Source organism: Umezawaea tangerina, assembly GCF_003002815.1.
Classification (GTDB): Bacteria; Actinomycetota; Actinomycetes; order Mycobacteriales; family Pseudonocardiaceae; genus Umezawaea; species Umezawaea tangerina.
The window spans coordinates 227,330-285,000 of record NZ_PVTF01000007.1 but is presented as its reverse complement, the minus strand read 5'-3'; the positions used below and the strand labels follow the sequence as shown (position 1 = coordinate 285,000).

The 57,671-nt window shown below is 74.3% G+C and carries 7 protein-coding genes and 2 pseudogenes (2 of these 9 running past the window's edge); 4 read left to right on the top strand and 5 right to left on the bottom strand.

Annotated features, from left to right (window positions below):
- Both CLV43_RS24190 and CLV43_RS24185 read right to left on the bottom strand, forming a co-directional pair.
- A protein-coding gene (locus CLV43_RS24190) for a type I polyketide synthase (protein WP_106189554.1) crosses the window boundary here: on the bottom strand, nt 1–9,290 show its 5' portion. 11,515 nt of this gene lie to the left of the window's left edge; the window shows 9,290 of its 20,805 coding nt (coding positions 1–9,290); its start codon is at nt 9,288–9,290; the stop codon falls past the left edge of the window.
- Nucleotides 9,291–9,330: 40 nt separating this feature from the next.
- A complete protein-coding gene (locus CLV43_RS24185; RefSeq protein WP_106189553.1) occupies nt 9,331–19,749 on the bottom strand; it encodes a type I polyketide synthase in 10,419 nt (3,472 codons plus the stop codon).
- A 239-nt stretch (nt 19,750–19,988) separates the two neighbouring features.
- On the opposite strand from CLV43_RS24185, the gene CLV43_RS24180 reads away from it, so the two are divergent.
- From CLV43_RS24180 to CLV43_RS24165, 4 genes are read left to right on the top strand one after another with little or no spacing between them, the layout of a single operon-like run.
- A complete protein-coding gene (locus tag CLV43_RS24180) occupies nt 19,989–21,374 on the top strand; it encodes a glycosyltransferase (protein WP_106189552.1) in 1,386 nt (461 codons plus the stop codon).
- Between the two features lie 38 nt (nt 21,375–21,412).
- Nucleotides 21,413–22,498 carry a DegT/DnrJ/EryC1/StrS family aminotransferase gene (locus CLV43_RS24175; RefSeq protein ID WP_106189551.1) on the top strand — a complete coding sequence of 362 codons (1,086 nt, stop codon included), beginning with the start codon at nt 21,413–21,415 and terminating at the stop codon, nt 22,496–22,498.
- Between the two features lie 23 nt (nt 22,499–22,521).
- Entirely contained in the window at nt 22,522–23,700 is a 1,179-nt protein-coding gene (locus CLV43_RS24170; protein WP_106189550.1) for a cytochrome P450, read from the top strand.
- A 41-nt stretch (nt 23,701–23,741) separates the two neighbouring features.
- Nucleotides 23,742–23,936 (top strand): ferredoxin, encoded by a 195-nt coding sequence (locus CLV43_RS24165; protein WP_106189549.1) that lies wholly within the window; start codon nt 23,742–23,744, stop codon nt 23,934–23,936.
- A gap of 60 nt (nt 23,937–23,996) precedes the next feature.
- Here the strand turns inward: CLV43_RS24165 and CLV43_RS24160 are convergent.
- The 3 genes and pseudogenes from CLV43_RS24160 to CLV43_RS24150 all read right to left on the bottom strand — a co-directional run.
- Nucleotides 23,997–30,032, bottom strand: a pseudogene (locus CLV43_RS24160) (alpha/beta fold hydrolase); the annotation flags it as partial.
- 39 nt (nt 30,033–30,071) lie between these two features.
- Nucleotides 30,072–35,429: pseudogene (locus tag CLV43_RS24155) on the bottom strand (type I polyketide synthase); the annotation flags it as partial.
- Between the two features lie 44 nt (nt 35,430–35,473).
- A protein-coding gene (locus CLV43_RS24150) for a type I polyketide synthase (protein WP_106189546.1) crosses the window boundary here: on the bottom strand, nt 35,474–57,671 show its 3' portion. It continues 5,993 nt past the right edge of the window; the window shows 22,198 of its 28,191 coding nt (coding positions 5,994–28,191); the start codon falls outside the window, past its right edge — the gene reads right to left on this strand; it ends in the stop codon at nt 35,474–35,476.

Genomic DNA, 57,671 nt, shown 5'->3' with positions numbered 1-57,671 from the left:
TGGGCGGTGACCAGGTGTTTGGCCACCTCCCGGCCGAGGCCACCGGTCGCACCGGTGACCACGACCGTGCCGGCCGGGTCCCAGGAGAACCCCGACGGCGCGGCGGAGACTCGGGCCAGCCGGGGAACGAGGATCCCGTCATCGCGCACGAGCACCTGCGGCTCGTCGGTGCCGAGGGCGTCGAGCAGCGCCGGGGTCCCGGCGTCGACGTCGACCAGGCGGAACCGGCCGGGGTTCTCGGTCTGCGCCGTCCGCACGAGTCCCCACACCGTCGCCGCGGCGGGGTCGGCACCGGTCGTCGCCCCTCGGGTCACGAACACCAGCCGTGACCCGGCGAACGCCTTGACGCCCACCCACTCCTGCACCAGCCCGAGCGCGCGGGCGGCCAGCTCGTGCGCCGACGCCACGACGTCATCGTCCCGACCGGACAGGGGAACCACGACCGCGGGTGGGACGTCGTCGAGCCCGGCCAACGTGGCGAGGTCGGCGGTCCAGGACGCGTGGAGCACCTCCTGGACGCCGAGGACGTCCGGCCCGAGCACGACCGCGCGCGGGCCGGAACCCGTTGCCCGCACAGGCGTCCAGTCGACGCGGTAGAGCGCGTCCCGGCCGGGGGCACGGGACGTCGACAGCTGGTCGGCGTCCACCGCGCGCAGCGTCAACGAGTCGACCGACACGACGACCTGACCCGCGCCGTCCACCGCCACCAGCGACACGGCGTCCTCGCCCACGGCCACCAGCCGCACCCGCAGCACCGAGGCACCGGCGGCGCCGAGGCTCACGCCCTGCCAGGCGAACGGCAGCCTGCTCCGGTCGCCCAGCGGCATCAGGCTGGTCGTGTGCAGCGCCGCGTCGAGCAGCGCCGGGTGCAGGCCGAACTGGCCCGCCCTGCCCGCGGCGTCCTCGGGGAGCCGCACCTCGGCGAAGAACTCGTCGCCTCGCGCCCAGGCGGAGTGCAGGCCCTGGAACACCGGGCCGTAGCCGAACCCCGTGTCGAAGAGCCGTTCGTAGAAGCCGTCGAGCCCGATGGGCCAGGCTCCCGCGGGCGGCCAGGTCCCGGTGTCGAACGCCTCGTCCGGCTCGCCGGAGCCCAGGACGCCGGTCGCGTGCCGGGTCCACTCCGCGTCGTCGTCGGTGGGGCGGGCGAAGATCCCGATCTGCCGGTGGCCCCGGTCGTCCGCGACGGCGACCCGCACCTGCACCGAGACGGTCCCGTCCTCGGGCAGCACCAGCGGGGACGTCAGCGTCAGCTCCTCCAGCCGGTCGCAGCCCACCTCGTCACCGGCGCGCAGCGCCAGCTCGACGAAACCGGTGCCGGGGAACAACACCCGGCCCAGGATCGCGTGGTCGGCCAGCCAGGGCTGCGCCCGCGACGACAGCCGTCCGGTGAGCACCACGCCGTCGTCGACGGCCAGTTCCACGACGGCACCCAGCAGGGGATGTCCGACCGACACCAGTCCGGCACCGGTCACGTCCCCGGCACCCGTCCCCGGCTCCGGCCAGAAGCGCCGGTGCTGGAACGCGTAGGTCGGGAGGTCGACGACCTCCGCGCCCGTGTCGGCGAAGAACCCCCGCCAGTCGACCCGCACCCCGTGGGTGTGCAGCGAGGCCAACGCCGTCACCGCGGCGACCTCGTCACCCCGGTCCTTGCGCAGGACCGGCACCGCGGCCACACCGGGCACGATCTCGGCGACCATCGCCGAGAGCACACCGTCGGGTCCCAGCTCCAGCACGACGTCCACGTCCATCGCCGCCACACCGTCGGCGAACCGCACCGGCTCGCGCACGTGCCGCACCCAGTACCCGGCCGCGCAGATCTCCGCCGCGGCCGCGACCACACCGGTCACGTTGGACACCACCGGAATCCGCGGATCGTAGAAGGAGACCGAGGCGATGGCCGCCTCGAAGTCGGCCAGCATCGGGTCGACCAACGGCGAGTGGAACGCGTGCGACACCGCCAACCGCCGGTGCTTCCACCCGCGATCCGCCACCTCACTCGTGATCCGCTCCACCGCGGCCAGCGCCCCGGAGACCACCACGGACGACGGGCCGTTGACCGCGGCCACCGACACCTCGTGCCCGGTCAGCAGCGGCAGCACGTCGGCCTCGGCGGCCCCCACCGCCAGCATCGCCCCTCCCGGCGGCAGCGCCTCCATCAACCGGGCGCGTGCCGCCACCAGCGCGCACGCGTCCGCCAGCGTCAACACCCCGGCCACGTGCGCGGCGGAGATCTCGCCCAACGAGTGCCCGGCGACCACCTCGGGACGGATGCCCCACGACTCGACCAACCGGAACAACGCCACCTCAAGGGCGAACAGCGCGGGCTGGGCCCAGCCCGTCCGGTTCAGGACCTCGGCGTCCTCACCCCACACGACGTCCCGCAGCGACCCGTCCAGCACACCGTCGAACTCCGCCACGACGGCGTCGAAGGCAGTGGCGAACACCGGGAACCGGTCGTACAACCCACGACCCATCCCCAGCCGCTGCGAACCCTGACCCGAGAACACCACACCGACCCGACCACGCCCGGCGGCACCCTCGACGACCGCGTCACCGACCAGGGCCACCCGGTGGTCGAAGTGCGACCGCGCCACGGCCAGCGACAGACCGACATCCACAGCGGTCGCCCCAGGCCGCTCGTCCACCCACGCCCGCAGGCGCGAGAGCTGGTCCTCGACCGCGGCGGCGGACTTGCCCGACAACACCCACGGCACCACGACGTCCGTCCGCGTCGCCCGGTCGACCGGCTCCACCGCGGGAGCCTGCTCCAGGATCACGTGCGCGTTGGTCCCGCTGATGCCGAACGACGACACCGCCGACCGGCGCGGGCGGTCCACCTCGGGCCAGGACGTCCGTTCGGTCAGCAGCTCCACGGTGCCGGCCGACCAGTCCACATGGGACGACGGCTCCGCCACGTGCAGGGTCTCCGGCAGCACCCCGTGCCGCATCGCCATGACCATCTTGATCACGCCCGCGACACCCGCGGCCGCCTGCGTGTGGCCGATGTTGGACTTGACCGACCCCAGCCACAGCGGGCGGTCGCGGTCCTGGCCGTAGGTCGCCTGCAACGCCTGCGCCTCGATCGGGTCACCGAGCTTGGTGCCCGTGCCGTGCGCCTCGACAGCGTCCACTTCGGACGGTGAGAGACCGGAGTTGGCCAGCGCCTGCTTGATCACCCGCTGCTGCGACGGACCGTTCGGCGCCGTCAACCCGTTGGACGCGCCGTCCTGGTTGACCGCCGACCCACGCACCACGGCCAGCACCTTGTGGCCGAGGCGCTGGGCGTCCGAAAGCCGCTCCAGCACGAGGATCCCGACACCCTCGGACCAGCTCGTGCCGTCGGCGGCGTCGGAGAACGCCTTGCAGCGGCCGTCCTCGGACAGCACCCCCTGCTGGGAGAACGCCACGAACACGTCGGGGGTGGACATCATCGACACACCACCGGCCAGCGCCAGCGAGCACTCCCCGCCGCGCAACGCCTGCGCCGCCAGGTGCAGGGACACCAACGAGGACGAGCACGCGGTGTCCACGGTGACCGCGGGCCCCTCGATCCCGAGGAAGTACGACAGCCGCCCGGACATGACGCTGGCCGCGGTCCCCGTGGCGGCGTGCCCTTCGAGCTCGTAGTCGGTGCCCGCGAGGACCGAGCTGTAGGTCTGGCCGTTGGTCCCGACGAACACCCCGGCCTGGCTGCCGTGGATCGCCTGCGGGTCGATCCCGGCCCGCTGCAACGCCTCCCACGCCACCTCGAGCAGCAGGCGCTGCTGCGGGTCCATCGCCGTCGCCTCACGGGGCGACAGCTCGAAGAATGCGGCGTCGAAGCCCGTCACGTCGTCCAGGAAGCCGCCGGACCGGGTGATGCTGGCGTTGCGCCCGTCGCTCGGGGTGAAGACGGCGTCCAGGTCCCAGCCGCGGTCGGAGGGGAAGCCGGAGATCGCGTCGCCGCCCGAGGTGAGCAGCCGCCAGAGGTCTTCCGGACTGGCGACCCCCGCGGGGAACCGGCAGGCCATGCCGACGATCGCGATCGGGTCGTCGGTCGTCGCCGACGCGACCGGCGTGGTCGCACCCGGACCTTCGGCCCGACCAAGAACCTCCTGGAGGACGAAGGTGACGACGGCCTCCGGGGTCGGGTAGTCGTAGACCAGCGAGGCGGGCAGCCTCAGCCCCGTCACGACCCCCAGCCGGTTGCGCAGCTCGACCCCCAGCAGCGAGTCGAACCCCAGCTTCCGGAACTCCCGCGTCACCTCCACGTCACCGCCGGAGCCCAGTCCCAGCACCACGCCCACCTCGGCGCGCACCAGGTCCGTCACGACACCGCGCGCGTCCGCCGCGCCCATCCCGCGCAGCCGCCCGGCCAGGCCGCCCTCGGCCGGAGCCGTCCCGGTGCCCGCCACCCGGCGCCGCACGCCGACCAGGCCGCGCAGCACCCACGGCGTGGTCAACCGCGAGCGCAGGGCGCTCCAGTCCCACTTCACCGGCACCGCGTTGGCCACACCGCAGCCGACGGCCGCGTCGAACAGGCCGAGGCCCTCGTCTACCGACAGCTCCGCCAGACCGTCCCGGCCCAACCGCACCAGGTCCCGCTCCTGCAGGCCGCCGGTCATCCCGACACCGGACTCCCAGGCGCCCCAGGCGAGCGAGACGCCGGGCAGCCCTTCCCGCCGCCGCGCCGCCACCAGACCGTCCAGGAACGCGTTCGCCGCCGAATAGCCGCCCTGGCCACCGTTCCCGACCACACCGGCCAGGGACGAGAACACGACGAAGCCCGCCAACCCCAGGTCGCGGGTCAGCTCGTGCAGCGACCACCCGCCGTCCACCTTGGGGCGCAGCACCCCCGACACCCGGTCGCGGGACACCGACGCCACGACACCGTCGTCCAGGACACCCGCGGTGTGCACCACCGCGGTCAGGCCGCGACCGGCGCTCTCAGTGGCCACCAGCTCCCGCAGGGCCTCGCGGTCGGAGACGTCGCACGCGACCACGCGGCATTCCGCGCCCGCGGCCGCGATCTCCGCCACGAGGTCCGCGACGTCGTCGGCGAGCGGGCCGCGACGGCTGGCCAGCAGCACGTGCCGCATCCCGTGCGCGTGGACGAGGTGCCGCGCCACCCGGCCGCCGATCCCGCCGCCACCGGTGACCAGCACCGTGCGGTCCGGGTCCCAGCCCAGCGGATCCACCTCCACGTCCCCGGCCAGCCGGACGAGCTGGGCAGCCCGCGCGACGCCGTCCCGCACCGCGACCTGCGGCGCGCCCGAGCCGAGCAGGGCGGCCACCCCGGCGGCGAGGTCGTCCTCGTCGTCCAGGTCCAGCAGGAAGAACCGGTCCGGGTTCTCGGTCTGCGCCGACCGGACCAGCCCGCACACCGCGGCCGCGCCCAGGTCACGACCGTCGGTCGCGCCGCGGGTCACGAACACCAGCCTCGACCCGGCGAAGTCGTCGTCCGCCAACCACTCCCGCAGCAGGTCCAGGGTGTCGCCGACGCACTCGTGCGCCGCCGCGACCACGTCGTCCCCGCCGACCACCGGGACCAGCACCACGGCCGGCGCGCCGCCCACCCGCAACGAGGCCAGGTCCGGTACCTCGACGACCGGACGACCCGCGGCGGTCAGGCGTGTGCGCAGGTCCAGCAGGTCCGGTCCGAGCACCGCGGGCACGCCGAGGTCGACCGCGGCCACCGCGGCCACCGGCGCCCACCCCAGGTGGTAGACCGAGTCCTGGGGCCTCCCGCCCAGCCCGGTCACCTCGTGGTCGGACAGCGCCCGGAAGCCCAGCGAGCCGATGGCGAGCACGGCGTCACCCGCGGCGTCCGCGGCGACCAGCGAGACCCGGTCGCCCTCGCGCGTCACGTGGACCCGGAGCGCGGTGGCACCGGTCGCGTACAGCGAGACCCCGGTCAGCTCCGACGGCACGACGACCTGGCCGGGCGCGGTGTGGTCGAGGGCGGCGACCGCCCGCGTCAGGGAGTCCAGCAGCACCGGGTGGATCGCGTACGACTGGTCCTTGGTGTCCTGCTCGGGCAGGCCCACCTCGGCGAAGACGTCACCGCCGCGCCGCCACAGCCGCGCGTGGGACACGCCGTCCGGCACCGCGACCGGCTCGGCGCCCTGCGGCGGCCACACCCCGGCGGCGAAGCCGCACTCCGCCGCGGTCCCGGCGTCGCGGACCACCGCGCCGCCTGCGTGCCGCACCCACTCGTCCTCGGAGGTCTGCGAGAACACGCCGAGCTCACGACGGCCGGACTCGTCCGGTGTCCCCAGCCACACCTGGACCGACACCGCGCCGTGCTCCGGCACCACCAGCGGCGCCGTCGGCGTCAGCTCCTCGATGCGACCGCACCCGACCTCGTCCGCCGCCCTGGTCACCAGCTCCACGAGACCGGCGACGGGGAACAGGACCCGGCCCGCCACGACGTGGTCGGCCAGCCACGGCAGCGACCTGGCCGAGAGCTGGCCCGTGACGACCGTGCCCTGACCGCCGCCGATCGTCACGGAGGCACCCAGCAGCGGGTGTCCCACGGCCACCAGACCGGCGCCCGACACGTCGCCGACGCCCGCCGTCGCCTCGGGCCAGTACCGCTCGTGCTGGAAGGCGTACGTCGGCAGGTCGACCCGCACCCCGGAGCCACCGAGCACCGACGCCCAGTCCACGGGGACACCGGAGGCGAACAGGGACCCGAGCCCGGCCAGCACCCGGTCCAGGCCACCGTCGTCACGGCGCAACGAGCCCACCAGCACCGCGTCCGCGCCGGCGTCCTCGATGGTGTCCTCGACGCCGACCGTGAGGATCGGGTGCGGGCTCGACTCCAGGAAGGCGGTGTGCCCGGACTCCAGCAGCACCCGCAGGGCGGTCTCCAGCTGGACGGTCTCGCGCAGGTTCCGGAACCAGTAGCCCGCGTCCATCGTCGAGGTGTCCAGCCAGTCGCCCGTGACGGTCGACAGGAAGGGGATCTCACCCGCCCGCGGCCGGAGACCCGCAAGCCCGTCGAGGATCGCGCCTTCCAGCTGCTCCATCTGGGCCGAGTGCGACGCGTACGCGACGGCGACCTTCTTGGCCCGCACACCATCGCCCACGCACGAGTCGATCAGCTCGTCCAACGCCTCGACCTCGCCCGAGACCACGACGTTCGACGGCCCGTTCACCGCCGCGACCGACAGCCGCCCGTCCCACTGGGCCAGCCGCGACTCCACGTCGGCGCGAGATGCCGTCACCGACACCATCCCACCCCGCCCGGAGAGCTCGTTCGCCACCAAACGGCTGCGCAGGGACACGATCCGCGCACCGTCCTCAAGGGACAGAGCACCCGCAACACACGCCGCCGCGATCTCACCCTGCGAGTGACCGACCACCGCGGCAGGAACCACACCCCACGACCGCCACACAGCGGCCAACGACACCATCACAGCCCACAACACCGGCTGCACCACATCATCACCCGCAAGCGGCGGCGCACCATCGCCCCCACGCAGCACGTCCACCAACGACCAGCCCACGAACGGCGCCAGAGCCTCGGCGCAGCGGGCGATCGACTCGGCGAACACCGGGGACGCGTCCAGCAGCGCGACACCCATGCCGACCCACTGCGAACCCTGACCGGGGAAGACGAAGACGACCTTCCGGTCGGCGTCGTCCCGTTCACCCGTCACCACTCCCGGCGCCGAGGCACCCGCCGCGGCGGCCTCCAGCCCGGTGACCAGCTCGTCGCGGTCACCGCCGACGACGACCACCCGGTAGTCGAACAGCGCACGCGTCGACACCAGCGAGTGCGCGACGTCGACCGGTCGCAGGTCCGGCCGTTCGGCCAACCAGGACACCAGGTTCGCGGCCTGGTCGCGCGCCGCGGCGGGCGACCTGCCCGTCACCACCCACGGCAGCAGGGAGGCAGGGGCGTCCGACGGGACGACCGGGTCCTCGTCGGGCGCCTGCTCCAGGAGCACGTGACCGTTGGTGCCGCTGATCCCGAACGACGACACAGCGGAGCGGCGCGGCCTGCCCGTCTCGGGCCAGGCCGTCCGCTCGGTCAGCAGCTCGACCGCGCCTGCCGACCAGTCCACGTGCGAGGACGGCTCGCTCACGTGCAGCGTCTTCGGCACGACGCCGTTGCGCATGGCCATGACCATCTTGATCACACCGGCCACGCCCGCGGCGGACTGGGAGTGGCCGATGTTGGACTTCACCGACCCCAGCAGCAGCGGGCGTTCGCGGTCCTGCCCGTAGGTCGCCAGCAGCGCCTGGGCCTCGATCGGGTCGCCCAGGGTGGTGCCCGTGCCGTGCGCCTCGACGACGTCCACTTCGGACGGCGAGAGGCCGGAGTTGGCCAGCGCCTGCTTGATCACCCGCTGCTGCGACGGACCGTTCGGTGCCGTCAGACCGTTGGACGCGCCGTCCTGGTTCACCGCGGAGCCGCGGATCACGGCCAGCACCCGGTGACCGTGGCGACGGGCGTCGGACAGCTTCTCCAGCACGACCATGCCCGCGCCCTCGGACCAGCCCGCACCGTCCGCCGAGTCGGAGAACGACTTGCACCGGCCGTCCGGGGACATGCCCCGCTGCCGGGAGAACTCGATGAACAGGCCGGGCGTGGACATCACCGCCACACCACCGGCCAGCGCCAGCGTGCACTCGCCGCTGCGCAGTGCCTGCGCGGCGAGGTGCAACGCCACCAGCGACGACGAGCACGCCGTGTCCACGGTCACGGCGGGGCCCTCGAAACCGAAGGAGTACGACACCCGGCCGGACGCCACGCTCGGAGCGCTGCTGGTGCTGCGGTAGCCCTCGAACTGGTCACCGGTCAGCAGGTCGGTGTAGTCGCTGTACATCACGCCCGCGAACACGCCGGTCCGGCTGCCGCGCAACGACTTCGGGTCGATCCCGGCGCGCTCCAGCGCCTCCCACGACGTCTCCAGCAGCAGCCGTTGCTGCGAGTCCGTGGCCATCGCCTCGCGCGGGCTCAGCCCGAAGAAGCCCGCGTCGAAGTCGCCCGCGTCGTGCAGGAAGCCGCCGGACCGGGCGTAGGACGTCCCGAGGTGGTCGGGGTCCGGGTCGTAGAGGGCCTCGACGTCCCAGCCGCGGTCGGCGGGGAACTCCGTGATCGCGTCGACCCCGTCGGCCACCAGCCGCCACAGGTCCTCCGGCGACCGCACCCCGCCCGGGTACCGGCACCCCATCCCCACGATCGCGATCGGCTCGTGGTCACGCAGCTCCAGCTCCTGCACGCGCTGGCGGGCGTTGCGCAGGTCGACCGTGACCCGCTTGAGGTAGTCGACGACCTTGTCCTGCTGTTCTTCCTGCATGTCAGAGTTCCTCACCGTGAAGCTCGGGCAGAATGGTCGTTCAGGCGGGGCCGAACTCCTGGTCGATCAGGTCGAGGAGCTCGCCAACGGAGCTCGACTTGATCTCGTCCTCGGATCGCGCGGCCGTCGACCGCATCGGCTGCCGGAACCGCAGCACGAGCACTTCGAGGCGGTCGGCGATCGCCTTGTGCTCGTCGTCCTCCGGTGGTGACGCGTTCAGCGCGCGTTCCAACCGGTCCAGCTCGTCCAGGGGTGAACCGGGGCGCGCCGTCGGGTCGCCCGCGGTGACGTCCTTGAGGATGTAGTCGGCGACGGCCTCCGGTGACGGGTGGTCGTACACCAGCGTCGCGGGCAGCCTCAGCCCCGTCACCACGCCGAGCCGGTTGCGCAGCTCCACGCCCAGCAGGGAGTCGAACCCCAGCTTCCGGAACTCCCGCCCCATCTCGACCCCGGCACCGGTGCCCAGTCCCAGGACGACGCCGACCTCGGAGCGCACCACGGCCATCACCGCGGTCCGCGCTTCCTCCGGTCCCAGCCCGCGCACGCGTCCGGCGAGACCTTCGGCCGCGGCACCAGGGGATCCGGACCCGACCGCACGGCGTCGGACGCCCAGCAGCCCGCGCAGCACCCACGGCACCACCAGGCGCGTGCGCAGCGCGGTCCAGTCCCAGCGCACCGGAACAACGTTCACCGCGCCGGACCCGACCGCCACGTCGAACAGCCCCAGCCCGTCGGGCACGGACAGCACACCGACACCGTCGCGGCCCAACCGCGCCATGTCCCGGTCCAGCAGGCTCCCCGTCATCCCCGTGCCGGAGTCCCACACGCCCCACGCCAGCGACACGCCGGGCAGTCCCGACGCACGCCGCGTGACCACCAGGCCGTCGAGGAACGCGTTCCCGGCGCCGTAGCCGGACTGACCGCCGTTGCCCATCACGCCGACCACGGACGAGAAGACGACGAAGCCCCGCAGCGGCATCCCCAGCGTCAGCTCGTGCAGGTGCCAGCCGCCGTCGACCTTGGGCCGCAGCACCCCGGACACCCGGTCCCGCGACAGGGACTCGACCACACCGTCGTCCAGGACACCGGCCGTGTGCACCACGGCGGTCAGGGGGCGGTCGGCCGGGATCCGCGCCAGTGCCGCGGCGAGGTCGTCGCGGTCGGCCGTGTCGCACGCCGCGACCTCCACGGAAGCACCGTTCGCCTCCAGGTCGGCCACGAGCTCGGCGGCTCCCTGCGCGGCGGGTCCCGACCGGCTGAGCAGCACGAGGTTCCGCATCCCGTGCTCCACGACCAGGTGCCTGGCCAGCGCCCCGCCGAGGCCGCCGGTCCCACCGGTGACCAGCACGGTGCCGTCGGGGTCCCAGCCGAGGTGCGGTCCGGGGTCGACCCCGGACATCCGGCCCAACCGGCCGACGCGGACCTCCCCCTTCTCCAGCAGGGCCTGGGACTCGCCCGACCCGAGGACCGCGGCCAGCGGCAGGTCCCCGCCGTCCCAGTCGACCAGGACGAACCGGTCCGGGTTCTCGATCTGGGCGGACCGCACGAGTCCCCAGACCGCCGCGGCCGCCAGGTCGTCCCCGGACACCGCGCCCCGGCTGACGACCACCAGCCGCGAGTCGGCCAGCTCCTCCGCGGCCAGCCACTGCTGGATCATTTCGAGCACGTCGCCGGCCAACCCGTGCGTCGACGCGACCACGTCGTGGTGGCCGACGACCGACGTCACCACCACCTTCGGCACCACACCGCCCGCGCGCAGCGCGGCCACGTCCGCGGCCTCGGCGCAGGAGACACCCGCGGCCCGCAGTCCGGCGCGGACGCCGAGCACGTCCGGTCCGAGCACGACCGGCGTACCGAGGTCGGCGGTCGTCTCCGGCCGGACGGGCGTCCAGTCCACCGCGAACAACGAGTCGCGGCCGGGACCGCCGGAACCGGCCGCCCGGTCACCCGACATCAGGCGCAGGGACAGCGACTCGACGACCACGACCGGTGCGCCAGCGTGGTCCGCGGCCACGATCGACACGGTGTCGCCGGTCCGCGTCATCCGCACGCGCAGCGAGGACGCACCGGTCGCGTGCAGGCCGACACCCTCCCAGGAGAACGGCAGGGCGCCCGGCTCGACCCCGAGGTCCGCGATGAACACCGGGTGCAGCACCGCGTCGAACAGCGCGGGGTGCAGTCCGTAGGCACCCGCCTGGTCCTGGATGGCCTCGGGCAGCGCCGTCTCCGCGAAGACCTCGTCACCCCGCTGCCAGACCGCCACCAGGCCGCGGAACATCGGCCCGTAGGCCAGACCCGCGTCCACGATCTCCTCGTAGAAGCCCTCGATCGGGACCGGCTCGGCGTCGCGCGGCGGCCACTGACCGGCCGCGAAGGCCGTGTCGACGGACTTGGTCCCGACCACGACCGCGCCACCGGCGTGCCGCACCCACTCCTCGTCGGCACGGGAGAACACACCGAGCTCGCGGCGGCCCTCCTCGTCCGCCGGGCCGAGCCACACCTGCACCGGGACGACGCCTTCGGCGGGCAGCACCAGCGGTGCCGTCAGGGTCAGCTCCTCGATCCGGTCGCACCCGACCTCGTCGGCCGCCCTGGTCACCAGCTCCACGAAACCGGTGCCGGGGAAGAACACCCGGCCCGCCACGACGTGGTCGACCAGCCACGGCAGCCGCCGGATCGACAGCTCTCCGCTGAGGACCGTTCCCCGTCCACCCGCGACGTCGACCGACGTCAGGGTCAGACCGGCGCCGGTCGTGGCCTCCGGCCAGTACCGCTCGTGCTGGAAGGCGTACGTGGGCAGGTCGACCGTCACCCCCGCACCGCCGAACACCGAAGCCCAGTCCACCGGGACACCGGCCACGAACAGCGCCCCCAGCCCTGTCAACACTCGGTCCAAGCCACCGTCGTCACGACGCAACGACCCCACCAACACCGCATCCGCACCCGCGTCCTCGATGGTGTCCTCGACACCGACCGTCAGGATCGGGTGCGGGCTCGACTCCACGAAGACGCCGTGCCCGGACTCCAACAACACCCGCAGAGCGGTCTCCAGCTGGACCGTCTCCCGCAGGTTCCGGAACCAGTAGCCCGCGTCCATCGTCGAGGTGTCCAACCAGTCACCCGTCACCGTCGACAGGAACGGCACCTCACTCGACCGCGGCTCCAAAACCGCCAGCCCCTCCAGGATCGCGCCCTCCAACTGCTCCATCTGAGCCGAGTGCGACGCGTACGCGACGGCGACCTTCTTCGCCCGCACCCCCTCCGCGAGACAAGCGGCGATCAACTCGTCCAACGCCTCGACCTCGCCCGAGACGACCACGTTCGACGGCCCGTTCACCGCCGCGACAGACAGCCGCCCGTCCCACTGGACCAGCCGCGACTCCACATCGGCACGGGACGCGGACACGGACGCCATCCCACCGCGACCGGACAGCTCGTTCGCCACCAAACGGCTGCGCAGGCAGACGATCCGCGCACCGTCCTCAAGGGACAGAGCACCCGCCACGCACGCAGCCGCGATCTCACCCTGCGAGTGACCAACCACAGCAGCGGGAACAACACCCCACGACCGCCACACAGCGGCCAACGACACCATCACAGCCCACAACACCGGCTGCACCACATCATCACCCGCAAGCGGCGGCGCACCATCAGCCCCACGCAGCACGTCCACCAACGACCACCCCACGAACGGCGCCAGAGCCTCGGCACAACGGGCGATCGACTCGGCGAACACCGGGGACGCGTCCAGCAGCGCGACACCCATGCCCACCCACTGCGAACCCTGACCGGGGAACAGGAACGCGACCTTCCGCTCCCCCTCCCCCCGCTCGCCCGACACCACTCCGGGTGCCGAGACACCCGCCGAGGCCGCGAGCAGGCCGGCCACCAGCTCGTCGTGGCCGGAGCCGACCACCACCACCCGGTGGTCGAACAGCGACCGCGTCGACACCAGCGAGTGCGCGACGTCCACCGGCCGCACGTCGGGCCGGTCCGCCAACCAGGACACCAGGTTCCCGGCCTGCTCGCGCACCGCGGCCGCCGACTTGCCCGACAGCACCCACGGCACCGGACCGGTCGACTCCCGCACCGGTCGGGCACCGGTGGCACGGGCCTGCTCCAGCACCACGTGCGCGTTCGTCCCGCTGACGCCGAACGACGACACGGCCGCCCGCCGCGGCTTGCCGGTGGCGGGCCACTTCACCTGCTCCGTCAGCAGCTCGACCGCGCCGGCCGACCAGTCCACGTGCGAGGACGGCTCGGTCACGTGCAGGGTCTTCGGGAGCAGTTCGTTCTGCATGGCCATGACCATCTTGATCACACCGGCGACACCGGCCGCACCCTGGGAGTGCCCGATGTTCGACTTCACCGACCCCAGCAGCAACGGCCGATCGCGGTCCTGCCCGTAGGTCGCCAACAACGCCTGCGCCTCGATCGGGTCGCCCAGCCTGGTCCCCGTGCCGTGCGCCTCGACGACGTCCACTTCGGACGGCGAGAGGCCGGAGTTGGCCAGCGCCTGCTTGATCACCCGCTGCTGCGACGGACCGTTCGGTGCCGTCAGACCGTTCGACGCGCCATCCTGGTTCACCGCCGAACCACGCACCACAGCCAACACCCGGTGGCCAAGGCGCTCGGCGTCGGAAAGCCGCTCCAGCACCAGCATCCCGACCCCCTCGGACCAGCCGGTGCCGTCGGCCGAGTCGGAGAACGCCTTGCACCGGCCATCCGACGACAGCCCGCCCTGCCGGGAGAACTCGACGAACGTGTCCGCGGTCGACATCACGGTGACCCCGCCCGCGAGCGCCAACGAGCAGTCACCGGTGCGCAGCGCCTGTTCCGCCCAGTGCAGCGCCACCAACGACGACGAGCAAGCCGTGTCGACGGTGACCGCGGGCCCTTCCATGCCGAGGAAGTAGGACAGGCGACCGGACAGCACGCTCGGGGTCGTCCCGGTCATGACGAAGCCCTGCGCGTCGTCGCGGTCGGCGACCAGGGAGGCGTACCCGCTGCCGAACGTCCCGATGAACACCCCGGACCGGGTGCCGCGCACCGAGGACGGCGCGATGCCGGACCGCTCCAGCGCCTCCCACGAGGTCTCCAGCAGCAGGCGTTGCTGCGGGTCCATCGCCAGCGCCTCGCGCGGCGAGATGCCGAAGAAGTCCGAGTCGAACGCCGCGACGTCGTCGAGGAAACCGCCCGACCGCGTCGAGCTGGCCCCGGTGAACAGGCCTTCCAGGTCCCAGCCCCGGTCGGTCGGGAAGTCGGAGAGCACGTGCTGCCCGGAGACGACGAGCTGCCACAGGTCTTCCGGCGAGCTGATCCCACCGGGGAACCGGCACGCCATGCCGACGATCGCGATCGGCTCGCCCGCGTCGGCCGGGGCCACGGCGGTCGTGCCACCGGCGTCGGCAGCATCGCCGAACAGCTTGCCGGACAGGAACTCCACGAGGCGGTCGGGGGTGGGGTGGTCGTAGATCAGCGACGTCGGCAGGTCCACCTCGAGCGCCGCGACGAGCCGGTGGCGCAGCTCGACCCCGGACAGCGAGTCGAAGCCCAGCTTGCGGAACTCGCGCGTGCGGTCGAGCCGGTCGGCGGCGGAACGCCCCAGCACCACGGCCGACTCCGCCAGCACCAGATCGGCCAAGGCCCGGTGGCGTTCGTCGACCGGCAGGTGGGCGAACCGCGTGGTCGCGACCGGTTGCGGCTCGACGACCTCCGGCTCCTGGCTCCTGGTCTCCACCAGGCCGCGGAGCAGGGGCGGCACGTCGCCGCGAGCTCGCAGCGCGCGCAGGTCGACGGCCATCGGGAGCACCACCGGCCGGTCGGCCGTCATGGCGGCGTCGAACAGGGGCACGACCTGCTCGTCGGTCAACGGCGGCAGTCCGGCGCGGACCAGTGCCGCGCGACCGGTCTCGGTCAGCCCGTCCGCCGAGGTGCCCCAGGCCAAGGCCCGCGAGGGCAACCCGAGCGCGTTCCGCTGTTGTGCCAACGAGGTCAGGTACGCGTCCGCCGCGAACTCGGCCCCGGCGGCCTCGCCGGTCACGGCGGCCGCGGAGGAGAACAGGACGAACGCCCGGAGGTCGAGGTCGAGCGTGGCCTCGTGCAGGGCCCAGGCCAGGTCGGCGTTGTCCCACGACGACCCGTCGGCGTGGTCGGGGGCCACGACGACGGCCGTCACCGGGTGTTCGGCCTGCTCGGCCGCCACGACGTCGCGGACCGCGCCGCCGTCCCAGGGGTCGTAGAGCACCACGTACCGCATGCCGTGCTCGGCTTCCAGGTGCCTGGCGAGCCGTCCGGCCGCCCCTTGGGGGTTGCCCGCGACCAGCACCGTCCCGTCCGGGGACCAGTCGACCGGCGTGCGCCCCGCGGTCACCCGGCCGAGCACGGGGACGAGCAGCAGCCCGTCCCGGACCGCCAGCCGCGGTTCGTCCGCGGCCAACGCCCGGAGCAGCAAGGCATCCGCGGGGGCGTCGAGGTCGACCAGGTGCACCCGGCCGGGGTGCGACGCCTGCACGGCGCCCAGTGCTCCCCAGACGGCTCCGGCGGTCAGGTCCTCTCCGGTGTGCGCGCCGCGGGTCACGACCGTCACCCGGTCCGACCCGTTCCGGTCGAGGCACTGCCGCACCACGTCCAGCGCGGCGTCGGCGGACGCACGCGCCGAGGCCGGGTCCTGGTCCCCGCCGGGGACGCACATCAGCACGTCGACCGGCTCCGCGTCCGCGGGGAGGTCTGCCGCGCCCGCGGCGGTGATCGCCCAGACCCCGTTGTCCCGCAGGACGTCCGCGAGCCCCAGCACGTCCGCCCCCAGGACCACCGGCGCGGACGCGGGCTCGCGCGCCCCGGACCGCGCGGGCACCCAGTCGAGGCCGAACAGGCCGCCCGGCACCGCGGCGACGTCGACCAGCGTCTCGGCCGCGACCGGCCGGGTCTCGAACGCACCCACCGAGACGACCGGCACGCCCTGGTCGTCCGTCGCCACCAGCGACGTGCTGTCGGCCCCGGTGGCGGCCATCGTCACGCGCAGGACCGACGTCCCGCCCGTGTGCACCACGACGTCCGCCCAGGACGTGGGGTACGGCACTCCTTCGGCGTCGTCGGCCGTGGCGAACGACCAGGCCCTGGCGGCGGTCTCCAGCAGTGCCGGGTGCAGCCCGAAGGCGCCCGACCGCGTCCGCTCGGGCAGGACGAGCTCGGCGAACACCTCGCCGCCGCGCCGCCACAGCGACCGGATCCCGCGGAACGCCGGTCCGACGGCGAGTCCCGCCTCGGCCAACCGGGGATAGCGGCTCGCGGGCTCCACCTGTTCCGCGCCCACCGGTGGCCACACCCCGGAGGAACCGGCCACGGCCTCGTCCCCGACGGCCGAGAGCGCGCCGGTGGCGTGGTGAGTCCAGTCGGACGCCGAGTCCGGCCGGGAGTGGATGTCGACGCGGCGGCGGTCACGGCCGTCCACGCCGTCGATCCGCACCTGCAGCAGCAGGGTGTCCTGGTCCGGCAGCACCAGCGGTGCGGTCAGGTCCAGCCAGTCGATCCGGTCCAGGCCCGCCTCCCGTCCGGCCCGCAGCGCCAGCTCGACGAACCCGGCGCCGGGGAACACCGGCCTGCCGAGCACGGCGTGGTCGGCCAGCCACGGCTGCTCGGCCACCGACAGCCCGCCGGTCAGCACCACGACCTCGGACCCGGCCACCGGCACCACCGCGCTCAGCCACGGGTGCCCGACACCGGGTCCCCGGTCACCGGTGCCCGCGGGACTCGCGTCCATCCAGAACCGCAGGTGCCGGAAGGGATAGGTGGGCAGCTCGACCCTGGTCCCGGCGCCGCCGAACACCGCGGCCCAGTCCACCGGGGCACCGGCCGCGAACAGGACACCCAGCCCGGTCAGCACGCGGTCGAGGTCGCCGTCACCGCGGCGCAGGGACCCGACGGACACGGCTTCGGCGCCCGCGTCCCGGACGGTGTCCTCGACGCTGATCGTGAGCACCGGATGCGGGCTCGACTCCAGGAACAGGTCGTGACCGGACTCCAGCAGCAGGCGCACGGCGGGCTCGAACTGCACGGTGCAGCGCAGGTTGCGGAACCAGTAGTCCGCGTCCAGGCCCGCCGTGTCGACCCAGCCGGGGTCCACCGTGGACATGAAGGGGATCTCGCCCGTGCGCGGGCTCAGCCCGGCCAGACCGGTCAGCAGCTCGTCGCGGACGGCCTCCATCTGGGCCGAGTGCGACGCGTAGTCGATCGGCACGCGCTTCGCGCGCACCCCCTCGGTCTCGCACCGGGCGGCGAGCTCCGCCAGCGCCGCGAGCTCACCGGCGACCACCACGTTGGCCGGGCCGTTGACCGCCGCCACCGACAGCAGGCCGTCCCAGCGCGCCAGCATCGCGTCCACCCGCGCGCGGGAGGCGGTGACGGACAGCAGCCCGCCCATCCCGGCCAGCTTCCGCGCGACGATCCGGCTGCGCAGGCACACGATCCGCGCGCCGTCCTCCAGCGAGAGCGCGCCCGCCACGCAGGCGGCGGCCATCTCGCCCTGCGAGTGCCCCACCACGGCCGCCGGTTCCACGCCGAGCGACCGCCACATCTGGGCCAACGAGATCATCACGGCCCACAGCGCGGGCTGCACGACCTCGTCGCCCTCGAGCGCGGGCGCGCCCGGAGCACCACGCAGCACGTCCACCAGCGACCAGTCGACGAACGGCGCCAACGCCTTGTCGCACCGGGTGACCCAGTCGGCGAACACGGGTGAGGTGTCCAGCAGCGCACTGCCCATCCCGGCCCACTGCGAACCCTGCCCCGCGAAGACCATCACGACCTTGCGGCCGTCCGCGGCGGCGTCCGCACCACCGACCACACCGGCCGCCGGGAGACCGTCGGCGGCCGCTCGCAGCCGGGGTACCAGCTCGTCGCGGTCCCGGCCCACGACGACCAGCCGGTGGTCGAACGCGGTCCGGTCCGCGACCAGCGACCGCCCGACGTCGACAGCCCCCAGGTCCGGACGTTCCTCCAGCCACGACACCAGGTTCGCGGCCTGCGTGCGCGCCGCGGCGGCCGACTTCGCCGACAGGACCCAGGGCACGACGGCCGGTCCCCCACCGGTCGGTCCGACCGGGTCGACGGCGGGAGCCTGCTCCAGGACCACGTGCGCGTTCGTCCCGCTGATCCCGAACGACGACACCCCGCAGCGCCGCGGGCCGTCCCCGCCCGCCCATTCGCGGTGCTCAGCCAGCAGGGCGACGCCGGAGGTCCAGTCGACCTCGGGGGTCGGGGAGGCCACGTGCAGCGTGCTGGGCAGCACGCCGTGCCGGAGCGCCTCGACCATCTTGATGACGCCGACCACCCCGGAGGCGCCCTGGGTGTGGCCGACGTTCGACTTGACCGAGCCGATCCACAGCGGGTCGTCCGCGGTCCGGCCGTCGCCGTAGACCGCTTGCAGGGCGGCGACCTCGACCGGGTCGCCCACCCTCGTGCCGGTGCCGTGCGCCTCCACCGCGTCCACATCGGACGGACGGAGCCCGGCGTCGGCGAGGGCGTCGCGGATGACCTGCTCCTGGGCGGCCCCGCTCGGAGCCGTGAGCGACGGGCTGGCGCCGTCGTGGTTGACCGCGGACCCGCGCAGGACGGCGAGCACCTCGTGGCCCTGCTCCCGCGCGTAGGACAGCCGCTCCACGAGCAGCAGGCCGACACCCTCGCTCCAGGCCGTGCCGTCCGCGTCCGCGCTGAAGGGCTTGCACCTGCCGTCGGGGGCCAGGGCGCCCTGTCGGCTGAAGGCCAGGAACGGCCCCGGCGTCGGCATGACGGCGACGCCGCCCACGATGGCCTGCTTGCACTCGCCGTGGCGCAACGACCGCGCCGCCAGGTGGAGGGCGACCATCGCGCCGGACGAGGCGGTGTCCACGGTCATGGCGGGCCCGCGCAGCCCGAGCTGGAAGGCCAGCCGCCCGGAGTTCACGCCAGCGGAGGTGCCGGTGTGCAGGTGGCCTTCCGCGCCACCGTCGGCGTTCGCCGTACCGGGGCCGTACTGGTGGTTCTCCGAGCCGATGAACACGCCCACGGCGCTGCCGTGCACCCGCGTCGGGTCGACGCCGACCCGTTCGAGCAGGTGCCACGCCTCCTCCAGCAGGAGCCTCTGCTGCGGGTGCATCGCCTCGGCCTCGCGCGGGGAGATCCCGAAGAAGTCGGCGTCGAACCCCGCGACGTCGTCGAGGAAACCGCCGCGCCGGACGTAGGTCCGACCCGGCTTGCCCGGATCCGGGTCGTAGATCCCGGCCACGTCCCACCCGCGGTCGTCGGGGAACGGCCCGAACACGTCACCGCCGTCGACCAGCAGCCGCCAGAGCTCCGCGGGCGTGGTGACACCGCCGGGGAGGCGGCACGCCGTACCGACGATCACGACCGGATCGTGTCGGCTGTCCATCGTGTCCTGGGACGTGCCGGTACCGGACGGCCTGCGGACGTCGTTCGTCATGACGCCGAATCACCCCAACCACTGTAAGCATGGACAGAGAACTCCGTGCTGGAGCGTAGGAGCGGTCCGACCGCGCTTTCCCTACACAATCGGGGCGCTCGGCGGAGCCCGGCGCGACCGACCGGCTCCTGCGGGCTCTTCTAGGGGATTCCGGGCCGCTGCCGTGAGATCAAGGTCTCGTACGACTGCGGGACCGGCCTCCGGCCGCGCGCTCGCGGCCCATTCTGGAAAGGAAGCCCATGGATTCCCCTCGGCGGCCGATCATGTTCGTCACCCTGCCGGAGAGCGGGCTGATGAACTCGTTGCGCGTGCTGGCCGGCGAGCTGGCCCGGCGCGGTGTCCAGGACATCTGGTTCGCCACCGACGAGCACCGGCGCGGGGACGTCGAGGCGCTGGCGGACAAGTCCAAGGTCGAGTTCTGGTCGCTCGGCGAGGTCGAGCCCCGGCTGTCCGCGCTGACCTGGAGCGACGAGGTCTACCGCGCGGTGACCCAGCCCTCCCGGTTCAAGTCGCACAAGGCGATGATCAAGCACAGCTACGACCCCGGCGTGCACCTGCCCAAGTACGAGCGGCTCAGCGCCGCCGTCGACGAGGTGGAGCCCGCGCTGATGGTGATCGACACCACCGCGGCGTTCGGGGTGGACGTGGCCGTCACCAAGAACATCCCGTACGTGCTCAGCGCCCCGTACCTGCCGAGCAACCTCGTCTCCACCTACATGCCGTTCGGCAAGTCCTACACCTCACCCGACTTCCCGGTGCCCCACTCCGGTCTGCCGTTGAGGATGACCCCGTTGCAGCGCCTGCAGAACAGGCTCTTCCGCTGGCGCACGCTCGGGATCTTCCTCGACCCGAGGATGGCGCGGATGATGATCGAGGACTCGCGCAAGCGCAAGGAGCTCGGGATCGACTGGAAGGCCCGCAAGCCGATGGGCGCCGTCGAGCTCGCCGAGATGGTGCTGTGCTACTCGGTGGCGGAGATGGACTACCCGTTCACGCCGCCGCGCAACATGCGGCTCGTCGGCGCCGTCGTCCCGCCGCTGCCCGAGGCGCCGGACGACGTGGAGATGTCCCGGTGGCTGTCCGAGCAGGACTCCGTGGTCTACATGGCCTTCGGCACCAACACCCGGCTGACCAAGCCCCAGGTCGACGACCTGCTCGAGGTCGCCCGGCGGCTGGAGGGCAGGCACCAGTTCCTCTGGAAGCTGCCGACCGGGCAGCAGCACCTGCTGCCGACCGACGGGTCCATGCCGGGCAACGTGCGCGTCGAGGACTGGATCCCCTCGCAGTACGACGCGCTGGCCCACCCGAACGTCAAGGCCATGTTCACCCACGCGGGCGGCAACAGCTTCCACGAGAGCCTGTACTTCGGCAAGCCGCTGGTCTCGCGTCCACTGTGGATCGACTGCCACGACCAGGCCCTGCGCGGGCAGGACTTCGGCGTCAGCCTCACCCTCGACCGACCGGCGGGCTTCGACCCCGACGACGTGGTGGACAAGCTCACCAGGGTGCTCACCGAGAGCTCGTTCCGCGAGCGCGCGGAGCACTACCGGGACCTGCTGCGCGGGGCGGGCGGTCGCGAACGCGCCGCCGACCTGCTCGTGGGGCTCGTGTCCGGCCGCGAATGACCTTCCCACCCCTGTCCCCCAACAGAACCGAGGATCCGATGGGATTCAAGTACCCGGTCACGAAACCCAGCCTCACCGGACGTGAGCTGCAGTACGTGACCAGCGCGGTCTCCAACGGCTGGATCTCCGCGCAGGGACCCTACGTCAAGCAGTTCGAGCAGGCGTTCGCCGACTACAACGGGGTCGCCCACGGCGTCGCGTGCTCGTCGGGCACCGCGGCGCTCACGCTCGCGCTGCGCGCGCTGGGGATCGGCCCCGGCGACGAGGTGATCGTCCCCGAGTTCACCATGGTGGCCTCGGCGTGGCCGGTCGACTACGTCGGCGCCACGCCGGTGTTCGTCGACTGCCGCGACGACCTGACGATCGACCCCGCGCTGATCGAGGCGAAGATCACCCCGCGCACCAAGGCCATCATGCCGGTGCACGTCTACGGCCGCCAGTGCGACATGGACGCGATCATGGACATCGCCTTCCACTACAACCTGCGCGTGGTCGAGGACTCCGCCGAGGCGCACGGCGTCAAGCCGGTCGGCGACATCGCCTGCTTCTCGCTGTTCGCCAACAAGATCATCACCGCGGGCGAGGGCGGCATCTGCCTCACCGACGACGACAGGCTGGCCCGCCAGCTCGCGCACCTGCGGACGATGGCACCCACCTCCGACCGGCTCGTCCCCGGTGACGAGCAGCGGCACAGCTTCCTGCACAAGAAGGTCGGCTACAACTTCCGGATGACCAACATGCAGGCGGCGGTCGCGCTGGCGCAGACCGAGCGCCTGGACGAGATCCTCAAGATCCGCGGCGAGATCGAGCTGCGCTACGACAAGGGCCTCAAGGACGTCCCCGGCATCATCCTCATGCCGCCGCGGGACGTGCTGTGGATGTACGACGTGCGGGCGCAGCGGCGCGACGACCTCCGCGCCTACCTCGCGGAGGAGGGCATCGACACGCGGCTGTTCTTCAAGCCCATGAGCCAGCAGCCCGGCTACCTCTCCCCGGACTGGGAGTCGCTGAAGGCCGCGCGCTTCAGCCGCGACGGCCTGTACCTGCCGACCCACGCGGAGCTCACCGCGGACGACCAGGACCACATCATCGGCAGGATCCGCGCCTTCTACGGCGTCGGCTGACCCACGGAGACGAGGCGCGTGGCATGACAATCCAAGACACGGGCGTCACGGAGTTCCCGGTGCGCAAGCCGGACGTGCCGTTCCCACCCCCGCAGTACGCGGACTTCCGCGACCGGGACGGCCTGGTGCGCTCGGTGCTGCCCACCGGGTGCCCGGTGTGGCTGGTGACCCGGCACGAGGACGTCCGCACGGTGCTGACCGACCGCCGGATCAGCTCCAACCCGTCCCGGCCCGGCTTCCCGAACGTCGCCGTCACCGGCGGTGTGCCGCGGCAGGACCAGATCCCCGGCTGGTTCGTCGGGCTGGACCCGCCCGAGCACGACCGGTTCCGCAAGGCGCTCATCCCGGAGTTCAGCGTGCGCCGGGTCCGCGAGTGGCAGCCGACCATCCAGTCCATCGTGGACGAGCAGATCGACGCGATGCTCGCGAAGGGCGACTCGGCCGAGCTGGTCGCCGAGCTGGCGCTGCCAGTGCCGTCGCTGGTCATCTCGACGATCCTCGGCGTGCCCCCGATCGACCGGGACTTCTTCGAGTCGCGGACGAAGACCCTCGTCAGCGTCCAGACCACCACCGAGGCCGAGCGCGACGTGGCGGTCCGCGAGCTGCTGCGCTACCTGGAGCGGCTGATCGCCCTCAAGCAGAAGCGGCCGGGCGACGACCTGGTCAGCAGGCTGCTCGCCAACGGGAACCTGGAACCGCGGGAGCTCACCGGTGTGGTGATGCTGCTGCTGATCGCGGGCCACGAGACCACCGCGAACAACATCGCGCTCGGTGTCGTCACGCTGCTGGGCAACCCGCGGTGGATCGGCGACAGCCGCGCGGTCGACGAGCTGCTGCGCTACCACTCCGTCGCCGACCTGGTGGCCCTGCGGGTCGCGGTCGAGGACGTGGAGGTGGGCGGGCAGCTCGTCAAGGCGGGCGAGGGGATCATGCCGCTGATCGCGGGCGCCAACCGGGACGACCGCAACTTCGGCTGCCCCGAGGACTTCGACCCCGGCCGGAGCACGCGCAACCACGTGGCGTTCGGCTACGGCGTGCACCAGTGCCTCGGGCAGAACCTGGTCCGGGCCGAGATGGAGATCGTCTACCGGACGCTGTTCGAGCGCGTCCCGACGCTCGCCCTGGACACCACGCCGGACCTGTTGCGGTTCAAGCACGACGGGACCCTGTTCGGCCTGCACACGTTGCCGGTGCGCTGGTGACCTGGCCCGGCCCACCGCCGGAGTAGTAGAGGAGAAGGACGATGCGGATCGATGTGAACGACGGCCGGTGCGTCGGCGCGGGCCAGTGCGTGCTGAACGCGCCGGGGCTGTTCGACCAGGACGACCAGGGCATGGTCAAGGTGCTCGACCAGCACCCGTCCGGCCCCGACGCGGCCGCCGTGCTGCAGGCCGTGGACATGTGCCCGTCCGGCGCCATCAGGGTGACCGGTTTCTGAGGCAGGACGCGCGAAAGGGGGGTGGTGCCGGGGATCCGGCACCACCCCCCTTTCGTCAGGTCAGCGGACGCGGGCCGCCGTGGTGCCGATCCTCGTCAGCCAGTCCTCCACCACCCGCGCGGTGACCGCGGAGTCCTCCTGCGCCAGCGAGAAGTGGCTGGCGTCGATGGTGACGACGTCGTCGGCGGGCACCAGCTCCTCCTGCTGCTCGTGCGTCGACGCGGCGTCGGCGGAGTCGAACAGCGGCCTGCTGCACCGGACGAGCAGCTTCGGGGCCGTGGTCGGCTCGGCGTGCAGGCCGGACATCCGGTTGAGGTAGTGCGCCATCGCGGACAGCCTGGTGCTGTCCACCGTGGACGTGGACGCCGACTCGTCGCCGATGTAGGTCTTGGCCAGCATCCGGTAGTCGGTGCTCTCCTCCCGGCCGTGCCGCACGCTCAGGGTGTCCAGCATGACGACGCCCTCGGCGCGCACCCCCCACATGCTCTCCAGCAGGCCCGCCGCCGCGAGCGCGATGGAGCCGCCGGAGGAGTGCCCGACCAGCACGAACGGCTCGCCGTCGCTGGCGTGCAGGACGCTCTCGGCCACCACCCGCGCGATGGCCTGCGCCGACGCGGGCAGGCTCTCCCCCGCGCCGAACCCCGGCAGCGGCAGCGCCAGGATCCGTCGGGTGCCGCCGAAGTGCGCCGCGATGCGCGCGTACTGGTGCACACCACCGGTCATCACCGGCGCGCTGACGCAGATGAGCAGCGGTTCGGCGGCTCCCTGGGCGAGCGTCACGGGTGCGGGCAGCTCGTCGAGCTCGGCGGGCATGTCGAACATCGGCCGGACGCCCGCGAGCGCCTTGAGCAGGGTCCAGCCCTCCTCCAGCTTGCCGCCGTTGACGGCCTCGAAGAACGTCCTGCCGATCGTGTCCTCCGGCGCGCCGGACGAGGTCGCGGCGGCCGAACCGGCGCCCGCGGCGACCTGCTCGCGCAGCCACCGGGCCAGCAGGGCGGGGGTCTTGTGGTCGAAGGCCACGGTGGCGGGCAGCCGCAGCCCGGTCGTGTCGGCGAGCTTGTTGCGCAGCTCCACGGAGATCAGCGAGTCGAAGCCCGCCTCCAGGAAGTCCCGCTCGGGGTCGATCTCGCTGGAGTCCGGGTGTCCGAGGACCACGGCCGCGTAGTCGACGACCAGCTCCAGGAACACCCGCTCCCGTTCGGTCGTGTCGAGGCCGCGCAGGCGGTCGTGGAGGGTGGCAGAGGAGACCTCGCCCGCCGCGGCGGCCGCCCTCCGGGGAGCGCGGACCAGGTTGCGCAGCAGCGGATGCGGAGCGACCCCGCCGCGCGCGCCGGACTTCACCGCCAACGGGATGAGCACCGGCTCCGGGCTGGCGGTGGCCTCGTCGAACAGCGCCATGCCCTGCGCGCCGGTCAGCGGCACCGAGCCGGAGCTCGCCATGCGCCGGATGTCCGCCTCGCTCAAGGCCCCGGTCATGCCGCTGCCCTGCGCCCAGGCTCCCCAGGCCAGCGACAGCGCGGGCAGCCCTTCGGTCCGGCGCTGCGTCGCCAGTGCGTCCAGGGCCGCGTTGGCCGCCGCGTAGTTGCCCTGCCCAGGGCTGCCCATCACGCCGGAGAGCGACGAGAACAGGACGAAGTCCACCAGGTCGGCGTCCCGCGTGAGCTCGTGCAGGTGCCAGGCCGCGTCGGCCTTCGGGCGCAGCACGGTGGCGAGCCTCCCTGGCGTGAGCGCGCCGATCACGCCGTCGTCCAGGACGCCCGCCGTGTGCACGACGGCGGTCAGCGGGTGCTCCGCGGGGACGGTGGCGAGCAGTCCGGCGACCGCGGCCCGGTCGGACACGTCGCAGGCCGCGATCGTGACGTCCGCCCCGTGCGCGATCAGCTCGGCCTGCAGCTCCAGGGCGCCCGGCGCGTCCGGGCCGCGCGTGCCCACCAGGAGCAGCCGCCGCACGCCGCGCTCGGCGACCACGTGCCGGGCGAGCTGGGCACCCAGCGCGCCGGTGCCGCCGGTGATCAGCACGGTGCCGTCCGCCGCCCACTCGCGGGGCGTGGCGTCCGGGTCCGCGGAGTACCGCGCCAACCGGCCCGCTCGCACGTCGCCGCCGGTCACCACGACCTGGGTCTCGCCGGCGGCGAGCAGGGCGGGCGCGCACGCCACCCGCGGCCTGGACGCGCCGGCGTCGTCGATGTCCATCAGCAGCAGACGGCCGGGGTTCTCCGACTGCGCTCCGCGCACCAGCCCCCACACGGCGGCCGCGGCGGGGTTGCCGCCGTCGGTCGCGCCCCTGGTGAGCAGCACCAGCCGCGCGTCGGCGCAGTCCTCGCGGGTCAACCAGTCCTGGAGGAGGGCCAGCACGGACGCGGTCGCGTCGTGGACGGACTCAGGGCCGCCACCGGGCGCACCGCTCACCGGGACCAGCACGAGCTCGGGGTCGTTGCCCCGGCCGAACACCTCCCCCAGCGAGGCACCGTAGCCGACCACCGGGCAGCCCGCCCGGACGAGGTCGGAGCTGACGCCGAGCTCGTCGGTGCCCACCACGGCCCACCGGGTCTCCGGGACCACCGCCGCGTCGACGGGGGCCCATTCGAGCCGGAACAACGACTCCTGCCCGCCGCGAGGACCCGTCGTGGCACCGGCCGCCAGGGGGCGCAGGCCCAGTGCCTCGACCGAGACCACGGGCTGACCGGCGGAGTCCACGGCCGTGATCGACACGACGTCGCCGCCCGCGGAGGAGAGCCGGGCCCGCAGTGCCGTGGCACCACCGGCGTGCAGGCCCACCCCCTCCCACGAGAAGGGCGCGAGCGGCCGGTCCGGCTCACTGGAGTCCAGGAACGCCACCGACTGCACGACGGCGTCCATCAGCGCCGGGTGCAGGCCGAACATGCCCGCGTCCCGGACGTCACCGGGCAGCGCCACCTCGACGAACACCTCGCCCGGCGCCCGCCACACGCGTCGCATCCCCTGGAACACGGGGCCGTACTCGGACCGCTCGTAGAAGCCGTCCAGCTCGCCCTCGACCGCGCCCTCCGGGGGCCACGCGCCGATGTCGCGGGCCGCGGGCGCCCCGACGGCGAGCACACCGGCCGCGAGCCGGGTCCACTCGCCGTCGCCGTCCTGGGGCGTCGCCGAGATCCGCACCTGCCTGCGGCCGTGCTCGTCGTCGGCGTCCACCTGGATCTGCACGCGCATCGCGCCCTCCCGCGGCAGCACGAGCGGCGCGGACAGGGTCAGCTCCTCGATCCGGTCGCACCCGACCTCGTCGCCCGCCCGCAGGGCGAGCTCCATGAACCCGGTGGCGGGCAGCGCCGCCTCGCCCATGATCGTGTGGTCGGCCAGCCACGGGTGGGTCCGCAGGGACAGGCTGCCGGTGAGCACGGTGCCCTCCCCCGCGGCCAGCGTCATGGTGGCGCCCAGCAGCGGGTGTCCCACCGACGCCAGACCGGCGCCGGTCACGTCACCGGCGCCCGCGAGGCTCTGCGGCCAGTAGCGCTGGTGCTGGAAGGCGTAGGTCGGCAGGTCGACCAGCCGCGCGCCGGTGTCGGCGAAGAACCCCTCCCAGTCGATCCGCACGCCGCGGGTGTGCAGTGCCGCCAGCGCCGTCATCGCCGCCTGCTCCTCGTCCCGGTCCTTGCGCAGGATCGGCACCGAGGCCAGGCCGGGCACGATCTCGGCGACCATCGCCGAGAGCACACCGTCGGGTCCCAGCTCCAGCACGACGTCCACGTCCATCGCCGCCACACCGTCGGCGAACCGCACCGGCTCGCGCACGTGGTCGACCCAGTACCCGGCCGTGCACAGCACCTCCGCCGTCGCGACCTCGCCGGTCACGTTGGACACCACCGGGATCCGGGGGGCGTGGAACGACAGGGGCGCCAGTGCCGCCTCGAAGTCGGCCAGCATCGGCTCCACCAACGGCGAGTGGAACGCGTGCGACACCGCCAACCGCCGGTGCTTCCACCCGCGATCGGCCACCTCGGCGGCGATCCGCTCCACCGCCGCGACCGCGCCCGAGACCACCACCGACGACGGCCCGTTCACCGCGGCCACCGACACCTCGTCCTCGTGCCCGGCCAGCAGCGGCAGCACATCCGCCTCGGCGGCGGCCACGGCCAGCATCGCGCCGCCCGGTGGCAGCGCCTCCATCAACCGGGCGCGAGCCGACACCAGCGCGCACGCGTCCGCCAGCGACAGCACCCCGGCCACGTGGGCAGCCGAGATCTCGCCCAACGAGTGCCCGGCCACCACCTCGGGCCGCACGCCCCAGGACTCCAGCAGCCGGAACAACGCCACCTCGACCGCGAACAACGCGGGCTGGGCCCACCCGGTCCGGTTCAGAACCTCCTGGTCGTCACCCCACACCACGTCCCGCAGCCCGTCGAACCCGGCCACGACCTCGTCGAACGCCGCCGCGAACGCCGGGAAGCGGCCGTGCAGCCCACGGCCCATCCCGAGCCGCTGGGACCCCTGACCCGAGAACACCACACCCACCCGGCCGCGGCCGACGACACCCTCGACGACGGCGTCACCGACCAGACCGACCCGGTGGTCGAACTGCGACCGGGCCACGGCCAAGGACAGGCCCACGTCCGCGGCGTCCAGCCCCGGCCGCCCGGCCACCCACGACCGCAGCCGCGCGACCTGGTCGGCGGCGGCAGCGGCGGTCTTGCCCGACAGCACCCAGGGCACAACGCGATCGACCGCGGCGCGAACGTCCTCAGCCTCCGCCTCTGGAGCCTGTTCCAGGACCAAATGCGCGTTCGTGCCGCTCACCCCGAACGAGGACACCGCCGACCGACGCGGACGGTCCACCTCCGGCCACTCGGAGCGCTCGGTCAGCAGCTCCGCTGCACCGGTCGTCCAGTCCACGTGGGACGACGGCTCGGTCACGTGCAGCGTCTCCGGCAGCACGCCGTGCCGCATCGCCATGACCATCTTGATCACACCGGCCGCGCCCGCGGCGGCCTGGGTGTGCCCGATGTTCGACTTGACCGACCCCAGGCGCACCGGCCGGTCGCGGTCCTGCCCGTAGGTCGCGAGCAGGCTCTGCGCCTCGATCGGGTCACCCAGGACCGTGCCGGTGCCGTGCGCCTCGACCACGTCGACGTCGGCGGCGGACAGGCCCGCGTTCGCCAGCGCCTGGCGGATCACCCGCTGCTGCGACGGGCCGTTCGGCGCGGTGAAGCCGTTCGACGCGCCGTCCTGGTTCACCGCGGACCCGCGGATCACCGCCCACACCGGGTGGCCGTTGCGCTGCGCGTCCGCCAGCCGCTCGACGACGAACATCCCGACGCCCTCGGACCAGCCCGTGCCGTCCGCGGAGTCGGAGAAGGCCTTGCAGCGCCCGTCGGAGGCGAGCGCGCCCTGCCGGGTGAAACCGGCGAACCGCAACGACGTGGTCATCACCGTCACGCCGCCCGCCAGCGCGAGCGAGCACTCGCCCGCGCGCAGCGCCTGTCCCGCGAGGTGCAGCGACACCAACGACGAGGAGCACGCCGTGTCCACGGTGACCGCCGGGCCTTCGAGCCCGAACGTGTAGGACAGCCTGCCCGCGATCGCACTGGCGGCGATGCCGGTGCCCGCGTGGCCCTCCACGTCCTCACCGGAGGTCAGCACGAGGTTGGCGTAGTCCTGGCCGTCGGTGCCCGCGAACACCGCGGTCCGGCTGCCGCGCAACCGGGTGGGGTCGATCCCGGCCCGCTCGAACGCCTCCCACGAGGTCTCCAGCAGGAGCCGCTGCTGCGGGTCCATCGCCATCGCCTCGCGGGGCGAGATCCCGAAGAACGCCGGGTCGAAGTCCGCGACGTCGCGCAGGAATCCGCCCTGCAGCGTCGCGCTGCGGCCGGGCCCCTCCCCGGCCAGCAGGGAGAAGTCCCAGCCTCGGTCGGTCGGGAACCCCGAGATCGCCTCGCCGCCGGAGGCCACGAGCTCCCACAGGTCCTCCGGCGAGGCGACCCCGCCGGGGAACCGGCACGCCATCCCCACGATGGCGACCGGCTCGTGCCTGCCGGACTCCAGTTCCTCCAGGCGACGGCGGGTCTGGTGCAGATCCGCGGTGACCCACTTCAGGTAGTCGACGAGCTTGTTGTCGTCCGGCATCGTGCGTACACCTTCCTTCTCAAGGGACAAGCCGCCGGGTCACCGCCGGCCGGAACGGCCGAGTTCGTTGTCGATGAAGGCGAAGATCTCGTCCTCGCTCGCCGAGGAGATCCGTTCGGTGACCTCCACCTCGCCGGGCTCGTCGCCCGGCGCGCTCCACCGGGTCAGCAGCCGCCGCAGCCTCGTCACCACACCCGCCCTGGTGGCCTCGTCGAGCGCGGTCGAAGACCTCTCCAGCCGGTCGAGGTCGGCGAGCGGGTCGGAACCGCCACCACCGTCCACATCGGACACCAGCTCGGCGAGCAGGTGCTCGGCCAGCGCCGTGGGGGTCGGGTAGTCGAACACGAGCGTGGCCGACATCCGCAGTCCGGTGGCCGCGGCGACGCGGTTGCGCAGCTCGACCGCGGTGAGCGAGTCGAAGCCCAGCTCCCGGAACTCCCGGTCCACGCCGATCGAGTCCGGTGACGGGTGCGCGAGGACCGCCGCGACCTCCGTGCGGACGAGGTCCACGAGCCGGGTGTGCCGCGCGTGCGCGTCCAGACCGGCCAGCTGCCTGCCGATCGGGACGACCGGAGCCGCCGCGTCGGCGGCCGTGCGCCGGGTGCCGCGGACGAGACCGCGCAGCACCGCGTGGGCGACGGCACCGGTGCGCGCGCCGGACGTGTTGACCGCCAACGGGACCAGCACCGGTTCGGTCGAGGACGTGGCCGCGTCGAACAGCGCCATGCCCTGCCCGACGGTCAGCGGGGCGGACCCGGACCGGCTCATCCGGCGGATGTCGGCGTCGCTGAGCGTGCCGGTCATCCCGCCCTCCTGCGCCCACGCGCCCCAGGCGAGCGACAACGCGGGCGAGCCAGACCTCAGCCGGTGCCGCGCCAGCGCGTCCAGTGCGGCGTTGGCCGCGGCGTAGTTGCCCTGGCCCGCACTTCCGGTCACGCCGGCCGTCGAGGAGAACAGCACGAACGCGGCGAGGTCGCCGGTCAGCTCGTGCAGGTGCCACGCGGCGTCGATCTTGGGGCGCAGCACGGTCGCCAGGCGGTCCGGTGTCAGCGAGTCGACGACGCCGTCGTCGAGCACGCCCGCGGTGTGGACGACCGCCGTCACCGGGTGCTCGGCCGGGACCCCGGCCAGCAGCCCGGCCACCGCGGCGCGGTCGGCGACATCGCAGGCGGCGATCGTGACCTCGGCACCCCCGGCGGTCAGCTCGGCCTTGAGGTCGACCGCGCCGGGCGCGTCCGGGCCCCGCCTGCTGACCAGCAGCAGGTTGCGCGCTCCCCGGTCGGCGACGAGGTGGCGGGCCAGGTGGGCGCCGAGGCCGCCGGTGCCGCCGGTGACCAGCACCGTGCCGTGCGGGTCCCACTCCGGCGCGGTCGTGGCGTCCGCGGTGAACCGCTCCAGCCTGCCGACCCGGATCGTCCCGTCGGTGGCCCGGGCCTGGGTCTCCCCCGCCGCGAACAGCGCGGGCACGGCCTCCAGCGCGGCCTTCGGGTCGTCGGCGACGTCCACGTCCAGCAGCAGGTACCGGCCGGGGTGCTCCACCTGGGCCGACCTCACCAGGCCCCACACCGCCGCGGCGGCCACGTCCTGGCCGTCCACCGCGCCGCTGGTGACGAAGACCAGCCGCAGGTCGGCGCACGGCTCGGCGAGCGACTGCCGCAGCACGTCGAGGGCCCACGAGGTCTGCTCGTGCACCGCGCCGAGACCGGTCCGCTCGGCGGTCGGGACGCAGACCAGCACCAGCTCCGGGTCGGCCCCGGAGTCGACCACGTCCCGCAGCGCGTCCCCCTTGCCCACCAGCGACCGCAGGCTCCCGGTCAGGCCCGGTGCGTCCTCACCGAGGACGGCCCAGCGGATCTCCGGCGTCGGGGCGACCGCGAGCGGGGTCCAGTCCAGCCGGAAGAGCCAGTCCGACTCCCGGCCCGGCCGGGCCGCCCGCTCACCGGACGAGGCCCTGAGCACGAGGTTGTCCACCGACACCACCGGGTTGCCCGCACCGTCGACGGCGGTGATCGACACCGCGTCGGTGCCGGTCCGGGTGAGCCGGACCCGCAACGCGGTGGCGCCGGTCGCGTGCAGGGACACGCCCTCCCAGACGAACGGCAGCACGCCGTGGCCCGGCTCGTCGGAGTCGAGGTAGCCGACCGAGTGCAGCACCGCGTCCAGCAGCGCCGGGTGCACGCCGAAGAGACCCGCGTCGCGCGCCTGGCCGGGCAGCGCCACCTCCACGTGGATCCCGTCGTCGTCGCGCCACACCCCGGTCAGCCCCTGGAACAGCGGCCCGTAGTCGGAACGCTCGTAGAACCCGGCGACGTCCACCGCGGTGGCGTGCGCGGGCGGCCAGGCGCCGGTGGGAACGGCGACCGCGGCGGGGGTGCCGGGGACGAGGTACCCCGACGCGTGGCGGGTCCACCGGTCGCCGACCCGCTCGGGGTCCAACGCGTACACGCCCAGCTCACGGCGGCCGGAGTCGTCCGGGGAGCCGACCCGGACCTGGACCACGACCGCGCCGCGGTCGGGCAGCTCCAGGGGCGCCGAGATGGTGAGCTCCTCCACCCGGTCGCAGCCCACCTCGTCACCCGCGCGCAGGGCCAGTTCGACGAACCCGGTGCCGGGGAACAGCACCCGGCCCCCGACGGTGTGGTCGGCCAGCCAGGGGTGCGTCCGCGACGACCACCGGCCGGTCAGCACGGTGCCCTCGCCGTCGGCGAGCTCGACCGCCGCGCCCAGCAGCGGGTGGCGCACCGCACCCAGGCCCGCGCCCGTGACGTCACCGGACGCCGCACCTGCGGCGTCCGGCCAGTACCGCTCGTGCTGGAACGCGTAGGTCGGCAGGTCGACCACCCGCGCACCGGTCCCGGCGTAGAAGCCCGACCAGTCCAGCCGCACGCCCAGGGTGTGGAGCCTGCCCAGCGCGGTGACCGCGGCGACGTCCTCCTCGCGTCCCTTGCGCAGCAACGGAACCGTGGCGACGGACTCGCCGCGGACCTCCTGGGCCATCGCGGACAGGACGCCGTCCGGGCCCAGCTCCAGCAGCACGTCCACGTCCATGGCCGCGACGCCGTCGGCGAAGCGCACCGGCTCGCGCACGTGCTCCACCCAGTACCCGGCGGAGAACGTGTCGGGCCCGGCGAGCGCGCCGGTCACGTTGGACACGATCGGGATCGTCGGGGCGTGCGAGGGGATCGAGGCGGTCGCCTCGGCGAGGCCTGCCAGCACGGGGTCCATGAGGGGCGAGTGGAAGGCGTGCGACACCGGCAGCCGCTTGGTCCGCACACCGCGGTCCGCGAGCTGCCCGGCGATCCGCTCGACGACGTCGTGCACGCCCGCGACCACGACCGCCGACGGGCCGTTCACGGCGGCGAGGGACACCTCGTCCTCGTGCCCTTCCAGCAGCGGCAGCACGTCCGACTCGCCCGCGGCGACGGCGAGCATCGCCCCGCCGGGCGGCAGGGCCTGCATCGACCGGGCGCGGATCGTCACCAGGGCGCAGGCGTCGCGCAGGGACAGGACCCCGGCGACGTGGGCGGCGGTGATCTCGCCCAGCGAGTGCCCGGCCACCACCTCGGGGCGCACGCCCCAGGACTCGACCAGCCGGTACAGCGCGACCCCGACGGCGAACAGCGCGGGCTGGGCCCACCCGGTCCGGTCCAGCTCCTCGGCGTCCTCGCCCCACATCACGTCCAGCAGCGGACTGTCCAGCCACCGGTCGAGCTCGGGGACGACCTCGTCGAGCGCCTTGGCGAACACCGGGAACCGGTCGTGCAGGTCCCGGCCCATCCCCAGCCGCTGGGAGCCCTGGCCGGTGAACACGACCCCGACCCGGCCGCGGCCCGCGACGCCCTCGACCACGGCGTCGCCGACGATGGCGACGCGGTGCTCGAAGTGCGACCGCGTCGACGCCAGCGACCACCCCACGTCCACGCGGTCCAGCCCCGGCCGTTCGCCGGCCCAGGACCGCAGCCGGTCGGCCTGGTCCCGCGCCGCGGCGGCGGACCGGCCCGACAGCACCCACGGCACCGGGTGGCGGCACCCGTCCCCGGCCTCGGGCAGCGGGGTGTCGGGGGCCTGTTCGAGGATCACGTGGGCGTTCGTGCCGCTGATGCCGAACGACGACACCGCCGACCGGCGCGGCCGGTCCGCCTCGGGCCAGGCCTTCTGCTCGGTCAGCAGCTCGACGGCGCCCGTCGACCAGTCCACGTGGGACGACCGCTCGGTGACGTGCAGCGTCCTGGGCACGATCCCCCGGCGCATCGCCATCACCATCTTGATGACCCCGGCCACGCCCGCCGCGGCCTGCGCGTGACCGATGTTCGACTTGACGGACCCCAGCAGCACCGGGCGTTCGCGGCCCTGCCCGTAGGTGTCCAGCAGGGCCCGCGCCTCGATCGGGTCGCCCAGCCTCGTGCCCGTGCCGTGCGCCTCCACGACGTCCACTTCGGACGGTTCGAGGCGGGCGTTGGCCAGTGCCTGGCGGATCACCCGCCGCTGCGACGGTCCGCTGGGCGCGGTGAAGCCGTTGGACGCGCCGTCCTGGTTCACCGCCGAGCCCCGCAGCACCCCGAGCACGCGGTGGCCGTTGCGCTCGGCGTCCGACAGCCGCTCCAGCAGGAGCATCCCGACACCCTCGGACCAGCCCGTGCCGTCCGCGGCGTCGGAGAACGCCTTGCACCGCCCGTCCGGCGCGAGGCCGCCCTGGCGGGAGAACTCGACCAGCGCGCCGGGGGTGGACATGACGTTGACGCCGCCCGCCAGTGCCAGCGAGCACTCGTCGGCCCGCAGCGCCTGCGCCGCGAGGTGCATCGACACCAACGACGACGAGCACGCCGTGTCCACGGTGACCGCCGGGCCTTCGAGCCCGAACGTGTAGGACAGCCTGCCGCTCGCCGCGCTGGCCGCGATGCCCGTCCCCACCTCGGCCGCGGCCTCGGAGGCCGCCTTGACCACCAGGTAGGCGTAGTCCTGGCCGTTGGTGCCGACGAACACACCGGTCCGGCTCCCGCGCAGCGACGCGGGGTCCACACCGGCCCGCTCGAAGGCCTCCCACGACACCTCCAGCAGCAGGCGCTGCTGGGGGTCCATGCCGACGGCCTCCCGCGGCGAGATGCCGAAGAACCCGGCGTCGAACCGGTCGGCGCCCGCGAGGAACCCGCCGCGCAGCGTCGCACTGCTGCCGCCGCCGTCACCGGCGAGCGAGTCGATGTCCCAGCCCCGGTCGTCCGGGAAGGGCACGATGCCCTCCCCGCCCGCGGCCACCAGGTCCCACAGGTCCTCCGGCGAGGCGACCCCGCCGGGGTAGCGGCACGCCATGCCGATGATCGCGACCGGCTCGGTGGCGGCGGCCACGAGCCGCCGGTTCTGCCGTCGCAGCCGGTCCGTCTCCTTCACGGCCGTGCGCAGTGCTTGGACAACCTGGTCGTCCGGCGTCGTCATGGTCTGCTCCATCAGTCGGGCTGTCCGTTGAGGGCGGCTTTCACGAGGTCGGCGACGTCCATCGAGTCGATGGCCCCGCCCTCCTCGGCCCGCGGTGGTGCCGAGGCGCGGCCCGCGAGCTGCAGCAGTGGTTCGAGCACGCCGATCTCCCGCAGCTGGCCGAGCGACACCGAGACCAGCAGCTTGCGGACCGCGGCCTCCTCGCTGTCGCCGCCGTCGCCCGCACCGCTGTCGGGCACCAGCCGGTCGAGCACGTGCGCGGCGAGCGCGGCGGGTGCCGGGTGGTCGAACACCAGCGTCGACGGCAGGGTGAGGCCGGTGGCCGCGTGCAGCCTGTTGCGCAGCTCCACGGCGGTCAGCGAGTCGAACCCGAGGTCGCGGAACGCCTTGTCCGGCGAGACGACGTCGGTGTCGGCCAGTCCGAGCACCTCGGCCGCGAGACCGCGCACGAGCTCCAGCACGACCTCCGTGCGCTGCGCGGGCGACCTGCCCGCCAACCGGTCCCGCAGGGCGAGGCCCGCCGCCTCCTCGTCGATCGTGGCGGTGACCCGCGGGGCCTCCGCGTACCCCGGCAGGTCGCGGAGCAGGGCACCGGAACGGGCGGCCAGCGTGCCGCGGGCGAACCGGTCCGCGGACACGTCGACGACCACGGCCGTCGGCTCGTTCTCCACGACCAGCTGGCGCAGCGCCAGGACCGCCAGGTCCGGGTCCATCGCGCCGATGCCCGCGCGCTGGGAGCTCTCGGACGCGGACGCCGTGCCCGCCATCCCCGCTCCGCGCCAGGCGCCCCAGGCGATCGCGGTGGCCGCCCTGCCGTTCGCGCGGCGCCGCTCGGCGAGGGCGTCGAGCATCGCGTTGGCCGCCGCGTAGTTGCCCTGGCCGGGGTTGCCCATCGTGCCCGAGGCCGAGGAGAACAGCACGAACGCCGACAGGTCGGCCTCCGCCGTCAGCTCGTCGAGCAGCAGGGCCGCGGTGACCTTCGACCGGAACACGGCGTCGAACCGGTCCGGCGTCATGCCTTCGAGGATCCCGTCGTCGAGCACACCGGCCGTGTGCACGACACCGGTGAGCGGCCTGGACTCCGGGATGTCCGCGAGCAGGGCCGCCAGCGCGTCGCGGTCGGCCACGTCGCAGGCGACCACCGTGACGTCGGTCCCCAGTCCGACGAGCTCGTCCCGCAGCTCGGCGGCTCCCGGCGCGTCGGCGCCGCTGCGACTGGCCAGCACCAGGTGCTCGGCACCCTGCCGGGCCAGCCGCCGGGCCACGTGCGCGCCGAGCGCGCCCGTGCCGCCGGTGACGAGCACGGTCCCGGTGGGGTCCCAGAGCCGGTCCGGAACCGGTGCGGGAGCGGGTGCCAGGCGCCTGCCGAACGTCGCGGACGAGCGCACGGCCACCTCGTTCTCGCCGTTCGCGGCGGCCAGCACGCCGGGGAGCCGGGACGCGGAGTCCCCGTCCAGCGTCCGGGGCAGGTCGACCAGACCGCCCCAGCGGTCCGGGTACTCCGCCGCGGCCACCCGGCCGAGGCCCCAGACCGCCGCCTGCGCCGGGTCGGGCACGGTGTCGTCGGCGGCGCCGACGGTCACCGCTCCCCTGGTGGCGCACCACAGCGGGGCGCCGATCCCGGCGTCCCCCATCGCCTGCAGCAGCGCGACGGTGAGCAGCACGCCGGTCGGGGTGTCCGCCGACGCCGTGTCGTCCAGGGCGAGCAGCGAGACCACCCCGCCGAACCGGCCGTCCACCGAGCGCAGCAGCTCGGCGATCGCCGCCCGGTCCGGTCCGGCCACCTCGACCGCGACCACCTCGGTGCCGAGCGCGGCGAGCACGCCGGACACCCACTCGTCGGCCAGGCGACCCGTCGGGACGACCGCCAGCCACGGGCCGGACGGCCCCGCCGCGGAACGACCCGACAGCGGCCGCCAGACGATCCGGTGGCGCCATCCGTCCACAACGGACCGGGAGTGGTGCGCGGCCCGCCAGTCGAGCAGCGCGGGCATGACCTCCGACAGCGCCTCCCGCCGGACGTCGAGGATGCTCCCCAGGGACTCGATGTCCTCGTCGCGCACCGCGGCCCAGAACCGCTCGTCCTCGGGCGCGGCGGTGCCGCGGACCGGTGCGGGTTCGGCCGAGGACCAGAACCTCTGGTGCTGGAACGGGTAGGTCGGCAGGTCGACCCGGCGCGGTGCGCCGTCCGCGTGGAACGCGGACCAGTCCACGTCCACCCCGCGCACGTGCAGCCGGGCGACCGCGGCGACCAGCGTGGGCTCCTCGTCGCGGTCGCGGCGCAGCGCCGTGACGGCCAGCTGCGGCCTGCCCGACGGCGGGATGCTGTCGTGCGCCATCGCGGTGAGCACACCGTCGGGGCCGAGCTCCAGCAGCTCCGTGACACCGAGGTCGAGCATCGTGCGCAGGCCGTCGCCGAAGCGCACCGCCTCCCGCACGTGCCGGACCCAGTAGTCCGCGGTGCCGATCTCGTCGGCCGCGACCACCCCGCCGGTCAGGGTCGACACGATCCGGACGGTCGGGGCCTGGTAGGTCACCCGGCGGGCGACCTCGGCGAACTCCGCCAGCATCGGGTCCATCAGCGGCGAGTGGAACGCGTGGCTGACCCTCAGCGTCCTCGTCCTGCGTCCCAGCGCCGCGAACCGCTCCCGGACCTGCTCGACGGCGGCCGCCTCACCGGCGACCACGACGGCGTTCGGCCCGTTCACCGCGGCGATCGACACGGCCTCGCCGAGCAGCGGAACGACCTCGTCCTCCGAGGCCTCCAGCGACGCCATCGCGCCACCGGCGGGCAGTGCCTGCATCAGCCTGCCGCGGGCGGCGACCAGCTCGCAGGCGTCGGCCAGCGAGAGGACACCGGCCACGTGCGCCGCCGCCAGCTCGCCGATCGAGTGGCCCGCGAGGTAGTCCGGGCGCAGGCCCCAGGACCGCACCAGCCGGAACAGCGCCACCTCGACCGCGAAGAGGGCGGGCTGGGTGTAGCCGGTCTGGTCGAGCAGGTCCGCCTCCGGCGTGCCGGGCTCGGCGAAGACGACCTCCCGCAGCGGGCGGTCGAGCCGGGCGTCCAGCTCGGTGAGCACGGCGTCGAAGGCCTCCGCGAACGCCGGGAAGCGCTCGTGCAGCTGCCTGCCCATCCCCGCGCGCTGCGCCCCCTGGCCGGTGAACAGGAACGCCAGCTTCCCGCCTCCCACGGCCCGGTCGGTCACCGCGAACGGACTCGGCCGACCCTTGGCCACGGCGTCGAGCCCGGCCGCCAGGTCGTCGGGTCCGGTGACCAGGACGGCGGCGCGGTGCTCGAACGCGGCCCGCGTCGTCGCCAGCGAGAACGCCAGGTCGGCCGGGTCGACGTCGGTGTAGGCGGGCTGCCGCAGCCGCACGGCCTGTGCGCGCAGCGCGGCGGGCGTGGCCCCGGACAGCGGCACCAGCACCACCCCGGACCGCCGCTCGGCGGCAGGGGCGGCCTCCTCGACCGGAGCCTGTTCGATGATCATGTGCGCGTTGGTCCCGCTCGCCCCGAACGCCGAGACCGCGGCCCGGCGCGGGCGGTCGACCGCGGGCCACGGGGTCTGCTCGGTCAGCAGCTCCACCGCACCGGCCGACCAGTCCACGTGGGACGACCGCTCGGTGACGTGCAACGTCCTGGGCACCACGCCCCGCCGCATCGCCATCACCATCTTGATCACACCCGCCACGCCCGCGGCGGCCTGCGTGTGACCGATGTTCGACTTCACCGAGCCGAGCAGCACCGGACGTTCACGGCCCTGCCCGTAGGTCGCCAGCAGCGCCTGCGCCTCGATCGGGTCCCCCAGCTTCGTGCCCGTGCCGTGGGCCTCCACGACGTCCACGTCGGAGACCGCCAGCCCCGACACGGCCAGCGCCTTGCGGATCACCCGCTGCTGAGACGGTCCGCTGGGCGCGGTGAGGCCGTTGGACGCGCCGTCCTGGTTGATCGCCGACCCGCGGATCACCGCGAGGACCCGGTGGCCCTCGCGCCGCGCGTCGGACAGCCGTTCCAGCACGACCACGCCGACGCCCTCGGACCAGCCCGTGCCGTCGGCGGTGTCCGAGAACGCCTTGCACCGGCCGTCGGCCGACAGCGCGCCGAGCTCGCCGAACTCGACGAAGTTGGTCGGCGAGGACATGACGGTCACGCCGCCCGCGACGGCCAGCGAGCACTCGCCGTTGCGCAGCGCCTGCGCGGCGAGGTGCATCGCGACCAGCGAGGACGAGCACGCGGTGTCGACGGTGACCGTCGGCCCCTCGATGCCGAACGTGTAGGCCAGCCGCCCGGACAGCAGGCTCGCCGACTGCACGTTCTGCCACTCGCCGCCGTCGGCCGCCGGGCGGTAGTCACCGCTGCCGCCGCCGACGAACACGCCCGCGTCGCCGCCGCGCAGCCCGGCCGGGTCGATCCCGGCCCGTTCGAAGGCCTCCCAGGTCGCCTCCAGCAGGATCCGCTGCTGCGGGTCCATGATCATGGCTTCGCGGGGCGAGATCCCGAAGAAGCCGGGGTCGAAGTCCGCGGCGCCGGCGAGGAACCCGCCCGAGCGGGCGACCGTGCGCGGGGTCGTGCCGGGCTCCGTGCCCAGCAGGCCCGCCAGGTCCCAGCCGCGGTCGGCGGGCAGCTGGCCGACCAGGTCGACCTCGCCGTCGACCACGTCCCACAGGTCCTCCGGCGAGCCGATGCCGCCGGGGTAGCGGCAGCTCATGCCGACGATCACGATCGGGTCGTCGGTGTGCGCCACGACGCCCGTCCCGACGGGGGTGTCGGGCTGCTCGTCGAGCAGTTCGGCCAGCAGGTGCCGGGCGAGCACGGCGGGGGTCGGGTAGTCGAACGCCAGCGTGGCGGGCAACGCGAGCCCGGTCGCGGTGGCCAGCTGGTTGCGCAGGTCGACGGCGGTCAGCGAGTCGAAGCCGAGGTCCCGGAACGCCAGGTCGACGTCGACCGCGGCGGCGCCTGCGTGGCCGAGCACGACGGCCACCTTCTCCCGCACCAGGTCGAGCACGTCCGCCGTCCGCTCGTCCGCGGGCCTGCCGAGCAGCGCGAGCCGCAGCTCCTGGTCTCCGGGTCCGGTCGCCTCCCCGGTGGTGGGCGGCGCGACGGCCGCCTCCGGCAGCCCGGCCAGCAGCGGGCTCGGCCGCGACTCGGTGAAGACGGGCGCGAACTGCTCCCACACCACGTCCACGACGGCCACGTGCGTGCCCTCCGCGACCGCGCGGCTCAGCTCGCCGAGCGCGAGGTCCGGTGCCATGGCGGGAAGTCCGGAGAGCCGCAGGTGCCGGACCAGGCCGCTGTCGTCGGGTGCCCCGAGGTCCAGCGCGCCCCAGGAGATCGCCGTGGTCCCCCGTCGCCGGGTGGCCAGGGCGTCCAGGTAGGCGTCCGCCGCGGCCTGCACGCCGCGACCGCGGATGCCGAGCACACCGGCCACCGAGGTGAACAGCACGAGGGCGACGTCCGGCCGGTCGCGCAGCGCCTCTTCGAGGTGCGCCGCGTCGGCCACGGCCGCGGTCAGGCCGTCGGCGACCTGATGCCCGGTGGGGGTGTCCGGGAGCACGCCGACCCGGTCGCCGAGGACGACGGCCGCGGTGAGCGGCGCGTCGCCGCCGATGGTGGCCAGCAGGGCGGCGAGCGCGTCCTGGTCGCCGAGAGCCGTCGGGCTCGCGGTCACCTCCACGTCCAGCGCGGCCAGGTCGGCCCGCAGGGCGTCCCCATCGGTCGTGCCGGTGAGCACGAGGTGCTTCGCGCCCGCCTCGGCGAGCCTGCGGGCCACCTGGGCGGCACCGGATCCGGTGCCGCCGGCGATCAGCACGGTGCCCGACGGCCGCCACGGCGCGGTGTCCGCGTCCGGGACCGCGCGGACGAGCCGCCGTCCGGACAGGACCGCCCCGCGGATCGCCACCTGGTCCTCGACGGCCGTGCCGTGCGGCACACCGGCGAGCGCGGTGACTACCAGTCCGGCCACGCGCTCGTCGAAGTCCCTCGGGAGGTCGACCAGCCCGCCCCAGCGGGCGGGGTGCTCCAGCGCGGCGACCCGGCCCATCCCCCAGACCGCCGCCTGGCGGGCGTCCGCGACGCGCTCGTCCTGGTCGACCGCCACGGCACCCGTGGTGGCGCACCACAGCGGCGCGTGGATCCCCGCGCGGTCCAGCTCGTCCAGCAGTGCGGACGGCCAGGCCGGAGCCGGGACCCCGCCCACGGCCAGGGCGAGCAGGGACAGCACTCCGGCGACGTCCACGTCCTGCGCCGCCGCGGTGAGCCGCGAGCCGAGGTCCGGGCCCTCCTCAACGACGAGCGCGTCGGCGCCCATCGAATCGACCACTGTGGACAGTCGACGGTCCTCCCGCCAGCCCGTGGGGACGACGGCCAGCCAGGTACCGGACAGCACCGCCGTGCCGCCGGACAGCGGCGTCCAGCCCACCCGGTAGCGCCAGCCGTCCGTGACCGCCTGGTCGTTGCGCTTGCGCCGCCACGCCGAGAGCGCGGGCAGCACCGCGGCCAGCTGCTCGCCCGCCACGTCGAGGCTCGCCGACAGCGAGTCGACGTCCGAGCTCTCCACGGACGCCCAGAACTCCGCCTCGAGCGGGTCCGGGGTGGTGTCGCGCGAGGCCGCGGGCAGGGCGGCGGGCCAGAAGCGCTCCCGTTGGAACGCGTAGGTGGGCAGGTCGACCTGCCGCGCGCCGGTACCGGCGAAGTACGCCGTCCAGTCGACGGCGACACCGGCCGCGTGCAGCGCGGCGAGCGCGGCAGTGATCGCCCGTTCCTCACCCCTGTCCTTGCGCAGGGCGGCGATCGCGGTCGGCGGGGCGTCGTCGTACTGGCCCACCATCGCCGACAGCACGCCGTCCGGGCCGATCTCGACGAACGCGCCGACACCGGCGGCCCGCAACGCGCTCACGCCGTCCGAGAACCGGACCGCCTCGCGCACGTGGCGGACCCAGTAGCCGGGGGTGGCCAGGTCCTCCGGGAGCGCCCCGGCGACGTTGGCCACCACCGGGACGACGGCCGGGGCGAAGGCGAGGCCCGCCACGACGTCGGCGAACCCGGCGAGCATCGGCTCCATCAGCGGCGAGTGGAAGGCATGGCTCACCCGCAGCCGCCGGGTCTTGCGCCCGTCCGCCTCGAACCGACCGGCGATCCGGACGACCTCGGACTCCTCGCCCGCGACCACGACGGCGCTCGGGCCGTTCACCGCGGCGATCGACACGCCCTCGCCGAGCAGCGGGGCGACCTCGTCCTCGGTCGCCTCCAGGGCGACCATCGCGCCGCCGGTCGGCAGCGCCTGCATGAGCCTGCCGCGGGCGGCGACCAGGGTGCAGGCGTCGGCCAGCGTCAGGACACCGGCCACGTGCGCGGCGGCGATCTCGCCGACCGAGTGCCCGGCCAGGTGGTCGGGCCGCACGCCCCACGACTCCAGGAGCCGGTGCAGGGCGACCTGGAAGGCGAACAGCGCGGGCTGCGCCCAACCGGTCCGGTTCAGCTCCTCGGCGTCCTCGCCCCACATCACCTCGCGCAGCGGGCGGTCCAGCTCCAGGTCCAGGTGCGCGCACACCGAGTCGAGGGCGTCGGCGAACACGCCGAACCGCTCGTAGAGCTCCTTGCCCATGCCCAGCCGCTGCGAACCCTGGCCGGAGAACAGGAACGCCGTCGCGCCGGCGGAGCCGCGGACCGTGCCGCGCACGGTCTCCACGACACCGTCCGGGGTCGCCAGCAGGACCGCCCGGTGCGGCAGGGCGGCACGGCCGACGGCCAGCGAGTAGCCGACGTCCACAAAGGACGGTTTGGGGGCACGGCGCACGAACCCGTCAAGCCGCTCGGTCTGCGCGTCGAGCGCTTCCCGCGTGCGGCCGGACACCGGCCACGGCACGACGGTGGGGACCACCGCGGCGGCGGCGACTGGCGCCTCGACCGCGGGTGCCTCCTCCAGGATGACGTGGGCGTTGGTGCCGCTCACGCCGAACGCGGACACGCCACCCCGGCGCGGCCTCCCCGTGACGGGCCACTGCCGGGCCTCGCCCAGCAGCTCGATGGCGCCCGAGTCCCAGTCGACGTGCGACGAGGGCCTGTCGGCGTGCAGCGTCCTGGGCAGCAGCCCGTGCCGCATCGCCATGACCAGCTTGATCACCCCGGCGACACCCGCCGCGGCCTGCGTGTGCCCGATGTTCGACTTCACCGAGCCGAGCAGCAGCGGCTCGGCGCGGTCCTGGCCGTAGGTGGCGAGCAGGGCGTTCGCCTCGATCGGGTCGCCCAGCACCGTGCCGGTGCCGTGCGCCTCCAGCGCGTCGACGTCCGCGGCCGACAGGCCCGCGTCGGCGAGCGCGTGCCGGATCACCCGCTGCTGCGCGGGGCCGTTGGGCGCGGTGAGCCCGTTGGAGGCGCCGTCCTGGTTGATCGCCGTGCCCCGGACGACACCCCAGACCTGGTGGCCGTTGGCGCGCGCGTCGGACAGCCGTTCCAGCACGAGCATGCCGACGCCCTCGGCCCAGGAGGTGCCGTCCGCGTCGTCGGAGAAGGCCTTGCAGCGGCCGTCGGGCGCGAGGCCCTGCTGGGCGCTGAACTCGACGAAGGAGTCCGGTGTGGACATCACCGAGACGCCGCCGGCGAGCACCATCGAGCACTCGCCGTCGCGCAGGGCCTTGACGGCCCAGTGCATCGCCACGAGCGAGGACGAGCACGCCGTGTCGACGGTGACCGCGGGCCCCTCCAGCCCGAGCGTGTAGGACAGCCTGCCGGACATGACGCTCGCGGTGTTGCCGGTCGCCATGTGGCCGCGCAGGTCCACGACGTCGGCGTTGCGCAGCACCGTGGCGTAGTCCTGGCCGTTGGTGCCGACGAAGACGCCGGTGTCGGTCCCCCGCAGTCGGGTGGGGTCGATCCCGGCGCGTTCCAGCGCCTCCCAGGTGGTCTCCAGCAGCAGCCGCTGCTGCGGGTCCATCGCCAGCGCCTCGCGCGGCGAGATCCCGAAGAACCCGGCGTCGAACTCGGAGGCACCGGTGAGGAAACCGCCCTCGGCGGTGGCCGACGCGCCGATGGCCCGCGTGCCGACGTCCCAGCCGCGGTCGGTCGGGAACCCGCTGATGGCGTCCCCGCCGTCGGCGAGCAGCCGCCACAGGTCCTCAGGCGAGGACACCCCGCCGGGGAACCGGCAGCTCAGGCCGACGATGGCGATGGGGTCGTCCGCGACGGGCCGGGCGGTGGTCCGCGGCGTGCCGGTGTCCGCGATCGAGCCCAGCATCTCGTCGAGCAGGAACCGGGACAGCCCCAGCGGGGTCGGGTGGTCGTAGACCAGCGACGCGGGCAGGGTCGTGCCGGTCGCCGCGGCCAGGCTGTTGCGCAGCTCCAACGTGGTCAGCGAGTCGAAGCCCAGGTCCTGGAACGCCTGGCCCGGCTCGATCTCGGCGGTACCGGAGTACCCGAGGACCGCCGCGACCCTGGACAGCACCAGGTCGAGCACGACCCGGCCGCGTTCGGCCGCGGGCAGCCCGGCGAGCCGACCGCGCAGCTCCGGCAGCCCGGTCCCGACCGCGGCGACCGCCGTGCTCTCCACGGCGTCGAGCGCGCGCACCTCGGGGAGGTCGGCGAGCAAGGGCATCCGGCGGGTGGCCGAGACGGCGGGCGCGAACCGGGCCCAGTCGACGTCCGCGGCGGTGACCGCGGTGTCGTCGGACTCGATCGCCCGGCGCAGCGCGGAGATCGCGATGTCGGTGGGCAGCGGCTCGAACCCGCCGCGCCGCATGCGCGCCGCCGCCGCGGCCGCGTCGGCGACCATGCCGGACTCCGCCCACGGGCCCCAGGCGACCGACGTCGCCGTCAGCCCCAGGTCCCGGCGGTGCTCGGCGAACGCGTCCAGCCAGGCGTTGGCGGCGGCGTAGTTGCCCTGGCCCGCGGCGCCGATGACGCCGGAGGTCGAGGAGAACAGCACGAACGCCGAGAGGTCGATCCCTGCGGTGGCCTCGTGCAGGGTGAGCGTCGCACCGACCTTGGCGCGCAGCACGGTCGCGAACATCGTGGGCGTGAGGGCGTCCAGCACCCCGTCGTCCACGACACCCGCCGTGTGGACCACGGCGCTGAGCGGGAGGTCCGCGGGCACGGCGGCGAGCACCGCGTCCAGCTCCGCCCGGTCGGCGACGTCGCAGGCCGCGACGGTCACGCGGGCACCGAGCCCGGTGAGGTCGCGCACCAGGTCCTCGGCACCCGGCGCGTCGGCGCCGCGCCTGCTCACCAGGAGCAGGTGCTCGGCACCGCGGCCCGCCAGCCAGCGGGCCACGTGCCCGCCGAGACCGCCCGTCCCGCCGGTGACCAGGACGGTCCCGGTGGGGGCGAACTCCGGAGCCGTCGAGTCGGCGGGCACCGGGCTGTGCACGAGCCTGCGGGCGAACACACCCGAGGCCCGGACGGCCACCTGGTCCTCGCCGGGAGCACCGGCGAGGACGCCGCGCAGCCGACGGGCGCACGTGCCGTCGAAGTGGGCGGGCAGGTCCACGAGCCCGCCCCACGTCCCGGGGCGTTCGAGCGCGGCGACCCGGCCGAGCCCCCACACCATGGCCTGCGCGGGGTCGAGCAGCTTCTCCGATCGCCCGATCGACACCGCGCCGCGGGTCGCGCACCACAGCGGTGCCGTCAGCCCGATGTCGCCGAGCGCCTGGATGGCGGCCGTGGTCAGCGCGAGCCCCGCGGGGACGCCGTCGGCGTCGGCGGAGTCGTCCAGTGCCAGCAGCGAGAACACCCCGGCGACCTCGCCGTCCGCGCACCGCTCGCGCAGGATCCGGCCGATGTCCGCCCGGTCGGGCGAGACCAGCTCGACGTGGAGGGTGGGGACGCCGAGCCCGTCGAGCACGGCGCCGGTCCAGTCCCGGTCGCCGGTGCCCGCCGAGGTCAGCACGAGCCAGCGCCCGTCCGGCGTGGCCTCGGCCCCGCCGGTCACGGGCTGCCAGGCGATCCGGTAGCGCAGCGCGTCCACAGTGGACGACTCGGTGCGGCGGCGCCGCCAGGAGGACAGCGCGGGCACCATCGCGGCGACCGTGTCGTCGTCGAGGTCCAGCGCGTCGGCCAACGACCTCAGGTCGGCCCGTTCCACCGCCGTCCAGAACTCGCCGTCCAGCGCCCCGCCCGTGTCGACGTGACCGTCCACAGTGGAGTCCGGCCAGTAGCGGCCGCGTTGGAAGGCGTAGGTCGGCAGGTCCACCGTCCGCGCACCACCGCCCGCGAAGAACGCACGCCAGTCCACCGGAACCCCGTGGACGTGCAGCGCGGCCACGGCCGCGACGATCGCGGGCACCTCCGGGCGGTCCTTGCGCAGGGCGGGTAGCAGGACGGCTTCCGAGTCGGCGGGCAGCGTGTCCTTCGCCATCCCGCACAGCACGCCGTCGGGGCCGAGCTCCAGGAACACCCCCACGCCCTGGGCGGACAGCGCCGTCATCCCGTCGGCGAAGCGGACCGCCTCCCGCACGTGCCGCACCCAGTACTCGGCGGTGCACACCTGTTCGGCGGTGGCGAGCGCGCCGGTCACGTTGGACACGAACGGGAGCCGCGGCAGCCGGTAGTCCACCCGTCCGGCGACCTCGGCGAAGTCGGCGAGCACGGCGTCCATCCGCGGCGAGTGGAAGGCGTGGCTCACCCGCAGCCGCTTGGTGCGGTACCCCTGCGCCCGGAACCGGTCCGCCAGCTCCAGCACGACGTCCTCGTCACCCGCGACGACCACCGACGCCGGGCCGTTGACGGCCGCGACCGACACCCGGTCCTCGTGCCCCGCGAGCACCTGCCGGACCGCGTCCTCGGTGGCGCCCACGGAGAGCATCGCGCCCCCGGCGGGCAGGGCCTGCATCAGCCTGCCGCGGGCCGCGACCAGCCGGCACGCGTCCTCCAGCGAGAACACGCCCGCGACGTGCGCCGCGGCGATCTCGCCGACGGAGTGCCCGGCCAGGTAGTCCGGCGTGACGCCCCACGACTCGGCGAGCCGGTACAGCGCGACCTCGATCGCGAACAGCGCGGGCTGGGTGTAGCCGGTCTGGTCCAGCAGCTCGCCCTCCGGCGTGCCCGGCTCGGCGAACACCAGCTCGCGCAGCGGGCGGTCCAGCTCGCGGTCCAGGTGCAGCAGCACCTCGTCGAGCGCGTCGGCGAACACGCCGAACCGCTCGTAGAGCTCGCGCCCCATGCCCGGCCGCTGGCTGCCCTGGCCGGTGAACAGCACCGCGAGGCGGGTGCGGTCGGCGCTGCCGGTGACCACGCCCGAGGCGGGTGTGCCGTCGCGCAGCGCGGTCAGGCCGAGCACCAGCTCGTCGCGGTCGGCCGCCACGACGGCGGCCCGGCGCTCGAACGCCGACCGGGACGTGGCCAGCGAGTAGGCGAGGTCGGCCGGGTGCAGGTCCGGGTGCTCGCGTAGCAGGTCGAGCAAGCGCCCGGCCTGTGCCCGCAGCGCCTTGTCGCCGCGGGCCGACACCAGCACCGGCACGGCGCCGTCCACCGGCTCGCCGGTGGGCTCGTCGGCGGCGGGTGCCTGTTCGAGGATGACGTGCGCGTTGGTACCGCCCAGTCCGAACGACGACACGCCCGCACGGCGCGGCCTGCCGGTCGACGGCCAGTCGACCTGCTCGTTGAGGAGCTCGATCGCCCCGGCGGTCCAGTCCACGTGGGACGACGGCACCTCGGCGTGCAGGGTGCGCGGCACCACGCCGTGCTCCATCGCCTTGACCAGCTTGATCACGCTGGCGACGCCCGAGGCCATCTGCGTGTGGCCGATGTTCGACTTGATCGACCCGAGCAGCAGGGGCCGTTCCCGGTCCTGGCCGTAGGTCGCGAGCAGCGCCTGCGCCTCGATCGGGTCGCCGAGCGCGGTGCCCGTGCCGTGTCCTTCCAGCACGTCCACGTCGGCCGCGGACAGACCCGCGCCGGTGAGCGCCTGGCGGATCACCCGCTGCTGCGACGGGCCGTTGGGCGCGGTCAACCCGTTGGACGCGCCGTCCTGGTTGACCGCCGACCCCCGGACGACCGCGAGGACGCGGTGACCGTTGCGCTCCGCGTCGGACAGGCGTTCCAGCAGGACGACGCCGACGCCCTCGGCCAGCGTCATGCCGTCGGCGGAGTCCGCGTAGGCCTTGCACCGGCCGTCCTCGGCCAGCACCCGCTGCCTGCTGAACCCGACGAACGCGCCGGGGCTCGACATGATGCTGACGCCGCCGGCCAGTGCCAGCGAGCTGTCACCGGTGCGCAGCGACTGCACCGCCAGGTGCAGGGCGACCAGCGACGAGGAGCACGCGGTGTCGAGGGTGACCGCCGGGCCCTCCAGCCCGAGCAGGTAGGCCACCCGGCCGGACAGGATGCTGCCGAGCGAGCCGGTGATCATGTGGCCCTCGGCGCCCTCGGCGGTGTGCGCGACGGCGGTCGTGTAGTCCTGGTAGCTCGCGCCGATGAACGTGCCCGTCATGCTGCCGCGCAACCCGTGCGGGTCCAGCCCGGCGCGTTCGAACGACTCCCAGACCGCCTCCAGCAGCAGCCGCTGCTGCGGGTCCATCGCCAGCGCCTCGCGCGGCGAGATCCCGAAGAACCCGGCGTCGAACTCGGCCGCCTCGTGCAGGAACCCGCCCTGCACGGAGTAGGTGTGGCCGATCCGGTCGGGGTCCGGGTCGTACAGGTCCTCGGTGCGCCACCCGCGGTCCGCGGGGAACTCCGAGATCGCGTCCACGCCGTCGGCGACGAGGTCCCACAGCAGTTCCGGGGTGTCGGCCCCGCCGGGGTAGCGGCAGCTCATGCCGATGATGGCGATCGCCTCGTCCGCGTCCGCCCTCGACCCCGCGGAGACGGGTCCGCCCGCCTCCGCGCCGGTGAGCTCGGAGAGCAGGAACGCGGTGAGCGCGGCGGAGTTCGGGTAGTCGAAGACCAGCGTGCTCGGCAGCGTCAACGCGGTCACGCGGGCGACGCGGTTGCGCAGCTCGATGGCGGTGATGGAGTCGAACCCGATGTCGCGGAACGCGCGCCGCTCGTCCAGCGCCTCCGCGGAGGGCAGGTTCAGGACGGTCGCGGCCTCCTCGCGCACGAGGTCGAGCACGAACCGGTGGCGTTCGGCGGAGGGCAGGGCGAGGACCTTCGAGGCGAACTCGCCGCCGGAGACCTGGCCCGCGCCCTGCGCCTCGGCCGCGGCCAGCCGCCGCACCTCGGGGATCTCGTCGAACAGCGCGGTGGCGCGGGACGAGGTGTAGACGGTGTGGTACCGATCCCAGTCGATGTCGGCGATGGCGATGGCGGTGTCGTCCTCGTCGAGCGCCCTGCGCAGACCGGCCAGCGCGAGCTGCGGCTCCATGAAGACCAGGCCGCTGCGCTTGATCTGCTCGGGGTCGACGCGGCCGGAGCGCATGTCGTCGTTCCAGATGCCCCACGACAGCGAGGTCGCGGGCAGGCCGCGCTCGCGGCGCCGGGTCGCGAGGGCGTGCAGGTAGGCGTTGCCCGCGACGTAGGCCGCGTGCTCGCCGGTGCCCCACATGCCCGCGGTCGAGGAGTAGAGCACGAAGGCGTCGAGCTCACCCTCGTCCAGGACCTCGCCGAGCAGCTCGTCCAGGTTCCGGGCGCCGGTCACCTTGGCGTCGAGCACCCTGGCGAAGGACTCCATGTCGGTCTCGGCGATCGAGTGCAGCTCGATGACCGCGGCGGTGTGCACCACCGTGCGCAGGGTGTGCCCGGCGGACTTCAGGCCGGTGAGCAGCCCGGCCACGGCGTCGCGGTCGGTGATGTCGCACGCGACCACCTCGACCCTGGCGCCCAGCGCGGTCAGGTCGGCGTGCAGCTCGGTCGCGCCGGGGGCCTCGGGCCCGCGGCGGCTGACCAGCACGATGTTCTCGGCGCCCTGCCCCACCAGCCAGCGCGCGAGGTGCGGGGCCAGCGTGCCGGTGCCACCGGTGATCAGCGTGGTGTCCCGCGGCGTCCACGTGCCCGTGCGGGCGTCGGACGCGGCGGGTGCCCGCACGACCCGGCGCGCGAGCGTGCCGGACGCGCGGATGGCGAGCTGGTCCTCGGCCGTGCCGCCGGACAGCACGGCGGCGAGCCGTTCCTCGGCGCGGCGGTCCAGCTCGGCCGGCAGGTCCACGACACCGCCCCAGCGCTTCGGGTGCTCCAGCGCGGCCGTCCAGCCGAGCCCGAGCACCTGCGCCTGCACCGGGTTGGCCACCTGGTCGGAACGGCCGGTCGACACCGCGCCCCTGGTCAGGCACCACAACGGTGCGTCGATCCCGCGGTCGCCCAGTGCCTGGACGAGCGCGACCGTCAGGCCGAGGCCGTTCGCGATGGCGGGGAAGGCCGTGCTCGGCCGCTCGTCGGCCGCGAGCACGGACACCACACCGGCGAACCCCTCCGCCGACAGCGCGTCCAGGCGGGCCGCGACGACCTGCCGGTCCAGGCAGTCGTCGTCCAGGACGAGGCGCCGCACCTCCGCGCCGTGCCCGGTGAGCGCGGCCGTGACGTCGGCGTCGTCGATCCCCTCGGCGGTGACGAGCAGCCAGGTCCCCTGGAGGGCGGCCGGGGCGGCGGCCCTCACCGGCGACCAGGTCACCCGGTAACGCCACGAGTCCGCTGTGGACCGCTCACGCCGCTGCCGCCGCCACGACGACAGCGCGGGCAGCACGGCGGCGAGCGAGTCCTCGTCCACGTGCAGGCCGGACGTGAGCGCGGCGAGGTCGCCGTGCTCCACCGCGGCCCAGAACTCGGCGTCCACCGGGTCCCCGGTCGACGCCTGGCCCGCCACCGCGGCCGGGATCCACAGGTGCTCCTGCTGGAAGGCGTAGGTCGGCAGGTCGACCCGCCGGGCGCCGACGAGGTCGCGTGCCCAGTCGACGGCGACACCCCGGACGAACGCGGCGGCCAGGGAGGTCTCGAAGCGGTCCGTCCCGCCGTGGCCGCGGCGCAGGGTGCCCGTGACCAGTGCGCGCTCGCCGACGTCGTCCACGGTCTCCTGGACGCCGACGGTCAGCACGGGGTGGGGGCTGATCTCGATGAACGCCTTGTGGTCCTGGGCGAGCAGGGACCGGATGGCCGGTTCGAAGCCGACGGTCCGGCGCAGGTTCCGCAGCCAGTACCCCGCGTCCATGCCGGTGGTGTCCAGCCAGTCGCCGGTGACCGTGGAGAAGAACGGCGTGGTGGCGGGGCGGGGCGCGATCGGGGCGAGCACGTCCAGCAGCTCGTCGCTCAGGTCGTCCACCTGGGCGGAGTGCGACGCGTAGTCCACCTGGATGCGCTTGACCCGGACGCCGTCCGCCGTCAGCTGTTCGTGGATGGTGTCCAGCGCTGCAGGGACGCCGGACACCACCGCGGACCGCGGTCCGTTGACCGCGGCGATCGAGAGGCTGCCGTCGGCGGGCAGCAGCGCGGCGAGCTCGTCGGCGGGCAGCGCGACGGACATCATCCCGCCCGCTCCGGCCAGGCTGCGGGCGATCGCCTTGCTGCGCAACGCGACCACGCGCGCACCGTCCTCAAGGGACAGCGCACCCGCCACGACGGAGGCGGCGATCTCGCCCTGGGAGTGGCCGACGACCGCGTCCGGGCTCACGCCGCGCGAGCGCCACAGCTCCGCGAGCGCCACCATGACGGCGAACGAGACGGGTTGCACGACGTCGACCCGGTCGAGGCCGGGGGCGCCGTCGGCCTGGCGCAGCACGTCGGTCAGCGACCAGTCGACGAACGGGCTCAGTGCCATGGCGCACTCGGCGATCCGCTCGGCGAAGACCGGCGACTCCTCCAGCAGCCGGGCGCCCATGCCCTCCCACTGCGCACCCTGGCCGGGGAAGACGAACACGGTCTTGCCGTCGACGTCCGCGACGCCCTCCACCACCGCCGCCGACGAGCTCCCGGTGGCCAGCGCGGCCAGCGCCGCCCGGTGGTCGGGGCCGAGCACCACGGCCCGGTGCTCGAACAGCGACCGGGACGCGACCAGCGAGTGGGCCACGTCGGCGGGGGCGAGGTCGGGTTGGGTGTCGAGGTGGGCGCGCAGGTTGGCCGCCTGGCCGCGCAGCGCGGGCTCGGTCCGGGCGGAGAGCACCCACGGCAGTCCGGGTGCCGGGACGTGCTCGGGGACCTCCTCGGCCGGTGCCTGGGGCGCCTCCTCCAGCACGGTGTGCGCGTTGGTGCCGCTGATCCCGAACGAGGAGACGGCGAACCGGCGCGGGCGCTCGCCCGCGGGCCAGTCGACCGCCTCGGTCAGCAGGGACAGCGTCCCGGACGACCAGTCGATGTGGGTCGACGGGTTCTCCGCGTACAGCGTGCTGGGCAGCAGGTCGTTGCGCAGCGCCATGACCATCTTGATCACGGCGGCGACCCCCGCCGCCGACTGGGTGTGGCCGATGTTCGACTTGACCGAGCCCAGCAGCAGCGGGCGCTCCGGGTCGCGGTCGCGGCCGTAGGTCGCCTGCAGGGCCTGCGCCTCGATCGGGTCGCCCAGCGCGGTGCCGGTGCCGTGCGCCTCCACGACGTCGATGTCCGAAGAGGACAGTCGGGAGTTGGCCAGCGCCTGGCGGATGACCCGCTGCTGCGCGGGGCCGTTGGGCGCGGTGAGGCCGTTGGACGCGCCGTCCTGGTTCACCGCCGAGCCGCGGACCACGGCGAGCACCGGGTGCCCGTTCGCGCGGGCGTCCGACAGCTTCTCCACCAGCAGGATGCCGACGCCCTCGGCCAGGGTCATGCCGTCGGCGCCCTCGCCGAAGGCCTTGGAACGCCCGTCCACGGCCAGCGCGCGCTGGCGGCTGAACGCCGCGAACGGCGTGGTGTTGGGCATGACCGTCGCGCCGCCGACGATGGCGAGGCTCGTCTCGCCCTGGCGCAGCGACTGGCAGGCCAGGTGCAGGGCCACCAGCGAGGACGAGCAGGCGGTGTCGACCGTGACGGCGGGCCCTTCCAGCCCGAAGACGTACGCCAGCCGCCCGGACAGCACGCTCGGGATGGCGCTGGTGACGACGCGGGTGTCGACCTCGGCGCCCGCCCCGTACTCCTGGAAGCTGGAGCCGATGAACGTGCCGGTCGCGCTGCCGCGCAGCGTCGCCGGGTCGATGCCCGCGCGCTCGAACGCCTCCCACGAGGTCGCCAGCAGCAGTCGCTGCTGCGGGTCCATCGCGAGCGCTTCGCGCGGGGAGATGCCGAAGAAGCCGGGGTCGAAGTCGCCCGCCGACTGGAGGAACCCGCCGCGCGTGGTGTAGGTCGTGCCGGGCTTGTCCGGGTCGGGGTCGTACTGGATCGTCCCCTCCCAGCCGCGGTCGCCGGGGAAGTCCGACACGGCGTCCACGCCCGCGGCGATGAGGTCCCAGAACTGCTCGGGTGTGGTGACGCCGCCGGGGAAGCGGCAGCTCATGGCCACGATCGCGATCGGCTCGTCCGGTGCCGAGGCCGACGCCGCGGTCACCTGTCCCGCGCCCGCCCCGGAGCCGACGACCTCCGTGCGCAGGAACTGGGCCAGCGCGGCCGGGCTCGGGTAGTCGAAGACCAGGGTGCTGGGCAGGGTCGTGTCCAGCAGGTCGCCGAGCCGCTTGCGCAGCTCGACCGCGGTCAGCGAGTCGAAGCCGATCTCCTGGAACGCCCGCCGTTCCGGCACGAGCTCCGCCGAGGGGTGCCCGAGCACCGCCGCGGCCTCGGTGCGGACCATCTCGACGAGCTGTCGGGTCTGGTCGGCCTCGGACAGCCCGGCCAGCCGCCGCAGCACCTCGGGCCGGTCGACGGCGGGTCCGGTCGCCTTGCGGGCGGCCAGTGCCCTGACCTCGGGCAGGTCGCCGAGCAGGGCGCTGGGCCGCACCGCGGTGAAGATCGGCGCGTACCGCGACCAGTCGACGTCGGCGACCGTGGCGGTCACGTCGCCGCGCAGCACCGCGCCGCGCAGCTCCGCCATCGCCAGGCGCGGCGGGAGGAACACGAGCCCGCGGCGCTGGAAGCTCTCGGTGGCCTCGGGGTTGGCCGCCATGCCGGAGTCCGCCCACGGGCCCCAGGCCAGCGAGGTGGCCGCGAGCCCTCGGGAGTGCCGGTGCTCGGCCAGTGCGTCGAGGTAGGCGTTGCCCGCGCCGTACGCGCCCTGGCGCCCGGCGCCGATGGTGCCCGCGATGGACCCGAACAGCACGAACAGGTCCAGCTCGCGGACGCCGAGCAGGGCGTCCAGGTTGACCGCTCCCGCCACCTTGGCCGCGACGGCCTCGGCGAAGCCGTCCAGGTCGGTGTCGACCAGCGGCACCTGGGTGCCGGTGCCGGCGGTGTGCACGACCCCGGTGAGCGGGTACTCCGCCGGGATGCCGTCGAGCACCGCGGCGAGCGCGGCGCGGTCGGCGACGTCGCAGGCCACGACCTCCACCCGAGCGCCCAGCGCCTCGAGCTCGGCGCGCAGCTCGTCGGCACCCGGCGCGGCCGGGCCTCGACGGCTGGTCAGCACCAGGTTCTGCGCACCGCTGCCCGCGAGCCAGCGGGCGACCTCGCCGCCCAGGCCGCCGGTGCCGCCGGTGACGAGCACCGTGCCGCTCGCGGTGAACTCGCCGGTGACCGCCGGCGCGGGGCGGCGTTCCAGCCGCCTGCCGAGCAGACCGGTCCCCCGGATCGCGACCTGGTCCTCGTCGCGCGGGTCGGCCAGCAGTGCCATCAGCGCCTCGGCGGCGCCGACGTCCAGCGTGCGCGGCAGGTCGACCAGACCGCCCCACAGCCTGGGGTGTTCGAGGGCGGCCGCGCGGCCGAGGCCCCAGACCGCGGACTGCGCGGGGTTGGTCAGCGGGTCGGTCTCCCCCGTGCCCACCGCACCCGAGGTGAGCGTCCACAGGGGACTGCCCAGGCCCAGGTCGGCCATGGCCTGCACCAGCAGGACGGTCAGCGCCAGTCCAGTGGTGAGCCCCGACCGCGCCGGGAACGGCCGTTCGTCCAGCGCAAGCATCGACACGGCACCCACGAGGTCGTCCGCGGACGCCTCCGCCGTGATGAGCGCGGCGAGCGCGGTGCGGTCGGTGGTGGTCTCGTCGACCACGACCCGCCGCACCTGGGCGCCCCACGCGCACAGCGCGTCGCGGACCTCGGTGTCGTCGACTTCCGGGGTCGTCACCACCAGCCAGGTACCGGACAGCTCGGCGGGCACGGCACGCCGCAGCGGCGTCCACCCGATGCCGTAGCGCCAGGAGTCCAGCGCGGTCCGGTCGACGCGGTCGCGCCGCCAGGACGACAGGGCGGGCAGCAGCGACGCCAGCGACGGCTGCTGCTCCTGCTCCAGCCCGAGGATCGTGGCCAGCTCACCGGCGTCGCCGCGCTCGACGGCCGCCCACAGCCGGTCGTCGGCCGGGTCGGCCACCGCGACGGGCGCGGCCTGCCGCGGCCACAGGAACTCGCGCTGGAAGGCGTAGGTCGGCAGGTCGACCCGCCGGGCCCCGCTGCCCGCGAAGAACGCGGTCCAGTCGACTCGGACGCCCACGAGGTCCAGCCGCGCCAAGGCCGTGACGGCGCCGCGCTCCTCCGGCCGGGACGCGCGCAGGACGGGCACCAGCTCCACGTCCGCCTCGTCACCGAGGGTGTCCTGGACCATCGCGGACAGCACGCCGTCCGGGCCGATCTCGACGAAGGTGCGCACCCCGCGCGCGGCGAGCTCGCGCACGCCCGCCTCGAAGCGGACCGTCGCCCGCACGTGCTCGACCCAGTAGTCCGGGGAGCGGAGCTGCTCGGCGGTCGCGGGCGCGCCGGAGACGTTGGAGATCACCGGGATGGTCGGGTCCGCGTAGGCCAGGCTCTCCGCCACCTCGCGGAACCGGTCCAGCATCGGGTCCATCCGCGGCGAGTGGAACGCGTGCGACACGCGCAGCCGCTTGGTCTTGCGGCCCTGTCCGGCGAACGTCGCCGCGAGCCCGTCGACGGCGTCCTCGTCACCGGAGACCACCACGGCGGTCGGTCCGTTGACCGCGGCGACCGCGACCCGGTCGGCCAGGCCCGCGAGCTCGGCCACGACCTCGGCCTCGGTGGCCTGCACGGCGAGCATCGCGCCGCCCTCGGGCAGCTCCTGCATCAGCCGGGCACGCGCGGCGACCAGCCGGCACGCGTCGGGGAGGGACAGCACGCCCGAGACGTGCGCCGCGGTCAGCTCGCCGATGGAGTGCCCGGTCAGGTAGTCCGGCCGCACACCCCAGGACTCGACCAGCCGGTACAGCGCCACCTCGATCGCGAACAGGGCGGGCTGGGTCCAGCCGGTCAGGTCGAGCAGGTCGGCGTCCTCGCCCCACACCACCTCCCGCAGCGGGCGGTCCAGGAGCGGGTCCAGCTCCGCGAACACCTCGTCCAGCGCCCGCGCGAACGCGGGGAACCGGCCGTGCAGCTCGCGGCCCATGCCGAGGCGCTGGCTGCCCTGGCCGGTGAACAGCACCGCCGTCCGGCCGGGCGAGGACTCGCCCTCGACCACGGCGGGGTCGGGTCGACCGGCCGACAGCGCGGACAGCGCCCGCACCAGGGTGTCGCGGTCGTCGGCGACGACGGCGGCCCCCAGCTCGAACCGGGACCGGGTGGTCGCCGCCGAGAACGCGATGTCGGCGGGACTCGCCTCCGGCGCGGCCTCCACAGCGGACAGCAGGCGGCCCGCCTGCGCGCGCAGGGCGGCCCGGCCGCGGGCGGACAGCAGCACCGGCACGGTCCGCTCGACCGGCACGGCGGCGGGCTCCGCCACGGCGGGCGCCTGCTCGAGGATGGTGTGCACGTTCGTGCCGCTGAAACCGAACGAGGACACGGCCGCGCGACGCGGGCGGTCCACCTCCGGCCACGGTGTGGACTCGGTCAGCAGCCGCACCGCGCCCGCGGTCCAGTCGACCTGGTTGGACGGCTCGTCGACGTGCAGCGTCCTGGGCAGGACGCCGTGCCGCATAGCGAGCACCATCTTGATCACACCGGCGACACCGGCGGCGGCCTGGGTGTGGCCGATGTTGGACTTCACCGAGCCGAGCAGCAGCGCTTCCTCGCGGTCCTGCCCGTAGGTCGCCAGGATCGCCTGCGCCTCGATGGGGTCGCCCAGCGCGGTGCCCGTGCCGTGCCCCTCGACCACGTCGACGTCCGCGGTCGTCAGGCCGGCGCTCGCCAGCGCCTGGCGGATCACCCGCTGCTGCGAGGGGCCGTTGGGGGCCGTCAGGCCGTTGGACGCGCCGTCCTGGTTGACCGCGGAACCCTTGACCACGGCCAGGACCTCGTGCCCGTTGCGCCGGGCGTCCGACATCCGTTCGAGCACCAGGATGCCGACGCCCTCGGCC

What these genes read in the sequence shown, in the direction of transcription:
- CLV43_RS24170 (WP_106189550.1), top strand. Translation starts at nt 22,522, where the DNA reads ATGACAATCCAAGACACGGGCGTCACGGAGTTCCCGGTGCGCAAGCCG.
- CLV43_RS24185 (WP_106189553.1), bottom strand. Translation starts at nt 19,749, where the DNA reads ATGACGAACGACGTCCGCAGGCCGTCCGGTACCGGCACGTCCCAGGAC.
- CLV43_RS24180 (WP_106189552.1), top strand. Translation starts at nt 19,989, where the DNA reads ATGGATTCCCCTCGGCGGCCGATCATGTTCGTCACCCTGCCGGAGAGC.
- CLV43_RS24175 (WP_106189551.1), top strand. Translation starts at nt 21,413, where the DNA reads ATGGGATTCAAGTACCCGGTCACGAAACCCAGCCTCACCGGACGTGAG.
- CLV43_RS24165 (WP_106189549.1), top strand. Translation starts at nt 23,742, where the DNA reads ATGCGGATCGATGTGAACGACGGCCGGTGCGTCGGCGCGGGCCAGTGC.